This is a genomic window from Pseudomonas sp. V98_8, from assembly GCF_029967975.1.
Taxonomy (GTDB): domain Bacteria; phylum Pseudomonadota; class Gammaproteobacteria; order Pseudomonadales; family Pseudomonadaceae; genus Aquipseudomonas; species Aquipseudomonas umsongensis.
In genome coordinates this window covers 113,878-169,678 of record NZ_JASCAE010000007.1, presented here as the reverse complement: position 1 = coordinate 169,678, position 55,801 = coordinate 113,878, and the positions used below count along the sequence as shown (strand labels likewise).

Annotated in this window: 55 protein-coding genes, 4 tRNA genes and 1 pseudogene (2 of these 60 running past the window's edge); 20 read left to right on the top strand and 40 right to left on the bottom strand. The window is 59.4% G+C overall.

Annotation, left to right across the window (positions count from 1 at the left end; translation table 11 throughout):
* The 3 genes in view from QLG10_RS07425 to QLG10_RS07415 are tightly spaced (at most 48 nt apart) and all read right to left on the bottom strand, a layout consistent with a single transcriptional unit that may run on beyond the window.
* On the bottom strand, window positions 1-355 hold the 5' portion of the coding sequence (locus QLG10_RS07425) for a cytochrome c oxidase subunit 3 (RefSeq protein ID WP_282486477.1). The gene continues 338 nt to the left of window position 1, outside the view; only the first 355 of its 693 coding nucleotides appear in the window; the start codon lies at window positions 353-355; its stop codon lies beyond the left edge, outside the window.
* The gene (gene ctaD, locus QLG10_RS07420) at window positions 352-2,127 is read right to left on the bottom strand and encodes a cytochrome c oxidase subunit I (protein WP_110751092.1); all 1,776 of its coding nucleotides are present in this window, start codon (window positions 2,125-2,127) and stop codon (window positions 352-354) included. The genes QLG10_RS07425 and ctaD overlap by 4 nt, the downstream gene beginning before the upstream one ends.
* 48 nt (window positions 2,128-2,175) lie before the next feature.
* Complete coding sequence (locus QLG10_RS07415; RefSeq protein ID WP_188264325.1) at window positions 2,176-3,636, bottom strand: cytochrome c oxidase subunit II; 1,461 nt, start codon at window positions 3,634-3,636, stop codon at window positions 2,176-2,178.
* A 180-nt stretch (window positions 3,637-3,816) separates the two neighbouring features.
* On the opposite strand from QLG10_RS07415, the gene QLG10_RS07410 reads away from it, so the two are divergent.
* Window positions 3,817-4,158, top strand: coding sequence for a hypothetical protein (locus tag QLG10_RS07410; RefSeq protein WP_110751088.1), 342 nt, complete (start codon window positions 3,817-3,819; stop codon window positions 4,156-4,158).
* A 19-nt stretch (window positions 4,159-4,177) separates the two neighbouring features.
* Here the strand turns inward: QLG10_RS07410 and QLG10_RS07405 are convergent, their stop codons facing one another.
* Together QLG10_RS07405 and QLG10_RS07400 are read right to left on the bottom strand one after the other, a co-directional pair.
* Complete coding sequence (locus QLG10_RS07405) at window positions 4,178-4,867, bottom strand: energy-coupling factor ABC transporter permease (RefSeq protein ID WP_110751086.1); 690 nt, start codon at window positions 4,865-4,867, stop codon at window positions 4,178-4,180.
* 75 nt (window positions 4,868-4,942) lie between these two features.
* On the bottom strand, window positions 4,943-5,875 hold the full coding sequence (locus tag QLG10_RS07400) for a LysR family transcriptional regulator (protein WP_020798616.1): 933 nt from the start codon (window positions 5,873-5,875) through the stop codon (window positions 4,943-4,945).
* A gap of 120 nt (window positions 5,876-5,995) precedes the next feature.
* Here QLG10_RS07400 and QLG10_RS07395 point away from each other — a divergent pair, with 120 nt between their 5' ends.
* Entirely contained in the window at window positions 5,996-6,238 is a 243-nt protein-coding gene (locus QLG10_RS07395) for a DUF2790 domain-containing protein (RefSeq protein ID WP_110751084.1), read from the top strand.
* A gap of 13 nt (window positions 6,239-6,251) precedes the next feature.
* Here QLG10_RS07395 and QLG10_RS07390 read toward each other — a convergent pair whose 3' ends face one another.
* From QLG10_RS07390 to QLG10_RS07380, 3 genes are read right to left on the bottom strand one after another with little or no spacing between them, the layout of a single operon-like run.
* Window positions 6,252-7,520 carry an OprD family porin gene (locus QLG10_RS07390; RefSeq protein ID WP_110751081.1) on the bottom strand — a complete coding sequence of 423 codons (1,269 nt, stop codon included), beginning with the start codon at window positions 7,518-7,520 and terminating at the stop codon, window positions 6,252-6,254.
* 17 nt (window positions 7,521-7,537) lie between these two features.
* Window positions 7,538-8,755: a benzoate/H(+) symporter BenE family transporter gene (locus QLG10_RS07385; RefSeq protein WP_282486473.1), complete on the bottom strand. Its 1,218-nt coding sequence runs from the start codon at window positions 8,753-8,755 to the stop codon at window positions 7,538-7,540.
* Window positions 8,752-10,119 (bottom strand): aromatic acid/H+ symport family MFS transporter, encoded by a 1,368-nt coding sequence (locus tag QLG10_RS07380; RefSeq protein WP_110751077.1) that lies wholly within the window; start codon window positions 10,117-10,119, stop codon window positions 8,752-8,754. The genes QLG10_RS07385 and QLG10_RS07380 overlap by 4 nt, the downstream gene beginning before the upstream one ends.
* 221 nt (window positions 10,120-10,340) lie before the next feature.
* Here QLG10_RS07380 and QLG10_RS07375 point away from each other — a divergent pair, with 221 nt between their 5' ends.
* The 4 genes from QLG10_RS07375 to QLG10_RS07360 are packed head-to-tail and all read left to right on the top strand — an operon-like array spanning window position 10,341 to window position 13,076.
* A complete protein-coding gene (locus QLG10_RS07375; RefSeq protein ID WP_110751075.1) occupies window positions 10,341-10,967 on the top strand; it encodes a DUF1780 domain-containing protein in 627 nt (208 codons plus the stop codon).
* Window positions 10,964-11,491, top strand: coding sequence for an MOSC domain-containing protein (locus QLG10_RS07370; protein ID WP_020798621.1), 528 nt, complete (start codon window positions 10,964-10,966; stop codon window positions 11,489-11,491). The genes QLG10_RS07375 and QLG10_RS07370 overlap by 4 nt, the downstream gene beginning before the upstream one ends.
* Window positions 11,492-11,543: 52 nt before the next feature.
* Window positions 11,544-11,717, top strand: coding sequence for a DUF3094 family protein (locus QLG10_RS07365; protein WP_020798622.1), 174 nt, complete (start codon window positions 11,544-11,546; stop codon window positions 11,715-11,717).
* 60 nt (window positions 11,718-11,777) lie between these two features.
* Window positions 11,778-13,076 carry an NAD(P)/FAD-dependent oxidoreductase gene (locus QLG10_RS07360; protein ID WP_110751073.1) on the top strand — a complete coding sequence of 433 codons (1,299 nt, stop codon included), beginning with the start codon at window positions 11,778-11,780 and terminating at the stop codon, window positions 13,074-13,076.
* Between the two features lie 195 nt (window positions 13,077-13,271).
* On the opposite strand, the gene QLG10_RS07355 is transcribed toward QLG10_RS07360, so the two are convergent.
* The 7 genes from QLG10_RS07355 to rluD form a co-directional block, all read right to left on the bottom strand.
* Window positions 13,272-13,348 (bottom strand) — tRNA-Pro (locus QLG10_RS07355).
* Window positions 13,349-13,443: 95 nt separating this feature from the next.
* Window positions 13,444-13,519: transfer RNA gene (locus tag QLG10_RS07350), tRNA-Lys, on the bottom strand.
* Between the two features lie 5 nt (window positions 13,520-13,524).
* Window positions 13,525-13,601 (bottom strand) — tRNA-Pro (locus tag QLG10_RS07345).
* A 9-nt stretch (window positions 13,602-13,610) separates the two neighbouring features.
* Window positions 13,611-13,686: transfer RNA gene (locus QLG10_RS07340), tRNA-Asn, on the bottom strand.
* A 301-nt stretch (window positions 13,687-13,987) separates the two neighbouring features.
* The gene (gene clpB, locus QLG10_RS07335) at window positions 13,988-16,552 is read right to left on the bottom strand and encodes an ATP-dependent chaperone ClpB (RefSeq protein WP_282486470.1); all 2,565 of its coding nucleotides are present in this window, start codon (window positions 16,550-16,552) and stop codon (window positions 13,988-13,990) included.
* Between the two features lie 130 nt (window positions 16,553-16,682).
* Complete coding sequence (gene pgeF, locus QLG10_RS07330) at window positions 16,683-17,408, bottom strand: peptidoglycan editing factor PgeF (RefSeq protein WP_282486468.1); 726 nt, start codon at window positions 17,406-17,408, stop codon at window positions 16,683-16,685.
* Window positions 17,405-18,367: a 23S rRNA pseudouridine(1911/1915/1917) synthase RluD gene (gene rluD / locus QLG10_RS07325; protein WP_008058321.1), complete on the bottom strand. Its 963-nt coding sequence runs from the start codon at window positions 18,365-18,367 to the stop codon at window positions 17,405-17,407. Before rluD ends, pgeF begins: the two co-directional genes overlap by 4 nt.
* A 151-nt stretch (window positions 18,368-18,518) precedes the next feature.
* Between rluD and QLG10_RS07320 the strand changes: the two genes are divergently transcribed.
* From QLG10_RS07320 to QLG10_RS07305, 4 genes are all read left to right on the top strand, one after another.
* On the top strand, window positions 18,519-19,541 hold the full coding sequence (locus QLG10_RS07320) for an outer membrane protein assembly factor BamD (RefSeq protein WP_110751069.1): 1,023 nt from the start codon (window positions 18,519-18,521) through the stop codon (window positions 19,539-19,541).
* A gap of 137 nt (window positions 19,542-19,678) precedes the next feature.
* Entirely contained in the window at window positions 19,679-19,912 is a 234-nt protein-coding gene (locus tag QLG10_RS07315; protein WP_033040380.1) for a PP0621 family protein, read from the top strand.
* Window positions 19,902-21,488 carry an ATP-binding protein gene (locus tag QLG10_RS07310; RefSeq protein ID WP_282486463.1) on the top strand — a complete coding sequence of 529 codons (1,587 nt, stop codon included), beginning with the start codon at window positions 19,902-19,904 and terminating at the stop codon, window positions 21,486-21,488. The genes QLG10_RS07315 and QLG10_RS07310 overlap by 11 nt, the downstream gene beginning before the upstream one ends.
* A 2-nt stretch (window positions 21,489-21,490) precedes the next feature.
* Complete coding sequence (locus QLG10_RS07305; RefSeq protein ID WP_282486461.1) at window positions 21,491-22,822, top strand: sigma-54 dependent transcriptional regulator; 1,332 nt, start codon at window positions 21,491-21,493, stop codon at window positions 22,820-22,822.
* Window positions 22,823-22,922: 100 nt separating this feature from the next.
* On the opposite strand, the gene thiO is transcribed toward QLG10_RS07305, so the two are convergent.
* The 7 genes and pseudogenes from thiO to QLG10_RS07270 all read right to left on the bottom strand — a co-directional run bounded on the left by thiO (window position 22,923) and on the right by QLG10_RS07270 (window position 28,542).
* A complete protein-coding gene (gene thiO, locus QLG10_RS07300; RefSeq protein WP_248676996.1) occupies window positions 22,923-24,023 on the bottom strand; it encodes a glycine oxidase ThiO in 1,101 nt (366 codons plus the stop codon).
* 55 nt (window positions 24,024-24,078) lie between these two features.
* Window positions 24,079-24,480 (bottom strand): type IV pilin protein, encoded by a 402-nt coding sequence (locus QLG10_RS07295; protein ID WP_110751061.1) that lies wholly within the window; start codon window positions 24,478-24,480, stop codon window positions 24,079-24,081.
* 14 nt (window positions 24,481-24,494) lie between these two features.
* Window positions 24,495-26,324 (bottom strand): annotated as a pseudogene (locus QLG10_RS07290) (PilC/PilY family type IV pilus protein); the annotation flags it as partial.
* 106 nt (window positions 26,325-26,430) lie between these two features.
* Window positions 26,431-26,916 carry a PilX N-terminal domain-containing pilus assembly protein gene (locus QLG10_RS07285; RefSeq protein ID WP_188264332.1) on the bottom strand — a complete coding sequence of 162 codons (486 nt, stop codon included), beginning with the start codon at window positions 26,914-26,916 and terminating at the stop codon, window positions 26,431-26,433.
* Complete coding sequence (locus QLG10_RS07280) at window positions 26,913-27,626, bottom strand: prepilin-type N-terminal cleavage/methylation domain-containing protein (protein ID WP_188264333.1); 714 nt, start codon at window positions 27,624-27,626, stop codon at window positions 26,913-26,915. The genes QLG10_RS07285 and QLG10_RS07280 overlap by 4 nt, the downstream gene beginning before the upstream one ends.
* The gene (gene pilV, locus QLG10_RS07275; protein ID WP_188264334.1) at window positions 27,623-28,072 is read right to left on the bottom strand and encodes a type IV pilus modification protein PilV; all 450 of its coding nucleotides are present in this window, start codon (window positions 28,070-28,072) and stop codon (window positions 27,623-27,625) included. The genes QLG10_RS07280 and pilV overlap by 4 nt, the downstream gene beginning before the upstream one ends.
* Window positions 28,069-28,542 (bottom strand): GspH/FimT family pseudopilin, encoded by a 474-nt coding sequence (locus QLG10_RS07270; RefSeq protein WP_110751052.1) that lies wholly within the window; start codon window positions 28,540-28,542, stop codon window positions 28,069-28,071. Before QLG10_RS07270 ends, pilV begins: the two co-directional genes overlap by 4 nt.
* Before the next feature lie 67 nt (window positions 28,543-28,609).
* Between QLG10_RS07270 and QLG10_RS07265 the strand changes: the two genes are divergently transcribed.
* A complete protein-coding gene (locus QLG10_RS07265; RefSeq protein WP_110751050.1) occupies window positions 28,610-29,122 on the top strand; it encodes a GspH/FimT family pseudopilin in 513 nt (170 codons plus the stop codon).
* Window positions 29,123-29,126: 4 nt separating this feature from the next.
* Here QLG10_RS07265 and ispH read toward each other — a convergent pair whose 3' ends face one another.
* The 6 genes from ispH to murJ all read right to left on the bottom strand — a co-directional run bounded on the left by ispH (window position 29,127) and on the right by murJ (window position 36,693).
* Window positions 29,127-30,074 carry a 4-hydroxy-3-methylbut-2-enyl diphosphate reductase gene (gene ispH / locus QLG10_RS07260; protein WP_110751047.1) on the bottom strand — a complete coding sequence of 316 codons (948 nt, stop codon included), beginning with the start codon at window positions 30,072-30,074 and terminating at the stop codon, window positions 29,127-29,129.
* Between the two features lie 218 nt (window positions 30,075-30,292).
* The gene (gene fkpB, locus QLG10_RS07255; RefSeq protein ID WP_173667185.1) at window positions 30,293-30,730 is read right to left on the bottom strand and encodes an FKBP-type peptidyl-prolyl cis-trans isomerase; all 438 of its coding nucleotides are present in this window, start codon (window positions 30,728-30,730) and stop codon (window positions 30,293-30,295) included.
* 7 nt (window positions 30,731-30,737) lie between these two features.
* Entirely contained in the window at window positions 30,738-31,250 is a 513-nt protein-coding gene (gene lspA / locus QLG10_RS07250) for a signal peptidase II (RefSeq protein WP_110751045.1), read from the bottom strand.
* Window positions 31,243-34,074: an isoleucine--tRNA ligase gene (gene ileS, locus QLG10_RS07245; RefSeq protein WP_282486453.1), complete on the bottom strand. Its 2,832-nt coding sequence runs from the start codon at window positions 34,072-34,074 to the stop codon at window positions 31,243-31,245. Before ileS ends, lspA begins: the two co-directional genes overlap by 8 nt.
* Window positions 34,075-35,025 carry a bifunctional riboflavin kinase/FAD synthetase gene (gene ribF, locus QLG10_RS07240; protein ID WP_282486451.1) on the bottom strand — a complete coding sequence of 317 codons (951 nt, stop codon included), beginning with the start codon at window positions 35,023-35,025 and terminating at the stop codon, window positions 34,075-34,077. It lies immediately after the preceding gene.
* 129 nt (window positions 35,026-35,154) lie between these two features.
* A complete protein-coding gene (gene murJ / locus QLG10_RS07235) occupies window positions 35,155-36,693 on the bottom strand; it encodes a murein biosynthesis integral membrane protein MurJ (RefSeq protein ID WP_020798645.1) in 1,539 nt (512 codons plus the stop codon).
* 252 nt (window positions 36,694-36,945) lie between these two features.
* Between murJ and rpsT the strand changes: the two genes are divergently transcribed.
* The gene (gene rpsT, locus QLG10_RS07230) at window positions 36,946-37,224 is read left to right on the top strand and encodes a 30S ribosomal protein S20 (RefSeq protein WP_020798646.1); all 279 of its coding nucleotides are present in this window, start codon (window positions 36,946-36,948) and stop codon (window positions 37,222-37,224) included.
* A gap of 182 nt (window positions 37,225-37,406) precedes the next feature.
* On the opposite strand, the gene QLG10_RS07225 is transcribed toward rpsT, so the two are convergent.
* The 5 genes from QLG10_RS07225 to rplU form a co-directional block, all read right to left on the bottom strand.
* Complete coding sequence (locus tag QLG10_RS07225; RefSeq protein ID WP_188264336.1) at window positions 37,407-37,871, bottom strand: CreA family protein; 465 nt, start codon at window positions 37,869-37,871, stop codon at window positions 37,407-37,409.
* 11 nt (window positions 37,872-37,882) lie between these two features.
* Window positions 37,883-39,001: a glutamate 5-kinase gene (proB, locus tag QLG10_RS07220; protein WP_033041014.1), complete on the bottom strand. Its 1,119-nt coding sequence runs from the start codon at window positions 38,999-39,001 to the stop codon at window positions 37,883-37,885.
* A gap of 137 nt (window positions 39,002-39,138) precedes the next feature.
* A complete protein-coding gene (gene cgtA, locus QLG10_RS07215; protein WP_020798650.1) occupies window positions 39,139-40,362 on the bottom strand; it encodes an Obg family GTPase CgtA in 1,224 nt (407 codons plus the stop codon).
* Between the two features lie 196 nt (window positions 40,363-40,558).
* On the bottom strand, window positions 40,559-40,816 hold the full coding sequence (rpmA, locus tag QLG10_RS07210) for a 50S ribosomal protein L27 (protein ID WP_003281574.1): 258 nt from the start codon (window positions 40,814-40,816) through the stop codon (window positions 40,559-40,561).
* A 35-nt stretch (window positions 40,817-40,851) separates the two neighbouring features.
* Window positions 40,852-41,166 carry a 50S ribosomal protein L21 gene (gene rplU, locus QLG10_RS07205; protein WP_003176051.1) on the bottom strand — a complete coding sequence of 105 codons (315 nt, stop codon included), beginning with the start codon at window positions 41,164-41,166 and terminating at the stop codon, window positions 40,852-40,854.
* A 239-nt stretch (window positions 41,167-41,405) separates the two neighbouring features.
* Between rplU and QLG10_RS07200 the strand changes: the two genes are divergently transcribed.
* From QLG10_RS07200 to QLG10_RS07190, 3 genes are all read left to right on the top strand, one after another.
* The gene (locus QLG10_RS07200; RefSeq protein ID WP_020798652.1) at window positions 41,406-42,374 is read left to right on the top strand and encodes a polyprenyl synthetase family protein; all 969 of its coding nucleotides are present in this window, start codon (window positions 41,406-41,408) and stop codon (window positions 42,372-42,374) included.
* Window positions 42,375-42,541: 167 nt separating this feature from the next.
* Window positions 42,542-42,883, top strand: coding sequence for a zinc ribbon domain-containing protein YjdM (locus QLG10_RS07195; RefSeq protein WP_110751037.1), 342 nt, complete (start codon window positions 42,542-42,544; stop codon window positions 42,881-42,883).
* A gap of 208 nt (window positions 42,884-43,091) precedes the next feature.
* Window positions 43,092-43,349 (top strand): hypothetical protein, encoded by a 258-nt coding sequence (locus QLG10_RS07190; RefSeq protein ID WP_020798654.1) that lies wholly within the window; start codon window positions 43,092-43,094, stop codon window positions 43,347-43,349.
* 125 nt (window positions 43,350-43,474) lie between these two features.
* On the opposite strand, the gene QLG10_RS07185 is transcribed toward QLG10_RS07190, so the two are convergent.
* From QLG10_RS07185 to QLG10_RS07175, 3 genes are all read right to left on the bottom strand, one after another.
* A complete protein-coding gene (locus QLG10_RS07185; protein ID WP_020798655.1) occupies window positions 43,475-44,092 on the bottom strand; it encodes an FKBP-type peptidyl-prolyl cis-trans isomerase in 618 nt (205 codons plus the stop codon).
* A 121-nt stretch (window positions 44,093-44,213) separates the two neighbouring features.
* Window positions 44,214-44,504, bottom strand: coding sequence for a DUF6482 family protein (locus QLG10_RS07180; RefSeq protein ID WP_020798656.1), 291 nt, complete (start codon window positions 44,502-44,504; stop codon window positions 44,214-44,216).
* A gap of 135 nt (window positions 44,505-44,639) precedes the next feature.
* Window positions 44,640-45,128: a TIGR00645 family protein gene (locus tag QLG10_RS07175; RefSeq protein WP_007970904.1), complete on the bottom strand. Its 489-nt coding sequence runs from the start codon at window positions 45,126-45,128 to the stop codon at window positions 44,640-44,642.
* Between the two features lie 159 nt (window positions 45,129-45,287).
* On the opposite strand from QLG10_RS07175, the gene QLG10_RS07170 reads away from it, so the two are divergent.
* Window positions 45,288-47,117 (top strand): hypothetical protein, encoded by a 1,830-nt coding sequence (locus QLG10_RS07170; RefSeq protein ID WP_282486412.1) that lies wholly within the window; start codon window positions 45,288-45,290, stop codon window positions 47,115-47,117.
* A 5-nt stretch (window positions 47,118-47,122) separates the two neighbouring features.
* Here QLG10_RS07170 and QLG10_RS07165 read toward each other — a convergent pair whose 3' ends face one another.
* Window positions 47,123-47,464 carry a hypothetical protein gene (locus QLG10_RS07165; RefSeq protein ID WP_008058253.1) on the bottom strand — a complete coding sequence of 114 codons (342 nt, stop codon included), beginning with the start codon at window positions 47,462-47,464 and terminating at the stop codon, window positions 47,123-47,125.
* Window positions 47,465-47,782: 318 nt separating this feature from the next.
* The gene (locus QLG10_RS07160) at window positions 47,783-50,221 is read right to left on the bottom strand and encodes an ATP-binding protein (RefSeq protein WP_110751032.1); all 2,439 of its coding nucleotides are present in this window, start codon (window positions 50,219-50,221) and stop codon (window positions 47,783-47,785) included.
* A gap of 279 nt (window positions 50,222-50,500) precedes the next feature.
* Here QLG10_RS07160 and QLG10_RS07155 point away from each other — a divergent pair, with 279 nt between their 5' ends.
* From QLG10_RS07155 to QLG10_RS07140, 4 genes are all read left to right on the top strand, one after another.
* Window positions 50,501-50,989 carry a DUF3015 domain-containing protein gene (locus QLG10_RS07155; RefSeq protein WP_020798660.1) on the top strand — a complete coding sequence of 163 codons (489 nt, stop codon included), beginning with the start codon at window positions 50,501-50,503 and terminating at the stop codon, window positions 50,987-50,989.
* Between the two features lie 96 nt (window positions 50,990-51,085).
* Complete coding sequence (locus QLG10_RS07150; protein WP_248676992.1) at window positions 51,086-52,939, top strand: DUF4105 domain-containing protein; 1,854 nt, start codon at window positions 51,086-51,088, stop codon at window positions 52,937-52,939.
* A 217-nt stretch (window positions 52,940-53,156) separates the two neighbouring features.
* Window positions 53,157-53,513, top strand: a complete 357-nt coding sequence (locus QLG10_RS07145) for a hypothetical protein (protein WP_110751030.1) — start codon at window positions 53,157-53,159, stop codon at window positions 53,511-53,513.
* A 70-nt stretch (window positions 53,514-53,583) separates the two neighbouring features.
* Window positions 53,584-54,078 (top strand): GreA/GreB family elongation factor, encoded by a 495-nt coding sequence (locus tag QLG10_RS07140; protein WP_110751029.1) that lies wholly within the window; start codon window positions 53,584-53,586, stop codon window positions 54,076-54,078.
* On the opposite strand, the gene gdhA is transcribed toward QLG10_RS07140, so the two are convergent.
* Window positions 54,075-55,412, bottom strand: a complete 1,338-nt coding sequence (gene gdhA, locus QLG10_RS07135; protein WP_110751027.1) for an NADP-specific glutamate dehydrogenase — start codon at window positions 55,410-55,412, stop codon at window positions 54,075-54,077. The two genes, QLG10_RS07140 and gdhA, sit on opposite strands and share 4 nt — an antisense overlap.
* 372 nt (window positions 55,413-55,784) lie before the next feature.
* On the bottom strand, window positions 55,785-55,801 hold the 3' portion of the coding sequence (ettA, locus tag QLG10_RS07130; RefSeq protein WP_020798667.1) for an energy-dependent translational throttle protein EttA. Its footprint extends 1,648 nt past the window's final position; the window shows 17 of its 1,665 coding nt (coding positions 1,649-1,665); its start codon lies beyond the right edge, outside the window; it ends in the stop codon at window positions 55,785-55,787.

The following is a 55,801-nucleotide window of genomic DNA, read 5'->3' as shown; positions in this document are numbered from 1 at the left end:
CTACAAAAGCAATGACCGTTGCGTCCATTCGAGCCCGGCGGGCGGCCATGCGCGACCACTGCAGAGAGATGCAACTCAATACCAGAAAAGCCGAATTCACCCACAATTGCCAAGGATTGGCCAACGGCGCCATCGGCTCTGTCAGGGGTAGCCAGTCGGCCATTTGCGAGCGGGCGATAAAGGCGAGCAGGAAGAGAAAGAACAGTGAGCTCACCACTGCCAGAAACAAGCGCAGGCCGGTTTTTGCAACGTGGCTTCCATCGGCACCCGCGCCGGCCTGAATACCTTCAGGATCGCGATTCCAGCTGCCGCCGGGGTCAGCGCCATCGGCGTTTCTCAATAGCAGTCTGTTCATGTCTTCACGTCCGCTATCCTGGCGCCCTCGCTGCGTTGCCGCATGTGCTCCAGCTCCTCGGCGGAAACCGTTTGCGGCACGAAATCCTGGTCTATCCCTGGCACGCTGTAGTCATAAGGCCAACGATGCACGACTGGCAGTTTCTCGCCCCAGTTGCCGTGTACCGGCGGGGTGTCCGGTGTTTGCCATTCCAGACTGGCCGCGCCCCAGGGGTTACTGCCTGCGGGTTTACCCTTGAATACACTCCAGGCCATGTTGAACACGAACAGCAGCTGGGAAACACCGACGGTCAATGCGACCACCGTAATGAAGGCATTCAACTCGTGCGCCGACTGTGGAATGAACGCGTAGTTGTCATAGGCGTAGTAGCGGCGCGGCATCCCTTGGAAGCCCAGATAGTGCATAGGGAAAAAGATCGCGTAGGTGCCCAGAAAAGTTATCCAGAAATGCAACTTGCCCAAGGTGTCGTTAAACATGCGCCCGGTGACTTTCGGGAACCAATGGTAAATGCCGCCGAACACCACCAGTACCGGTGCGACCCCCATGACCATATGGAAGTGGGCGACGACGAAATAGGTGTCCGAGAGCGGAATATCGACGATCACATTACCCAGGAATAATCCCGTCAGGCCGCCGACCAGGAAGGTGACGATAAAGGCCAGGGCGAACAGCATCGGTACGGTGAGATGGATGTCGCCCCGCCACAGGGTCAGTACCCAGTTGTAGACTTTCAGTGCCGTCGGCACGGCGATGATCAAGGTGGTGACGGCGAAGAAAAAGCCAAAGTAGGGGTTCATGCCGCTGACATACATATGGTGCGCCCAGACCACGAAGCTGAGTACGCCGATCGCAATGATGGCCCACACCATCATTCGATAACCGAAGATATTTTTACGCGCATGGGTGCTGATCAGGTCGGAGACCAGGCCAAACGCGGGGAGCGCAACGATGTAGACCTCCGGATGGCCGAAGAACCAGAACAGGTGCTGGAACAATATCGGGCTGCCGCCCTGGTGATCGAGTTGCTGCCCCAGCGAGACCATCGCCGGCATGAAGAAACTGGTGCCCAGGAGTTTGTCGAACAGCATCATGACCGCACTGACAAACAACGCCGGGAACGCCAGCAAGGCCATGATCGACGCCATGAAGATGCCCCACACCGAAAGCGGCATGCGAAACAACGTCATACCGTGCGTGCGCGCCTGCAACACCGTGGTGACATAGTTCAATCCACCCATGGTGGCGGCGACAATAAAGATCGCCAATGAGATAAGCATCAGCACGATGCCCCACTCGACCCCAGGTGTGCCCTGGCTGATCGACTGCGGCGGATAAAGCGTCCAGCCCGAACCGGTGGGGCCGCCCGGGACAAAGAAACTGGAAAGCAACACCACTACCGCCAACAGGTAGAACCAGTAACTGAGCATATTGACGTAGGGGAAGACCATGTCGCGGGCGCCCACCATCAACGGGATCAGATAGTTGCCGAAGCCCCCCAGAAACAAGGCCGTCAGCAAGTAGATGACCATGATCATGCCGTGCATGGTCATCGCCTGATAGTAAGTACTGGCATCCATGAACGCCAAACTGCCGGGGAAGCCTATCTGCATGCGCATCAAGCCGGACAACACCACGGCGATAAGCCCCACGAACAGCGCCGTCAAGGAATACTGGACGGCGATGACCTTGTGGTCCTGACTCCAGATGTATTTGGTCAGGAAACTCTTGGGTTCGTGCAGTGCTTCTGTTTCGGCTTGCTCCGCATAAGCCATCACGTCATCCTCCTGTCGAAGTTTCAGTGCATTCCTGGCTGTTTACGGCTACTTCCCTGGTTGCGCCTTGCTCGCGTCGGCATTGGCTTTGGATTTGATAAAGGCGATCAGTGCGTTCAACTCCTGATCAGTCGGGGTAAAGGCCGGCATGACGGCGGCATAGCCTTTGACGATCCTGGCGCCGGGATTGAGGATCGAATCCTTTAGATAACCCTCGTCGACCTTGATACTCGATCCGTCGGCAAGCGTCACTGTCGAGTCATACAGGCCCTGCCAGCTGGGGCCGACACCCTTGCTGCCATCGACACTGTGGCAGGCCAGACAGCCTAGCGACTCAGACAACCGCTGCCCCTGGGTCGCCAAGTCGTCACCCCTGTCCAGCTTTTCGCTGGCAGAAGGTTCCTGCTGCGCAGCACCCAGTGATTTGATCACGGCGACGACAGCCGTCAGCTCATCGTCATTGAGAGTATAGGCCACCATCACCGGCGGGTAGCCCTGCACCAGGCGGGCCTGCGGCTTGAGAATCGACTCTTTCAGGTAAGCCTCATCGACCAGCGCACTGCTGCCGTCGGCAAACTGTTCAGTGCGACCGTACAGACCCTTCCAGGTCGGACCAAGACGGGTACTGCCATCCTGGCTATGGCAGGCACTGCAGCCGTATTGTTCGACCCACTGGCGACCTTTTTCCAGCACGCTGTCCTGACCGGGTTTCGCAGCGCTCGCCAAGGTCTGCGCAAAGGTCGGCTGGCCGCTCAGCCATTGATCAAAGGCACCCTGCTCCTCCACGATCATCTGGCCGCGCATGTTGTAATGGCCTACGCCACAAAACTCAGCGCACAGGACCTCATATTTTCCGGTTTTAGTTGGGGTAAACCAGAAGTAAGACACCATCCCGGGCACCATATCCATCTTGCTGCGAATTTGCGGGATATAGAAATCATGCAATACATCTTTAGAACGAAGTAAAACTTTTACCGGCCTATTCAGCGGCAATCGGATTTCATTATTTTTTATAAGTACATCGTCCTGTCCGGCAGGGTCCTTGGGATCAATGCCGAGGGGATTGGTGGCATCGACAAACTTGATATCCGACTTGCCCAACTTCCCATCCTGCCCGGGAAAACGGTAGGTCCACTGCCACTGTTGAGCAACGACTTCGAGTTCATAAGCCTCTTTCGGCACCCGGATGAAATCGTTGTAGACAACCAGGCCTGGCGCCAACATGGCGGCGATACCGATCGAGGTCACTACAATCAACCAAAACTCCAACTTTTTACTTTCCGGCTGGTAGTGCGCCCTGGCACCTTCCTTATGGCGATACCGCATTATCGCGAGTGCCATGAACACCGTGATGGCGATGAAGAATATTCCGCTGATGATCAGGGTAATGAACAGCGTGGTGTCTATTGATCCCCAGTTGGAAGCTGGCGGTGCTGCATGCCAAGGTGCAAGTACATGAAAGAGCACTGAGGCAATAACGATTAGAATCAAGACAATTGCTATCGCCATTTCTCTTCATCCTATTCCTGTTGTTCGTTGGTTATGCGCAAGCATCGCCACTGACGTCCAGGCACGGCAGGCAACTGCCACCCGTGGTGGCAAAGTCATTGCAAAGTATAGGTCGGCAAGCGAGGCCCGGTTGGCAGCTATACTCAATGGCACGTCCGCAGCCCCGATGGAGGATTCGTCATGAGTAACCTGACGCTCGAAGGCAGGTGGAAACCCAGCGCCGACCAAAAGTCTGAACCCATAGGTGAGATCCATTTTTACGTCGACGGCCCTCTCCATCTACGGCTGGAGGAAGCGGAAGAACGCCTGCAGAAGACCCCTGAGCTAAAAGAAGTCATGGTCGATGTCGACATGGACACGTTGAACCTGGTCTTGCCAGAGGGTTACAGCCCCTTGTCCGACTGTCAGATGCGCGTGTATCTGCACTTCGAACGTGGTCAGTTCCATCTGGTCGGACACCGGGCGAGCGATGGCAGCCTGATCTACTCCAACGTGGTTCTGATTGATCAACTGATCGATTGAACGGCGGATTTGAAAGGAATCAAGACTTGGGATCGTCGTCCTTCCAGGGCGCCGAGAGGTAGCGCGTGCGATTGAAAGTTTCGAGCCACTCGGGGGAGAACACCACCAGCGCGCTGACCACCATGCCGTTGATGAACGCCTCCGGAAATATGAGCAGCCACAGGTAGCCGATGAAGTCTTCGAGCCAGTAAGGCATGGCAAAACGCTCGTCGTACCACAACAATGCCAGCGATAGCGCCAGGCACAGCAACGCTGTAAGCGCTGCGGCAAAAAAACCGGAAATGAAGATGTACACAAAGGGGTTTCGTGGCTGCGCGCGCTCCACCAGAATCGCACAGCATTCGGTGATCAACACTGGCAACAAAATGAATAGCGCGCCATTGACCCCCATGGCCACGAGGTCCTGACGGCCCAGCAGCACCAGACCTGCCTGCGCCACCAATCCACCGACGATCGCCAGCGGCCAGTCGAGCAACAGCGTCACCGCGGTCATGCCGATAAAGTGATAAGACACGCCGGTATCGAAATCGCGCCGCACCAGCCACAACGCAAACAGCGCGAACACCGTGCCGAACAGCAAATGCTGGCGACGGCTGTCGCTGAACAGCTCGACCCAGGACACTCGCGCAACGGCCCAGATCAGCACCGGCACATAGATCAGCCACCCCACCGTGAGGGTTTCAGGTGACAGCAACTCGGCACCGATCATGACAGGACACACTCCCTTGGCTTGCCAATAGAGAACAGGCCTTCAGTCTACACCGCCCATTGCCACCCCTCGACTTCACGCCCAATGCCGCGGATCGTTAATCACCGCTTCATGTTCGGCGAACAGCTTGGGTAGCTCAGCCTTGAGAAAATCCACCCACGTACGAACCTTGGCATCGAGAAAGCGTCGCGACGGATACACCGCATACACATTGCGCTGACGCGGCCGATAGTCCGGTAGTAAACGCAACAAAGTGCCATCGCTCAAGGGCCGCGTGGCGGTGTAGAACGGAATCAGGCTGATGCCCATACCGGCCTCCGAAGCCTTGACCATCGACTCGGCGACGTTGCACTGAAAAGTCCTGGACGGGCTGACCGCATGCTCGCCCTCCTCGTCCTGAAACACCCACTGATCGCTGTACAACGGGTCGAGCATGCGCAAGCACTGATGATCGTCCAGCACCCGCGGATGGTCCGGCACACCCCGGCGTTGCAGGTATTGCGGGGAAGCACAGGGCACGCTGTAGAACTGTCCGACGGCCTGGGCGACCAATTGCGAATCGGCCAGTTCGTGGGCAGTCGAAATCACCACGTCGTGCCCTTCCTCCAACGGATCGGGATTGCGCTGCGACAGGGTCAGCTCGAACACCACATCGGGATAAAGCTCGCTGTAGCGAGCAATCAGCGGCGTGATCAGCACCCCCAGGCCGTTCATGCTGTGCACCCGCAACCGACCGCTTGGCTTGAGATGCGCACCGCGAGCCTCTGCGGTCGCCTCCTCCATTTCCTCAAGTATCAGCCGACTGCGCAGCAGGAATCGCTCCCCGGCCTCGGTCAGGCTCAAGCGCCGTGTGGTGCGCTGCAGCAGGCGAGCTTGCACGTGCTGCTCCAAGTCCGCGACCAGGCGCGAGACCTGCGCGGTGGACAACTCCAACGCATCGGCGGCGGCGGTGAAACTTGCGCAGTCGACGACACGGACGAACACGCGCAAGTTGTTAAGCAAATCCATGAGCCCTCCAGGCTGGGTGACTGTTACGTTTGATGTAAGGCTGTATCAGGCGTTCGCCCCTTTATCCAACGGTGGCAAAGACTAGACTTTACCCATCGAACCCACATGGAGCTCGCCATAATGAAAACCTTGATCAGCCTGCTGCTGACCCTCGTCGCCACCTCGGCCATGGCCGCTGAAAACGAGCCCCTCGCGGTCTTGTATAACCCGGCGCAGCCGCTGGACATCGCCAAGGTGGTTTCCGTATCGGACACCGCGACCGCGTGCGGGGTTGTACCAGCGACCATGGTCTATGTCGATCATCAGGGCCAGACCCGCCGCGTGACGTACAACGTCATCGGTGATTGCACCAGCAGCCTGTGATCCGCCTTGGCACTCAGAGCAGCGTCCAGGTGTAACTCAGGATCAAGCGGTTTTCATCGATATCACTGCGGTAGTTGGAACGCGCCATCGCATTGCGCACACGGATACCGAGGCCCTTGAGGCTGCCACTCTGCAGCACATAGCCGATGTCCAGGTCACGCTCACGATCCTTTCCCTCATAGCCCTTGCCGGTGTCGACATTGTTGCCACTGATGAAGCGCAGGGTACTGGTCAACCCCGGTACTCCCAGGGCCGCAAAGTCATAGTCATAACGCGCCTGCCAGGAGCGCTCGTCGGTGGAGGCGAACTCGTAGGTCGGTACTTCGTTGCCCAAGGGCGAAATATTGGCAAATACCCGCGGGAACGCGCTGTCTCCGAACATGCCCTGATAGCCGACATAAAAAGTGTGACCGCCGCGCTTGGCCGACAGCAGCGAAAAGAACGCCTGGTTGTCGATATTGCCCAGCAATTTCTTGCCATCCTCGCGCGAATCGAAGTAGCCGAGGTTCGCCCCCAATATCCAGTCGCCTGTCGGCTGGCTGTGCTTGAGCCCCAGGAAGCGCTGGTTGTAGATATCTTCCAGCTGCCCGTACCAGGCGCTGACCGAGCTGCGTTTATCATTGAAGGCGTAATCGGCCCCGGCAAAGTTGAAACCGTCACTGCTGACTTGACGCTGCGGCACATGGCCGAGCATGGCTTGCATCTTTTCGTCACCGGCTTCGTTGCGCAGGCTGGTCGAATTCAAATGGCCGGCCTGCAATGTCAGGCCATTGATCTCATTGGAGCTGATACTTGCCCCCTGATAGCTGGGCGGTAGCAGCCGGATATCACTGAACACCAGCACCGGCAGGTTGGGTTGCAATTCACCCGCCTTCAGTTCGGTTTTGGAGTAGCGCACCTTCAAGGCGCCCTCCAGGCGGCTGTAATCGTTTGCCGCACGCCCGTCATCCTGCACCGGCAGCAAACCGGTATTGACCCGGTCCGGGCTGCTGTCGAGCTTGAGGCCGAGCAGGCCAATGACATCCACGCCGAAGCCGACGGTGCCCTGGGTATAACCGGACTTGACGTTGAGAATGAATCCCTGCGCCCATTCCTCGGCCTTCGATTGTTGATTGGCTCCGACGATGTCGGAATAGTCCCGGCTGAAGTAGTAATTGCGCGCTTGCAAGGTGGCCGTGGTGTCTTCGATAAAACCATTCTCGGCGGCCATCGCGCCGGTGGAGAAACTCGAGACGACAGCCATGGACAACACTGAACCGGTTGTTGGGAGAATCTGTTTCATCGTTTTTTCTCTTATTGTTATTGATCGACAGGTTGAAGTGCTTCAGCAGTGGATTCACTGCGCGCGACGGAGCGGCGGGCGTTCAATATCAAGTGGGTGGCCATGCCGAAAATCAGTCCCCAAAAAGCCGCGGACAACCCAAACAGCGACATACCCGAGGCCGTGGTAAGAAAGGTCACCAGCGCGGCTTCGCGATCGGTTGGTACCGCCATCGCGCCCGCCAGCGCTCCAGCAATCGCAGCGAACAGCGCCAATCCGGCGAGGGCCGCGATCAGTTCCTTGGGGAATGCCGAAAACAGTGAGACCAGGGTGGCGCCGAAGATCCCCAGCACCAGGTAACACAGGCCACCCATCACGCCGGCTACGTAACGCTTGCCAGGGTCTTCGTTGGCCTCGCGGCCCGTGCAAATAGCCGCGGTAATCGCTGCCAGGTTCAGCCCGTGGCAACCGAACGGCGCCAGCAGTGCCGTGCCCAATGCGCTGCTGGCGATGATCGGGCCCGATGGCGTGGCGTAACCGCTGGCGCGCAGCACGGCCATGCCAGGAACGAATTGGCCAGTCAGCGCCACCATCACCAGCGGCAAGGCGATGTTCAGCGTTGCGCTGAGGCTGAACGCCGGGGTGATCCACACCGGCGTGGCCAAACCGATGACCAGCGCCTCGCCATGCAGATCTCCGGCGAGCAATGCCATCGAGCAGCCCACCACCAGGACCATCAGCACCGCATAACGCGGCATCAGTCGTTTGCAGATCAGGTACGTGGCAAACATCGCCAGCACCAGCAACGGCTTACCCTGCAACGAGACAAACAACCCGGTGCCGAAGCTGAACAGAATCCCCGCCAGCATCGCTGCCGCCACCGCTGCCGGCAGCTTGCCGATGATCCGGTCGAACGCCCCCGACACCCCGACCAGGAAAATGATCAGGCTGCTGACCAGATAGGCTCCCACCGCTTCCGGCAGGGAGATCCCTGGCAACAGCGCCACGAGCAACGCCGAACCGGGTGCCGACCACGCGATGATCACCGGTACGCGGTAATGCAAACTCAGACCGATACCGAGCATGGCGCTGCCGATGGAAATCGCCCAGACCCACGACGACAGCACTTCGCGCGACAGGTGCGCTGCCTCGGCGGCCTGGAAAATAATCACCAGGGGGCCGGCGTAGGAAATCACGGTGGCGATGAACCCGGCGACGGCCGCAGACAGGGAAAAATCCCGCAGCAAGGTTTTCATGAAGCCTCGCCGACAGCTCCGCCGGACGAGCCCTGCTGATCATCCAACAGGGATTGTCGGGCACTGCGCCGACTGCTGATGGCGAACACCGTCATGGCGATGGCGGCAATCGCACCAGGCAAAGCAAACGCCATGAAGTTCAGTTGCAGCGGCAGGCTGATCCCGAGCAAAGCGCCGCCCAGCAGTGGTCCGACGATCGCACCATTGCGCCCGATGCCCGAAGCCCAGCCAAGCCCCGTGGACCGAATGTTCATTGAGTAGAACTGGGCAGCGCAGGCGTACAGCAGAATCTGCGAGCCGATGGTGGTGGCCCCAGCGATGGCGATCAGCAGGTACAACACCGGCATCGGGCTGTTGAAACCCAACAGGGTGATCGACACCGCCGCCATGGCAAAGAACACCGATAACACACGCGGCAGGTTGAGCTTGTCACCCAGCACACCGCCGCCAACTGCGCCGAAGATCGCGCCGAAATTCAGCACCAGCAGGAACGACAGGCTCGAGCCCAGGCTGTAACCTGCGTTGGCCATCAGTTTCGGCAGCCAGGAGCTCAAGGCGTAGACCATCAGCAGGCAGCAGAAAAACGCCAGCCACAACATCAACGTACGCAGTGCACGGCCCTCGCGGAACAACTGCAACACCGGGGTGCCAGTTCCCTTCACTTCACTCATGTGCAACTGGTCATCGGCCTGTGCGACATAGGCCGGGTCGATCCGCTGGAGAATGTTGCGAGCTTCGTCATTGCGCCCCTGGCGCAGCATGAACCCCACTGACTCGGGCAGGAAATACATGATCAGCGGCAATAGCAGCAACGGCAGGACCGCCACATAGAACACCGACTGCCAGCCGAAACTCGGGATCAGCACGATACCCAGCCCGGCGGACAGCATGCCGCCCACCGAGTAGCCGCTGAACATGATCGCCACCAGGGTGCTGCGGATTTTTTTCGGCGCGTATTCGTTCATCAACGCCACGACATTGGGCATCACGCCACCAATGCCCAGCCCGGCAACGAAGCGGCAAAGACCAAACTCGGTGGGGTTTCGGGCGAACCCGTTGAGCACGGTGAAACCGCTGAAGAGCATCACGCAGATCGTGATGGCTTTCTTGCGGCCGATCCTGTCCGACAGCGGACCGAAGAACAGCGCGCCGAACATCATGCCGAACAATGCATAGCTGCCTAACGCCCCCGCTTGCAGAGGGCTGAGCCCCCACTCTTTCATCAGCATCGGCAAGACCACGCCGTAGATCACCAGATCGTAACCGTCGAAAATGATGATCAGGGCACACCAGAACAGCACCATCCAGTGGAAGCGGTTGAACCGGGCCTTGTCGATAACCTCATGTACGTCGATCTTGCGCATGGCGTTCATCTCTTGTTGTTGTTTTTTTCAGGAGCAGCGGTAGCACGGCTCACGTCCGTACAGCCGAGGGTAGAGTCAACAGGCTCGGGTCAATATCCGCATCGCGCAGACCACTATCCGTTTTGTGCAGCGCCCTGAACCGGGCTGGGAGGCGCGAGCAATTGCCCCTCTCCGATAAACTGTCTTCTTTACAATCGCATTTGAGCGCTAAGCTTGGGCGTATGGATGATTCAGATTACTTACGCCTGCTGACCATTGCGGCCGAGCAAGCCAACGCGTTCCTGTCCAATGCCCGCAAATGGGAGCGCGAGCGTTGGGTCTGCCAACGCCTGCTGCAAGGCTTGAACATTTCCTACCGGGCCGACGAATTTGCTCCGGCGGGAGAACCGCCGGACGTGTTGTTTCGCGACGCCAATTTCGAGGTGTTCTTCGTGCTCGACGAGGGCCGACGCCTCAATGATGAATGGCGCGACGAATTGCAGAGGCGGCGCAGTGCGTTCTCCCTGAGCCAGCTGGTACGGCGCGAAGCCAAGCCCCGCCGCATACCGGCCAACGAGTTCTTGTTGCGGCTGGCGCCAACCTTGCGCAAAAAAGCACACAACTACAAAGAGCGCGGCATGGACCTGGGCGAGCTGGACATCATTGCCTTCGCCAGCCTCAAGCGCGAAGTGCTGGACCTCAACAGTCATTTCCCACCGCCCACCGAATACCTGCGCCAAGGCTGGCGCTCGCTGTCACTGGTGGGCCCGACCTTCGCCCGCGTGCTGTTCGCGCATCCCGATGCGCCGGATTTCCTGCGCAGCAACCTGGGACGCAGCATCGTGTTCGACGTCGGGATCAGCCTGTGAGCCCATTGCAGGAACTGATTGCCGAAGTACCGCAGATCGGCCGCGTACGCTGGATTGGCGTGCGCCCGGAACGTCACGTGCCAATGATCGAGCTGGATGCCGTGGAAGCGCGACTGGAGGCCGGCTTGACGGGCGATCGCGCCCGCCCCGGCGTGCGCAATGCGCGGCAGGTGACGCTGATTCAGTGGGAGCATCTGGCGGTGATCAGTTCGCTGATGGGTCGCCCGGACGATCAACCGGTCAAGCCTGAAGATTTGCGGCGCAACCTCGTTATCAGTGGCATCAACTTGTTCAGCCTCAAGGGCCGGCGTTTCCGCATCGGCCAGGCGATTTTCGAAACCACTGGCTGGTGCCAGCCCTGCGCACGCCTGCAGAACAACCTGGGCCCGGGGACCTTTCAGGCCGTGCGCGGGCATGGCGGAATCACCGCCCGAGTGCTACAAAGTGGCATCATTCGCCTGGACGACAGGGTGAGCGTCGAGCCCCTTACGGACAGCGGCTATGCTCCGTTCAACGTTCGTTGAGTCCGCCTGTAGCTTCTTCACCTTCAGCAACGTCTACCTGACGAGGCCTTTTATGACCAGCCGCCTGAACCCCGAAGACCAAAAGCATGTCGAAGCGTATCTGCAACTGTCCCAACACCAAGTCGAGCGCCGGCCTTTCCGGCCGTGGATGCTCCTTGTGCTGGTATTGGCAGTGACCATTGGCCTGGGCCTGTTGAGCCGACTTATCAGTTATCTGACGCTATGAGCTGCTTGGCGCTCGCTCGGGTAATTGCACCGATTTCTTTTAGCCTTGCGAGATATCCCCATGACTCATCGTATTGTCATCGTTGGCGGCGGCGCCGGCGGTCTGGAGTTGGCTACCCGTCTGGGTAAGACTCTGGGCAAACGCGGCACGGCCAGCGTGATGCTGGTCGACGCGAACCTGACCCACATCTGGAAACCGCTGTTGCATGAGGTAGCGGCCGGGTCGCTGAACTCGTCCGAAGACGAACTCAACTACGTGGCCCAGGCAAAATGGAACCACTTCCAATTCCAACTGGGGCGCATGAGCGGGCTTGATCGCGCCAATAAAAAAATCCAGTTGGCCGCCACTTATGATGACGCCGGGCTGGAACTGGTGCCTGCCCGGGAAGTGCCTTACGACTCGTTGGTGATTTCCGTCGGCAGCACCACCAACGATTTCGGCACCCAGGGTGCAGCGCAGCACTGCCTGTTCCTGGACACCCGCAAACAGGCCGAGCGCTTCCATCAGCAATTGCTCAACCACTACCTGCGCGCCCATGCAGGGCAGACCGACAAGGTCGAGCAGATCAGCGTGGCCATCGTCGGTGCCGGTGCCACCGGGGTCGAACTGGCCGCCGAACTGCATAACGCCGCCCATGAACTGGCGGCTTATGGCCTGGATCGGATCAAACCGGAAAACATGCACATCACCCTGATCGAAGCCGGGCCTCGCGTGCTGCCGGCCCTGCCGGAACGAATCGGCGGGCCGGTGCATAAGACCCTGGAAAAACTCGGGGTCAATGTCATGACCAACGCCGCCGTCAGCGAGGTGACGGCCGACAGCCTGATCACCGTAGATGGCAATGTGATCAACGCCAGCTTGAAAGTCTGGGCCGCCGGGATTCGTGCGCCAGGGTTCCTCAAGGACATCGATGGCCTCGAAACCAACCGCATCAATCAACTGCAAGTGCTGCCGACCCTGCAAACCACCCGTGACGAGAACATCTTCGCCTTCGGTGACTGCGCGGCCTGCCCGCAACCAGGCACTGATCGCAATGTGCCGCCACGCGCCCAGGCGGCGCATCAACAGGCGTCGTTGCTCGCCAAGTCGCTGAAACTGCGGATCGAAGGCAAGCCTCTGCCTTCTTACAAGTACACCGATTACGGGTCGCTGATCTCGCTGTCGCGTTTTTCGGCTGTGGGTAACTTGATGGGTAACCTGACGGGTAGCGTCATGCTGGAAGGTTGGCTGGCGCGGATGTTCTACGTGTCGCTGTACCGCATGCACCAGATGGCGCTATACGGGCCATTTCGCACGGCGATGCTGATGCTGGGCAGCAAGATTGGGCGCGGGACAGAGCCGCGCCTGAAACTGCACTGATCAAGCTGCTTTCTGTAGAAGCGAGCATGCTCGCGAAGAACCTGAGAACGCCGCGTTAAACCAGAAACGCTGCGTTTTCGTTAACGATCTTCGCGAGCATTCGAGCGTCGACCGGCTGCTCCTACAGTTGATCCGCGGCAAGCAATTAGCAGGCAAAAAAAATCCCCGTATCTTTCGATACGAGGATTTTTAATATGGTCGGGGTAAGGGGATTCGAACTCCTGACATCCTGCTCCCAAAGCAGGCGCGCTACCGGACTGCGCTATACCCCGGTAAAAAAAAGGCACCTTTGAAAGGCGCCTTCTGCGAACAGAGCTTTTGGCGTCTGATCTTAAGATTTGATTCCAGCGTTAACTGGTTTCAAAAATGGTGGGTCGTGTGGGATTCGAACCTACGACCAATTGGTTAAAAGCCAACTGCTCTACCAACTGAGCTAACGACCCAAAAATGGTCGGGGTAAGGGGATTCGAACTCCTGACATCCTGCTCCCAAAGCAGGCGCGCTACCGGACTGCGCTATACCCCGGTTTGAAATTGGCTCCGTGACCAGGACTCGAACCTGGGACCCAATGATTAACAGTCATTTGCTCTACCGACTGAGCTATCACGGAACTACACATTTCAATTTACAACTGTGAAGCTTTACTGCGTTCTCTTCAACCCGTTTGCATCGCTGCGTTCGTGTGTCTGAGGCGCGCTATTCTACAATCTCTACAACCTCTGTCAACCCCCTAAATTGCTTTCAAGTTAATGATTTGCAACTTATTTTCGATTCCTGCTTGGGGAGCAGAAACCCTGGCGGGTGACTTACTGCGGGGCGCACTTTACAAGCCTTTTCCTTAGAGTTCAACAGCCTAGATGAAAAAAAGGCCTCGCAATGCGAGGCCTCTTCACTTTTGCCGCCGATCTGGCTCAGACGAAGACGATTTCGTCGTTCTCCACCACGCCATGGGCCGTGTCTCCCGGCATGAATCGACCGGAAAGGATCAACTGCGCCAGCGGGTTCTCGATCCAGCGCTGGATCGCTCGCTTGAGCGGCCGTGCGCCGTACACCGGGTCGTAACCCACCGCGATCAGCTTGTCCATGGCCTCTGGGCTCAGTTCCAGCTTCAGCTCCCGCTCGGTCAGGCGACTGCGCAGGCGACCCAGCTGGATCTCGGTAATGCCGGCGATCTGATCCCGCGCCAAAGGCTCGAAGATCACCACTTCGTCGACCCGGTTGATGAACTCCGGCCGGAAGTGAGTGGAAATCGCGTCCATCACCGCCGCACGCTGCGCCTCGCGATCACCCACCAGCTCCTGGATCTGCACCGAACCCAGGTTGGAGGTCATGACGATCACGGTGTTCTTGAAGTCCACCGTACGGCCATGGCTGTCGGTCAGGCGACCATCCTCCAGCACCTGGAGCAAGATGTTGAACACGTCCGAGTGCGCCTTCTCGACTTCGTCCATGAGGATCACCGAGTAAGGCTTGCGGCGCACCGCCTCGGTCAGGTAACCGCCCTCTTCATAACCGACGTAGCCCGGTGGTGCACCGATCAGGCGAGCCACGGAATGTTTCTCCATGAACTCGGACATGTCGATCCGCACCATCGCCTCTTCGGTATCAAAGAGGAATTCGGCCAGCGCCTTGCACAGCTCGGTTTTACCGACACCGGTCGGGCCGAGGAACATGAAAGAGCCGCTCGGGCGATTAGGGTCGGACAACCCGGCACGGGAACGCCGAACCGCGTTGGAAACGGCCACCACCGCTTCATCCTGGCCAATCACACGCTGGTGCAACAGGCTTTCCATCTTCATCAGTTTTTCGCGCTCGCCCTCGAGCATTTTCGACACGGGAATGCCGGTCCATTTCGACACGACTTCGGCGATTTCCTCTTCAGTCACCTTGCTGCGCAGCAACTGGTTTTCGGGCTTGCCATGTTGATCGACCATTTGCAGGCTGCGTTCCAGGTCCGGGATCACCCCATACTGCAATTCGGCCATGCGGTTCAGGTCGCCTTTGCGTCGGGCCGCTTCCAGCTCCTGACGTGACTGTTCGATCTTCTGCTGGATCTGCGCCGAACCCTGCACCTCGGCTTTTTCCGAGTTCCAGATTTCTTCGAGATCCGAGTACTCACGCTCGTGACGGGCAATTTCTTCCTGGAGTTTTTCCAGGCGTTTTTTCGCCGCATCGTCGCTTTCTTTCTTCAGCGCCTGGGATTCCACCTTCAGCTGAATCAAACGGCGCTCCAGACGGTCCAGCACCTCCGGCTTGGAGTCGATCTCCATGCGGATGCGGCTGGCGGCCTCGTCGATCAGGTCGATGGCCTTGTCCGGCAATTGCCGGTCAGTGATGTAGCGATGGCTGAGCTTGGCCGCCGCAATGATCGCGCCGTCGGTGATCGCCACCTTGTGGTGGACCTCGTAGCGCTCTTTCAGGCCACGCAGGATGGCGATGGTGTCTTCTTCGCTCGGCTCGTCCACCAGCACTTTCTGGAAGCGTCGCTCCAGGGCGGCGTCCTTTTCGATGTATTGGCGGTACTCGTTGAGCGTGGTCGCACCGACGCAGTGCAACTCACCGCGCGCCAGGGCCGGCTTGAGCATATTGCCTGCATCCATCGAGCCCTCGCCTTTACCGGCACCGACCATGGTGTGCAGCTCGTCGATGAACAGAATGATCTGCCCTTCCTGCTTCGACAGCTCGTTGAGCAACGCCTTCAGGCGCTCTTCGAACTCGCCACGGTATTTGGCACCGGCGATCAGCGCCCCCATGTCCAGGGACAGCAGGCGCTTGCCCCTGAGGCCATCAGGCACCTCACCGTTGATGATGCGCTGGGCCAGGCCTTCGGCGATGGCGGTTTTACCGACGCCTGGCTCACCGATCAGCACCGGGTTGTTCTTGGTGCGACGTTGCAGGACCTGGATCGTGCGGCGAATTTCATCGTCACGGCCGATCACCGGATCAAGCTTGCCCTCCTCGGCACGCTTGGTCAGGTCGACGGTGTACTTGTCCAGTGCCTGACGCGCTTCCTCGTGGTTGGGGTCATTGACCGCCTCGCCACCACGCAGGTTGTTGATCGCATTTTCCAGGGCTTTCTTGCTCACGCCCTGGCCGAGCAAAAGCTTGCCAAGCTTGCTGTTCTCGTCCATGGCGGCGAGCAGCACCAGCTCACTGGAAATGAACTGGTCGCCCTTCTGCTGGGCCAGGCGATCGGCTTGATTGAGCAGGCGCGCCAGATCCTGCGACATGTTCACGTCGCCGGTGGGATTCTGGATTTTCGGCAGCTGGTCGAGCTCTTTGGTCAGCTCTTTACGCAAGCTGTTGACATCGAAGCCCACCTGCATCAGCAGGGGCTTGATCGAGCCACCCTGTTGTTCGAGCAGGGCTTGCATCAAATGCGCCGGTTCAATGGCCGGATGATCGAGACCGACAGCCAGGGATTGGGCGTCGGACAAGGCTAACTGCAATTTGCTGGTTAAACGGTCTATACGCATGGGTCACCTTCCTTTTGAGCAGGTCGGACCTATAAAACATCCTGAATGAAGAAACCTGCCAGATACCACAATAGATGCGGTCGATTCTGGGAGTTTCAAGCGTTGTGATGTTGATGCAGGTCAGAGAAGTCTAGCGTTCGAGCCAGATCAGGGAGGCAAAGCGGCCGGTGCGCGACGCACGGCGATAAGAAAAGAAGCGCGGATCGGTCACGGTACAGAAACCGCCGCCGTAAACAGCGGTTACACCACGGGCCGCCAGACGCAAACGCGCCAGCATATAGATGTCGGCCATGAGCTTGCCGGGGTTTTGGCTTGGCACAAATGCCTGGGCGGCTTCGGGCAATTGCCCGACGAAGGTCTCGCGCACTTCCGGGCCGACTTCAAACGCTTGCGGGCCAATGGCCGGGCCGAGCCAGACCAGGACCTCGGCAGGCGCAACAGCCAGACTGTCGAGCGTGGCTTCCAGCACACCGGCCGCCAGCCCGCGCCAACCGGCATGAGCTGCGGCAACGCGGGTACCGGCACGGTCGCAAAACAGCGCAGGCAGGCAGTCGGCAGTCATCGCCGCACAGGCAATACCCGGTGTTGAAGTCCAACTGGCGTCAGCAGTCATCACCCGGCTCGGGTCCGCATGGGCCACGACAATGCCGTGAACCTGCTGCAACCAGGCCGGTTGAATGGAGAAGTGATCGGTAAGGCGACGGCGATTTTCGGCGACAGCTTCGGGACTGTCGTCGACATGATCGCCAAGATTGAGGCTGTCGAACGGCGCCAGGCTGACGCCGCCCGCACGGGTGGTCACACAGGCTTTGACCCCGGCCGGCGCGGGCCAGTCAGGAATCAGCCAGTCACTCATCCGACAAACGCCTCGCGATCTTGCTTGAGCAGGGTCAGCAACCAGACGAAGTCTTCCGGCAACGGCGATTCCCAGCTCATACGGACACCGGTCGTCGGATGGTCCAGCTCCAGGAACCGTGCATGCAGTGCCTGACGCGGGAAGTTCTTCAACGATTCAACCATGGTCGGGTTGGCTGCCGGCGGAATCCGGAAACGACCGCCATAGGCAGGGTCTCCGACCAACGGGAAGTTGATGTGCGCCATGTGTACGCGAATCTGGTGCGTACGACCGGTCTCCAGCTTCACCCGCACGTGGGTGTGGGAGCGGAAACGCTCGAGCACGCGGTAATGGCTGACGGCCTGCTTGCCACCTTCCATCACGGCCATGCGCTGGCGTTGCTGGCCATGGCGACCAATGGGCGCGTTGATCTTGCCACCCGCCGTCACCACGCCGATCACGATGCACTCGTAGATCCGGCTGACGCTGCGACTCTGCAACTGTGTCACCAGCTGCGTCTGCGCCTGGATGGTCTTGGCCACCACCATCAGGCCGGTGGTGTCCTTGTCCAGGCGATGCACGATCCCGGCGCGGGGCACATTGATGATGTCCGGCACGTGATGCAGCAAGGCGTTGAGCAAGGTGCCATCAGCGTGGCCAGCAGCCGGGTGAACCACCAGGCCCGCGGGCTTGTTGATCACCAGGATGTCGTCGTCTTCATAGACGATGTCCAGGGCGATGTCTTGGGCGACCCATTCGCCCTGAGCTTCCTGCTCGGCGGTGAGTTCAAGAATGGCGCCACCGTGAACGATGTCTCGCGGGCGGACAACCGCCCCATCCACAGTCAGGCGGCCGTCTTTGATCCAGGCGGAAAGGCGCGAGCGCGAGTGCTCAGCGAATAGTTGTGCGGCGACTTGATCGAGGCGTTGGCCGCCCAATTCGGACGGCACCTCTGCGCGAAGTTCAATTTTATCGGACATGCTCGGACTGGGCGTCGGCACAGCCTTTGGTTTCGGCTGCGCGCTTGTGGTTAAATACGGCGTCTTTTGCCCCGAGGCTATTCAACGGGGCGCTCATCATAACAGGACGGCCTCGCCCAAGACAGCGGCCGTCATAGGGACGCAAGCCGCCATGCAAGTGAAACACCTGCTGCTGATCGCCATCCTCGCATTGACCGCTGCTTGCTCTTCGAAGGAAGTCGTAGACGAAAACCTGAGCGAAGTCGAGTTGTACCAACAGGCTCAAGCCGATCTGGACAATAATAGCTATACCAGCGCCACTGCCAAGCTGAAGGCTCTGGAATCGCGCTATCCGTTCGGCCGCTATGCCGACCAGGCTCAGCTGGAACTGATCTACGCCAACTACAAGAACGCCGAACCGGAAGCCGCCAAGGCAGCTGCCGAGCGCTTCATTCGCCTGCACCCACAGCACCCGAATGTCGATTACGCCTACTACCTCAAGGGCCTGACTTCTTTTGACCAGGACGTTGGCCTGCTCTCGCGGTTCCTGCCGCTGGACATGACCAAGCGTGACCCGGGTGCCGCCCGCGACTCGTACAACGAGTTCGCCCAGCTGACCAGCCGCTTCCCGAACAGCCGTTACGCGCCGGACGCCAAGCAGCGCATGATCTACCTGCGCAACCTGCTGGCAGCCTACGAAATCCACGTGGCCGACTACTACCTGACCCGTCAGGCCTACGTGGCTGCCGCGAACCGTGGCCGTTACGTGGTGGAAAACTTCCAGGAAACTCCTTCGGTCGGCGACGGCCTGGCGGTGATGACCGAGGCCTACCAGCGCCTGCACCTGGACGAACTGGCAGCCACCAGCCTCGAAACCCTGAAGCTCAACTACCCGAACCACCCAAGCCTGGTGGACGGTCAGTTCGTGCCATCGGTTGCCGAAGCCGACAACCGCTCGTGGCTGAGCAAGGCTACCCTGGGCCTGATCGAATCCCGTCCGCCGCTGCCGCCGGGTGAAACCCGCGCCAACCAGGACGTGCAGAAACAATTCCAGGACGCCAAGGACGCGATTCCCAACGAGCTCAAGCCGAAAGACAGCAGCGGCGATGTGATCGAAGAAGAGGACCACGAGGCAGAGGGCAACAACGAAGACCGCTCCTGGTTCAGCTACATGACCTTCGGCGTGTTCGACTGACACGACCGGCGGTGCAAAAAAAGGGAGACTCTCGAGTCTCCCTTTTTATTGCGCCGTTTTTATCCAGCGCGAATACGCTGTGCGCCTGCCATGTCCTTGGCTAAACTGGCGATTCATCCGTCATAAAGCAGCTCACCATGCTTCGTTTATTATTCTGGATCGCCGTGATTGCCGCCGCTGTGTGGTTCTGGCGCAAGTACAAGGGCCAGGCGTCTGCCCCCAAGTCCTCCGCCGAGCTGGAAGCAGCCCCCATGGTCCGCTGCGCCCATTGCGGCGTGCACCTGCCCCGCGATCGCGCACTGCGTCTTCAACAACAGTGGTATTGCAGCCAGGCTCACCTGGAGCAAGGCCCCGGTCCTAGTGATCGCTGAGACGTCCAGTCCCGGCGAAAAACAGGCCCGGCGACTGCTGCGTCTCTATCACCTCTACCGTTTAAGCATCGGCATCACCTTGGTATTGCTGATTTCCAGCAACCTGGACAACCGCTTGCTCACGGCCGCCAATGACGACCTGCTGCGCAGTGGCAGCTGGATGTATCTGGTACTGAATATCCTGCTGGCAGTCTTCTTCCAGAGCACCCGACGCCCGACGCAACTGCTCAGCCTGGCCCTGGTCGACGTCCTGCTGCTTTGCGGGTTGTTCTACGCCGCTGGCGGAGTGGCCAGCGCTATTGGCAACTTGCTGATCGTCTCGGTGGCCATCAGTAATACCTTGTTGCGAAAACGCATCGGCTTGCTGATTGCCGCCATCAGTACACTTGGCATCCTGGGTTCGAGCTTGCTGCTGAATGTCAGCCATCGTGCCAATCCCAACGATTATTTACAGGTCGGCACGCTTGGCGTTTTGTGTTTTGGCGCGGCGCTGCTGGTACAGGGCCTGATCCGACGACTGGAAGTCAGCGAAACCCTGGCGCAACAGAAGGCCAGCGAAGTGGTTGGCCTGGAAGCCCTCAATGCACTGATCCTGCAACGCATGCGTACTGGCATCCTGGTGCTTGACGACCAATGGCGCGTGCAACTGGCCAATCATGGCGCCTTGACCCTGTTGGGCTGCGAGCGCCTCGAAGGCCGACGGATCGACGAATATGCACCTTCCCTGGTCGAGCGCCTGCAACTGTGGATCAACAATCCGACGCTGCGCCCGCAAAGCCTGAAAATCGCCCGCAATGGCCTTGAACTACAGCCAAGCTTCATCGCCCTGGCCTCCAGCCCGCATCGCCAGACCCTGGTCTTTCTCGAAGACCTCGCACAAATCACCCAGCAGGCTCACCAACTGAAGCTCGCCGCCCTCGGCCGCCTCACCGCCGGTATCGCCCATGAAATCCGCAATCCGTTGGGCGCCATCAGTCACGCCGCGCAGCTATTGCGAGAATCGGAGGAACTGAATGCCGCGGACCGGCGTCTGACGCAGATTATTCAAGACCACTCTCAGCGCATGAATCGGGTTATCGAAAACGTCCTGCAACTGTCCCGCCGCCAGCAAACCGCGACCCAACGACTCGACCTGAGGCCCTGGCTGGAAGAGTTCGTGGCGGCAACCCGCGACCGGGCGAGCGAGCACCAGAAAATCCATCTGCGCATTGTGCCCGGTGACTTCGAGACCTTGATGGACCCGAACCAGCTGGAGCAGATTCTCGACAACCTGATAGGCAATGCCTGGCGCCATAGCGCCCTGGAGCACGACCCGGCGCAGGTCTGGCTTGAATTGTTCACCGATCCCGAAAGCCAGCTACCGATCCTCGAAATCCTCGACGACGGTCCCGGAGTGGCCCCGGATCATCAAGCACAACTGTTCGAGCCCTTCTTCACCACCAGCCAACAGGGCACTGGCCTGGGGCTATACCTGTCACGTGAGCTGTGCGAGAGCAACCAGGCTCGCCTGGACTTCAAACCACGCCAAGGCGGCTGCTTTCGCATCACCTTTGCCCACGGACGCAAACAAGGTTGAACATGAGCCCACGGAAAAAAGTCCTGGTCGTCGACGACGAACCGGACATCCGCGAACTCCTGGAAATCACCCTGGGACGGATGAAACTCGACACTTACAGTGCCCGTAACGTTGGCGAGGCCTTGGCCCTGCTCCAGCGCGAGACGTTCGACCTGTGCCTGACCGACATGCGCCTGCCGGACGGCAGCGGCCTTGACCTGGTGCAACATATCCAGCAACGCTATCCACAGATGCCGGTGGCCATGATCACCGCCTATGGCAACCTCGATACAGCGATCAATGCGCTGAAGGCCGGCGCTTTCGACTTCCTGACCAAGCCGGTGGACCTGACCCGCTTGCGGGAACTGGTCACCAGTGCCTTGGTGTTACCCGCCCCAGGGACCACCATCGATCGCCGCTTGCTGGGTGACTCGCCGCCCATGCGCAATTTGCGCCAGCAGATCGACAAACTGGCCCGCAGCCAGGCACCGGTATACATCAGTGGCGAGTCCGGCAGTGGCAAGGAACTGGTCGCCCGCCTGATTCATGAGCGAGGCCCCCGGGCCAACCAGCCCTTTGTCCCGGTCAATTGCGGCGCGATTCCGACGGAGCTGATGGAAAGCGAGTTTTTCGGCCATCGAAAAGGCAGCTTCAGCGGCGCCATCGAGGACAAGCCCGGTTTGTTCCAGGCGGCCCACGGCGGCACCCTGTTTCTCGACGAAGTGGCAGACCTGCCTCTGCCCATGCAGGTCAAACTGCTGCGGGCGATCCAGGAGAAAGCCGTACGCAGCGTCGGTGGGCAACAGGAGAGGGTGATCGATGTGCGCATACTGTGCGCCACCCACAAAGACCTTGGCGCCGAAGTCGCCGGCGAACGTTTTCGCCAGGATCTGTACTACCGCCTGAACGTGATCGAACTACGCGTGCCACCGTTGCGCGAACGCCGTGACGACATCGAGCCGCTGGCCTGCCATGTGCTCAAGCGCCTGGCTGCAGACACCGGGCAGCCCGCGGCAAAACTCCACCCCAATGCCCTCGACGCCCTGAAAAGCTACCGTTTTCCGGGCAATGTGCGAGAGTTGGAGAATATGCTCGAACGCGCTCACACCTTGTGCGAAAACAACCGGATCGAGGCCAGCGACCTGCGCCTGGCCGAGGGCAACTGCTCCGCCGAAGGGGGCGTGCCGGACCTCACGCAAATCGATAACCTGGAGGCGTACCTGGAAAACGTTGAACGCCAACTGCTTCTCCAGGCCCTGGAAGAGACCCGCTGGAACCGCACGGCGGCGGCTCAACGGTTGAATCTGTCGTTCAGGTCGATGCGCTACAGGCTGAAGAAATTAGGCCTGGATTGAGGGCCTCTTCGCGAGCAAGCCCGCTCCCACAGTGGAATGCGATCAAGTGTGGGAGCGAGCCTGCTCGCGAAGGTCATCTAACACGCCAGATCTTTCCAGGTTAGATCCGCCCGGCCGGCGCATACGGTGCCGGATCAATGATCGGCGCCCTGCCCAACATCACATCAGCGAACAACTGACAGGACGCCGGCGCCAGTACCAACCCGTTGCGGTAGTGCCCGCAATTGAGCCACAACCCCTCAAACCCAGGCACTTGGCCAATGTAGGGAATGCCCTCCGGCGAACCAGGCCGCAACCCTGCCCAATGCCCCACCACCTCGGCGTCGGCCAACGCCGGGATCAATTCCACGGCCGAAGCCTTGAGGCTTTCGAGTGCCGATTCGGTAGGCGTCTTGTCGTAGCCTTCATGCTCCAGGGTGCTGCCAATCAGGATGTGCCCATCGCGCCGCGGTATTGCATAACGCCCTTTGGCCAGCACCATGCTCGGCAGGAAATCCGCCGCGCACTTGTAGAGGATCATCTGCCCTTTCACCGGTTCGACTGGCAACTCAAGGCCCAGGCTCTTGAGCAAGTCGCCGCTCCAGGCGCCAGCGGTAAGAACCACTTGATCGCCATGGATCGCACCGCTGGAGGTCTGCACACCGACTATTTGTTGGTCTTGCGCAATAAATCCGCTGACTTCGCATTGCTCATGAATCGTCACGTTCCCCAGCGCCTGCAATGCCGCCTTGAGCGACTTCACCAGCCGTGGGTTGCGCACATTGGCGACGTTGGCCATGTAGATCGCTCGGGAAAAGCCGCCACCGAGCACCGGCACCGCATCGTGGGCCACCGAGATGTCCACAGCCCGCAGCGGCCGGCCCTCGCGGGCGGCCCAGGCCAGCGCCTCGGCTTCATCGTCCAGGTCCAGCCAATACAGGCCCGTGGTATGCACCTCGGGATCGATCCCGGTAGCAGCGAACAAGCGTTCGCCCAGCTGTGGATAGAAATCCTGGGACCAATGCGCCAGCGCGGTAACCGCAGGGCTGTAGCGCCATGGATAGAGCGGAGAAACGATGCCGCCGCCTGCCCAGGACGACTCCTGGCCAACGCTCGATCGGTCCAGCAGCACCACGCTCTGCACCTGGGACGCGAGATTGAATGCCGTCAGCAGGCCGATTACCCCACCACCGACGATCACCACTTGCTGTTGCCTGGTCATGTTCTGATCCAACCATTAAATAGACAAAGGCGCAAAGGGCGCCCGAAAAGGAAACTCAGCGACCCCAGCAATCCTTGGTGGTCAGGCCGGCCGTGGCATTGACCATCGCGCGCGCCCCCGTATTGGTGATAGTGAAATCACCGCACTTGTCATTGGCCATGCTGGTGCCAGGCTTGCGCACCGCCGTCAGCAAGAAGGTCTGGTCGGTCAGAGTCGGCGTGATGGTGTAGTAGTCATTTCCGGCGCTGAGACCCGGGACACCGCTATAGACGTTTTTCTGTGAATAGAAACGCTCGAGGATCTGCGCCTGCTCGGAAAGCAGACCGGCCACTTCGGTGCGGCGCCCCTTATTCAGATATTCGGTGAAGCTCGGCATAGCGATGGTCATGACAATCCCGATGATCGCAATCACGATCATGATTTCGATCAGGGTAAAACCGCGGTTGGATCTGTGCATGCCTCAACTCTCGCTTACTGTATTTGTCGCCACATGATGCGACGGCTGCCGCCGCCGGATTTTTCCACCAGCGTGGAGATACCGCCACTGGAATCGTTCACGATCTTGCGCGTCGCGTCATTGACGATGGCGTTCAAAGTCGGAATGCCGCCGGTAAAGACCACGCCGCTGGACAGCGTGTCAGTACTGTCGATCACTGCGTCGCCGTTACTGTCGAGCACCGCGTAATTGAGCATCTTACCGCTGAACGCATCGAGTTCGACCAGTTTGCCGCTACCAGAGCTGGCGCAAGGTTGCGTGGTATCCACGCTTGCCGTGGTGAAGACGATCCGCCCGAGCACCAGGCTGGCCTGGTTGAGTACACGCTCACCGGTCAGCGTGCTGTTATACAGCAGTGGCAAATACCAGCCCTTTTTCGCCGGGTAGGTCACCTCGTTCTGGCTGGTAGTGATCAACTGCCCCGAACTTCCCGAAAGCACCCCGGTCACCGCCTGAGCCTGCAGACTGGAGACGGTGATTTGTCCGCCCCCCCCGTTCGCGTCCCACACCGCGTAGAACACCTGCAGGTCCTTGTTGGTCTGGTCCGCCGTCTCGTTGAGTTTTCCCGTGCCGAAAAACACCATCTTGCCACCCAGGGCATTGTCCGCCAGCAGCGGCTGCGCGGTGATTGGCTGGGTAGCGCCACCGGCGGTGGTAAACAACGGCTGGCCGGCGAACGCCAGGCCCCAGGCATCCGGGGTGGTGCCACTCAGGTCAAACTTCCAGAGCCGTCCCTTGAGATCGCCGCCATAGGCCGCCTGCACCACATTCTGCGAGTTCACCTTGAGCTTCACCGAAGACAAGCCGTTGGTGGTTTCGCTGCTGTCGATCACGATTTTCCTGATCAGGCTGCCGTCACGAATGTCCACCACGTACAACGCCGCGACCCCTGAATTGCTGCCGTAGCCGTTGGCAATGAACGCCGCCCACCGCCCATCCGCCAAGCGTGCCACCTCCGGACGGGCGTAGGCATAACCCAGGTCATTGAACGCGTTCGCCGCACTGGCAGTGACCGGCGCGCTGATTTCCCACAAGGCCTTCATGACATTGCCCGCCGACGCGTCGAACAACTGCAGCGCATAGAAGGTTCGCCCGCCCGCCCCCGTTCCGCCCAGTGCGAGGGTTTTCCAGGCACTGTTGAGCTGAGCATCGAACACGCCCACCTGCCCATCCACCAGAAATTTGTGGCTGACGCCGTTGATGTAGGCACTATCGGCGATGTAACGCAAAGACGGCAGCACGCTGGAAGGCATGTAGGCGTAGCGCCGGGCACCGTTGCCGGTATTGACGACGCTGACGAAACCGTCGTTGGCGTTGACCACCAGACTGGCGCTCATGTTGACCGCCTTGATCGCCAGGTAAGCGCTGTAGCTGGTGTCCCCCGACAAGTCCGATGCGGTTTGATCCGAAGGTGCCGCCAGGACCAGCGGTGAATTGACGATATCGCCCAGCAACACACTGCGCGCCTTCAGGCCAGCCTTGTTGGTGCCCTTGCTCCACTCCACCAGATCGCTGCCCGTGATACCGCCGGGCAAGCCTTGGTCGAGAACGGCTTGCTGGGCCGTGGAAAAATTGGCGAAGGCCAATGGCACGACACTGTTGCTCTGGTTGTTCCATGATTGATAGGTCGGTGCCGTAGCACCCGGCACGAGGGTGTTATCAGTGGACCAAAGCACCGACGCGGTATTGACCGCGCCACTGGCGGTGAAACCGTAGGCCTTTATCGTGCCACGCCAGTCCTTGGGGTCGTAGCGGGTCTGGAAATAGTGGGTGGCGCTGGCGACACCACTGCCGCCGGAGCCGGCGGCGCACAACAAGGGCGTGTCCGAGGGCGTAAAGGCATCGGCGGGAGCTGCCATGAACAAGGCGCAAAAGACCCCGCTGAACAATCTCCAACGCTGCGTGCGGCTTTCAATATTTCGCATAAATGCTCTCCACCACACTGCGTGAGCTGCCCGCAATGCCCACGGCGGTGACCCGGTACAAGGTCACCGAGGTGTTACTCGGCACGTTCACCGCGGCCAGGCTGGTGCCTATGTTCTGCACCCCATAGAAGCCGGCGCCCGCCGCGATCCAGGTCACCCCCGAGGTGGAGTTGAACCCGGCCGCCTTGAGGGTCGACGATTCGGCAGGCGGTGCGCACCGCAAAGTGCCGCTGCACACCGGCAACGAATAGCTGTCGAGCTGAACAGCGCTTTCGCCTACGCGCAACACCGCTTCGGCAGCCTGGAATGACTGGTTGCGCAAGCTCAGGCTACCGGCCATTTTTTCCTGCAGCGTGGCGTTTTGCATCGACGAGATGCCAATCAGCGTCAGCAGCAACAGGAACACCAGGCTGACCAGCAGCGCCATGCCGCGCTGGCAACCAGGGGACACACGCACCGGCCCGCCCTTCATGGCAGACGGTTGCGCAAGGCGGCAACCACGTTGAAGGTTTGGTCGCTCACCCGGTGGTTCGGGTCGGTGAGGGTCAGGCTCAGGCGTACGCTACGGATACGCGCCGGGTCCGACGGGTTGCTGCTGTAAGTGGACACCGCCGAATCGGCGGCCGAGCTGGCGAGGCCGAAGCTCACGTCGAATGCACTGACGTTATCGACCAGCGTTTGTTCGAGTGGCTTTCCCCTGCCGACACCAAGGGTCAACTGACCGTCCTTCAAGCCGTAGATCATTCGCCGGATGGGAAACGCCAGTTGCCCTGTGGCTGGTGCGCGCAGGTCGGAGTAAGCCGTCGCGCTGCTTCGGCAATCGGAAACCACCGTCCAGGCCGGCTTGCCGCCATTGCTGCCGACGTCCGCCGTCACCAGGGTTAACTTGAGAGCTGCGTTATCCCAACTGATCGGTTTTATCTGGCTGGCAGCGAAATCACCCTCTTTGCTGGCATCGGTGATCGTCCCCAGGCAGCCGAACATGCCGACCATGCGGATTTCCTGGATCATCTTGCTCAGTACGAAGCGCGCGTCCTCCTGCATGGCCGCGGCGGCATTCTGGCTGATGTAGGTGTTTTTTGCGGCGATGAACACCTGCACCACACCCAGGACCACCACCAGGCTCAACGCCAGGGCAATCAGCAACTCGATCAGGCCGAATCCGCGATTGGAGCGGCTCATGGCGTGGCCACCGGGTCGGCGGTTGCGCGGCTTGTGAGGACGAAACTGCGCCTTGAGTTAGCGCTGTTGGCGGCCCGCGAGTCGTCCCAATTAATGGTGATGGTGTACACCCGCTGGTTCAGGGAGATACTGCCGGTCGCCGTGGCACCACCGAAATTGACGATGTTATGGGTGAAATCGTAGAGATCCTGGTCCCGGGCGACGTTGAGATTGCCCGCGGTCGGCGGTGTCACGGTGTAATCGGCGGCGGCATTGGCGCGAATGCGGTCCAGCATGTCGTAGGCGATAAAACTGGCCTGGCTGGTCATGCGCGCACTGTCAGTGTATTTCAAGGCATTCAATTGAACGGCGGCCGCGCCCAACAGCCCCACGCCCAGAATCAGCAACGCCACCAGCACTTCGATCAACGTCATGCCCTCCTGGGCATGCTTGCTCCATGGCCTCATCCGCAACTTCCACCCAATAGAATTCGTCCGTTCAAACACACATTCAGCATCCTGCTTTGCGTTCCGAGCACATAGCTGATCACCACTGCCGTGGAGGGTGACGACAGCCCGCCCAAATTGTTGAAATCGATGGCCGACACTCCCGAGGTTAGCGTCAGAGTCGCACCGCTGCTGATCGGTGGAACAACCCGCAATACATTCGCCGGGGTGCCCGTACCGTCATAGACCGACAACTCCCCTGTCCACACGCCCCCACCCGCCGTGGGTCGTACCCGAATGGTCACGCCGCGATCGATCGCTTCGAGTCGGGCGAAGTTGAGGCCACGTTGCAGGTCCCTTATCTCGGTGTCGGCCTTGGTGCTTTGCGACGAACGGATAAACGCCGGGACCACCAGGGTGATCAGGGCCAGGAAAATCGCCAACGCAACCAACAACTCGATCAACGTGAAACCTTTTGTACGATGATCCATCGTTGCTCTCTGCTGCCGTCGGCTATACCTGCTCCACGCGCTAGAACATTCCAGGGAGGAAAATCTCATGCGTGAGCAAGGTTTCAGTCTGATTGAATTGCTTATGGGACTCGCAATTCTCGGGATTGTTCTGCAACTGGTCAGTCCGGCATTCGCTGCGCTGACAGAATCGAAGCATCGCGAGGAAGCGGCGAAGTCACTGGCCAGCGGTCTGCGCAGTGCAAGGAGCGAGGCGGTATCGCGCGGTCAGGTCGTCGTCGTTCACGGCATAAACGATGACTGGAGCCAGGGCTGGCGAATTATCCTGGATGTCAGCGGCAAGGGGCACGAGGACCCTGACAATCCGCTGCTGACAGAGCGTCGCAGCGGAATTGGCGTGGCGATTTTCGGCAACCAGTATGTCAGGACTGCCGTACGATTCGGCCCAGGGGGTGAGCCGGTGTCCGGAGGTTTCCAGGCAGGGACATTGCATGTTTGCGCTGCACGCGAAGCGCAAAGCGAGCACCAGGTGGTGCTGGCCTCGAACGGTCGCATCAGCCTGCGCAGTGAAAAGACCACACAGGCGCTATGCGCAACCTGAAGGATCAGAGCAGCGAACGGACCCGGAGTTCTTTTGGCATGGAGAACGTGATGTTCTCTTCACGCCCGGCCAACTCATCGGCCCCGGTAGCACCCCAGGCCTGCAATTGCTGAATCACGCCGCGCACCAGGACTTCCGGAGCGGAAGCGCCAGCGGTGATACCGATCCGCTCGACACCGTCGAACCAGCTCTTGTCGAGGTCCTCGGCACCGTCGATCAGGTACGCCGGGGTTGCCATGCGTTCGGCCAGTTCACGCAGGCGATTGGAGTTGGAGCTGTTCGGGCTACCGACCACCAACACCACATCGCATTCGTCGGCCAATTGCTTGACCGCGTCCTGGCGGTTTTGCGTGGCGTAGCAGATGTCGTCCTTGCGCGGGCCGCCAATGGCCGGGAAACGCGTACGCAGGGCGTCGATGACGCGACTGGTATCGTCCATGGACAAGGTCGTCTGGGTGACGAACGCCAGTTTATCCGGGTTTTTCACCTGGAGTTCGGCGACGTCCTTTTCATCTTCGACCAGGTAGATCGCCCCACCGTTGCTGGCATCGTACTGGCCCATGGTGCCTTCGACTTCCGGGTGACCGGCGTGGCCGATGAGGATGCATTCACGTCCATCGCGGCTGTAGCGGGCGACTTCGATGTGCACCTTGGTGACCAGCGGACACGTGGCGTCGAACACTTTCAGGCCACGGCCGGCGGCTTCAGTACGGACGGCCTGGGACACGCCGTGGGCACTGAAGATCACGATCACATCGTCCGGCACCTGGTCCAACTCTTCGACGAAGATCGCCCCGCGGTTACGCAGGTCTTCGACGACGAACTTGTTGTGAACCACTTCGTGGCGCACATAGATCGGCGGCCCGAAAACCTCCAGGGCGCGATTGACGATTTCGATCGCCCGGTCCACACCGGCGCAGAAGCCACGGGGGTTGGCGAGTTTGATTTGCATGCTGTGCCTCGTGTCTTGCGCGCAAGAAATAGCGAAAACCGTGAAAAACAACTGTGGGGACGGGCTTGCTGTGGCGAGGGGATTTATCCCCGTTCGATTGCGAAGCAATCGTAGACCATTCAGCGCGTTCTCATTCAATAACGCGCTGACTGGATTCAAGGGCGCTTCGCACCCCAACGGGGATAAATCCCCTCGCCACAAAGGCTCGCTCCCACAAGTTACAGCGCTTTGACGGAGATGATTTCCACGTCAAAGGTCAGCGTCTTGCCTGCCAGTGGATGGTTGAAGTCGATGGTCACTTGCGTGTCATCGAACTCTTTGACCACACCCGGCAATTCAGTATTGGCCGCATCGTTGAAGATCACCAGCAAACCTGGCGACAGGTCCATATCCTGGAACTGTGAGCGCGGGATGATCTGCACGTTTTGCGGGTTGGGCTGGCCGAACGCGTTTTCCGGCTCGATGCTCAGGGTACGCTTGTCGCCCGCCTTGAAACCGAACAACGCCACTTCGAAACCTGGCAACAGGTTGCCGTCACCGACCTTGAAGGTCGCCGGGGCCTTGTCGAAGGTGCTATCCACCGTGTCGCCGTTCTCCAGGCGCAATGCGAAATGCAAGGTGACTTCCGTGTTCTGGCCGATGCGTTGCTCAGCCAATACCTGTTCAGTCATGAACGGTTTCTCCGGTCTTTTTACTTTTGAACATATCCAGTGCCAGCATTACAGCACCAACCGTGATTGCACTGTCGGCAAAGTTGAACGCCGGGAAATACCAGCGGTTCTGCCAATGCACCAGAATGAAATCGATCACATGGCCGAGGGCAATGCGGTCATATAGATTACCCAGCGCGCCACCCAGCACCAACGCCAGCGCGACAGCCAGCCAGGTTTCATTGCGTCCAAGACGCTTGAGCCAGACCACCAGCACCGCACTGACCGCGACCGCAATCAGGGCAAACAACCAGCGCTGCCAGCCGGAGCTGTCAGCCAGGAAGCTGAATGCCGCGCCGGTGTTGTAGGCCAGGGTCCAGCTGAAGTAATCGGGGATCACCACGATTTGCTGGTACATCTCCAGCGAGCCTTCGAAGTAGAACTTACTGGCCTGGTCGATGACCAGGACCAGCAAACTCAACCAGAGCCAGCCCAGCCGCCCAAAACGGCCAACGGCATTAGGCATAGTGGCGAACCTCGCCAGCGCCGCTGATGTTGTCGACGCAACGACCGCAGATTTCCGGATGCTCGGGATTCACGCCGACGTCTTCACGGCAGTGCCAGCAACGGGCGCACTTGGCGAAGGCCGACTTGACGATTTTGAGCTTCAAGCCGCTGACTTCGGTGACTACCGCATCCGCTGGCGCCTGAACAAAAGGTGCAACGCTGGCGGTGGAGGTGATCAGGACGAAACGCAGTTCGTTGCTCAGCTTGGCCAGGTCGGCGCTCAGCGCGTCTTCGGCGAACAGCGTCACTTCGGCTTGCAGGTTGCCACCGACAGCCTTGGCCGCGCGCTGGATCTCCATCTCTTTGTTGACCGCGACCTTCACTTCCATGATGCGGTCCCAGTAGGCGCGACCCAGCTCGAAGCCTTCCGGCAGTTCGCTCAGGCCTTCGTACCAGGTGTTGAGCATGACGGACTCGTTGCGCTCGCCCGGCAGGTATTGCCACAGCTCGTCGGCGGTAAACGCCAGGATCGGGGCGATCCAGCGCACCAGCGCTTCGCTGATGTGGAACAGCGCGGTCTGGCACGAACGACGGGCCTTGCTGTCGGCACCGGTGGTGTACTGGCGGTCCTTGATGATGTCCAGGTAGAAACCGCCCAGCTCCTGCACGCAGAAGTTGTGGATCTTCGAGTACACGTTCCAGAAGCGGTATTCACCGTAGTGCTCTTGCAGCTCACGTTGCAGCAGCAGGGTGCGGTCCACGGCCCAGCGGTCCAGTGCCAGCATTTCCTCGGCCGGCAGCAGGTCGGTGGCCGGGTTGAAGCCGGTCAGGTTCGAGAGCAGGAAACGCGCGGTGTTACGGATACGCCGGTAGGCGTCCGCACTGCGTTGCAGGATCTGCTCGGACACTGCCATTTCGCCGGAGTAGTCGGTAGAAGCGACCCACAGGCGCATGATATCGGCGCCCAGGGTGTCGTTGACTTTCTGCGGTGCAATGACGTTGCCCAACGACTTGGACATCTTGCGGCCGGACTCGTCAACGGTGAAACCGTGGGTCAGCAGCTCGCGATACGGCGCGTGGTTGTCGATGGCGCAACCGGTCAGCAGCGACGAATGGAACCAGCCGCGGTGCTGGTCCGAACCTTCCAGGTACAGGTCGGCGCGTGGACCGCTTTCGTGGCCCATCGGGTGCGAACCGCGCAGCACGTGCCAGTGGGTGGTACCCGAGTCGAACCAGACGTCCAGGGTGTCGCTGATCTTGTCGTACTGTGGCGCTTCATCGCCCAGCAACTCGGCGGCGTCCAGTTTGAACCAGGCCTCGATGCCTTCGACTTCGACGCGCTTGGCCACGATTTCCATCAGCTCGACGGTACGTGGGTGCAGTTCGCCGCTTTCCTTGTTCAGGAAGAACGGGATTGGCACGCCCCAGTTGCGCTGGCGAGAGATGCACCAGTCCGGACGGTTGGCGATCATCGAGTGCAGGCGCGCCTGGCCCCAGGCCGGTACGAACTGGGTCTCTTCGATGGCTTTTAGCGAGCGCTGGCGCAGGGTGTCGCCGGTGGTTGGCTGCTTGTCCATGCCGATGAACCACTGCGCTGTGGCACGGTAGATCAGCGGAGTCTTGTGGCGCCAGCAGTGCATGTAGCTGTGTTCGATGATGGTCGTGTGCAGCAGCGCACCCACTTCGGTCAGCTTGTCGACGATGGCCGGGTTGGCCTTCCAGATGAACTGGCCGCCGAAGAATTCCAGCGATGTCGCGTAGACGCCGTTGCTTTGTACCGGGTTGAGGATGTCATCGTTGACCATGCCGTATTTCTTGCAGGTCACGAAGTCGTCCACACCGTAGGCCGGGGCAGAGTGAACCACGCCAGTGCCGGCGCCCAGTTCGACATAGTCAGCCAGGTAGACAGGCGACAGGCGGTCGTAGAACGGGTGGCGGAAGTTGATCAGTTCCAGCGCCTTGCCCGAGGCAGTCGCGATAACCGAACCCTCCAGGCTGTAGCGTGCCAGGCATGACTCGACCAGTTCTTCAGCCAACACCAGCAGTTTGTCGCCGACATCGACCAGGGCGTAGTTGAATTCAGGGTGGACGTTCAGCGCCTGGTTGGCCGGGATGGTCCACGGGGTGGTGGTCCAGATCACGATCGAACCAGGTTTGTCCAGCGAAGGCAGACCGAACGCGGCAGCCAGCTTGGCTTCGTCGGCAATCGGGAATGCCACGTCGATGGTCGAGGACTTCTTGTTCTCGTACTCGACTTCCGCCTCGGCCAGGGCCGAACCGCAATCAAAGCACCAGTTTACGGGCTTGAGGCCCTTGAACACGAAACCGCCCTTGACGATTTCAGCGAGGGCGCGGATTTCACCAGCCTCGTTCTTGAAATCCATGGTCTTGTACGGGTTGGCGAAGTCGCCCAGCACGCCCAGACGGATGAATTCGGATTTCTGCCCTTCGATCTGCTCGGTGGCGTAGGCACGGCACAGTTCGCGGGTCTTGTCCGCGCCCAGGTTCTTGCCGTGGGTCACTTCAACCTTGTGCTCGATCGGCAGGCCATGGCAGTCCCAACCCGGAACATAAGGCGCATCGAAGCCCGACAGGGTCTTCGAACGAATGATCATGTCCTTGAGAATCTTGTTCAGTGCGTGACCGATGTGAATCGTGCCGTTGGCGTATGGAGGACCGTCGTGCAGGACGAACTTCGGACGATCCTTGCCAATCTCGCGCAACTTTCCGTACAGGCCAATGCTGTCCCAGCGCTGCAGAATCTGCGGTTCGCGCTGAGGCAGGCCGGCCTTCATTGGGAAGGCGGTGTCCGGAAGGTTTAGCGTGGCTTTATAGTCGGTCATTTAAGGCTCTTCATTAGCGATTGGCGCTAGGTGCGACAGGGCACGGGCGGCGGCGACATCCGCATTGATCGCCGTCTTAAGCGCCTCCAGAGAGGCGAAACGCTGCTCTTCACGCAGCTTTTGGTGGAAAACCACCGTCATACGCCGGTCATACAGATCGCCGGCAAAATCTAAAAGATGTACTTCGAGGTGGGCTCTGCCATCTCCCTGCACCGTGGGTCGAACGCCGATATTGGCGACGCCAGGCCAGGTCTTGCCATCCAGGTTGACACTGACCAGATAAACCCCGGTCAGCGGCACGCGACGCCGCTTGAGCTGGATATTGGCGGTGGGCGTACCCAACTGCCGGGCCAGCTTCTGGCCGTGCAACACGCGACCGGCGATCCGGTATGGACGGCCCAATAAACGCTCCGCGAGGGCGAAATCAGCAGCGGCCAGCGCATTACGCACCTGGGTGCTGCTGACGCGAATGCCATCGAGCTCGACAGTTTGCGCCGCTTCGACGGTGAAGCCCTGCATGACGCCGGCCTGTTGCAGGAAATCGAAATCCCCTGCCCGGTCACAGCCAAAACGGAAGTCGTCGCCGACTTCAAGGTGCTGCACGCCGAGACCGTCAACCAGGATGGTATCGACGAACTCACTGGCGCTGAGCTTGCTCAGGCGCTGGTTGAATGCCAGGCACAGGACTCGGTCGACCCCTTCGGCAGCCAACAGCTGCAGCTTGTCACGCAGCCGGGCCAGACGCGCTGGCGCCGTGTCAGGGGCGAAAAATTCCCGGGGCTGCGGCTCGAAAATAACCACGCAGCTGGGCACGCCCAACTCGAGCGCACGCTCGCGCAGCCGCGCCAGGATAGCCTGGTGGCCACGGTGTACACCGTCAAAGTTGCCAATAGTGGCGACACAGCCCCGATGCTGGGGGCGCAGATTGTGGAGGCCTCGAACCAGCTGCATAACGCGCTTCTTGCTCATAAAGTGGTCGATTATAACCACACCCGGCGGCCTACGACAGGCAACACCGTATCCCAAAGTAATCGAGCCGACAAAAATGCCGACTCGCCCATGTTTATCGAGGCCCTGACTTTAGCCAAGCGCCTTGCGATTGAAGTCGCGCAACCTGAAGCCCATCAACACTAACATGCCGAAATAAGCCACCACACCGGCGATGACCAAAGCGCCCAGGCGCAGGAACCGCTCAAGCATCTGCCCTTCGCCCCAGGCGGGCATGAAATGCATCCCCGCCAGCAGCACAGCGGACATCACCGTCACCGCGACCACCAGCTTGAAACCAAACTTCGCCCAACCCGGTTGCGGCTGGTACATCTGCTGCTTGCGCAGTTGATAGAACAGCAGCCCGGCATTCAGGCAGGCACCGGCACTGATGGCAAGCGCAAGGCCGGCATGGGCCAGCGGGCCGATCAAGAGCAGGTTGAACAACTGGGTGACCACCAGAGTGAAAATCGCGATTTTTACCGGCGTGCGGATGTTTTGTTGCGCATAAAAGCCCGGCGCCAGCACTTTGATCACGATAATCCCGAGCAAACCTACTGAATAGGCGATCAGCGCACGCTGGGTCATGGCCGCGTCATGGGCATCGAACTGACCGTACTGGAACAGTGAAACCGTCAGCGGCTCGGCCAGAATCCCCAACGCCAGCGCACAAGGCAATACCAGCACGAAACACAGGCGCAGGCCCCAATCGAGGATTCGCGAATATTCCTGGCGGTCCTGGCTGGCGTAGGTCTTGGCCAGGGTCGGCAGCAGAATCGTGCCCAATGCCACGCCCAGCACACCGGACGGCAACTCCATCAGGCGGTCGGCGTAGTACATCCAGGACACCGAGCCGGCAACCAGGAAGGACGCAAAGATGGTGTTGATGATCAACGAGATTTGACTCACCGACACCCCGAGAATCGCCGGCAGCATCTGCTTCATCACCCGCCAGACGCCGCTGTCGCGCAAACTCAGGCGCGGCAGGACCAGCATGCCGATTTTTTTCAGATGTGGCAGTTGGTAAAGCAACTGCGCCAGACCGCCCGCCAGCACCGCCCAGCCCAGCGCCATCACCGGCGGATCGAAGTACGGCGTCAGGAACAGCGCAAAGATAATCATGCTGACGTTCAGCAGGGTCGGCACAAACGCCGGAACAGAAAAGCGGTTCCAGGTGTTAAGGATCGCGCCAGCCAATGAGGACAGGGAAATCAGCAAGATGTACGGAAAGGTCACTCGCAGCAAGCTGGTGGTCAGCTCGAACTTCTCCGGCGTATTGGTGAAACCCGGCGCGGTCACCCAGATGACCCAGGGGGCGGCAAGCATGCCCAGCGCCGTGACGAGCGCCAGTACCAGTGTCAGCAGGCCAGAGACATAGGCAATGAAGGTTCGCGTCGCCTCATCGCCCTTCTGGCTTTTGTATTCGGCCAGAATCGGTACGAATGCCTGGGAAAACGCCCCTTCGGCAAAAATCCGCCGCAACAGGTTGGGCAATTTGAAGGCGATGAAAAAGGCGTCGGTCGCCATTCCCGCGCCGAATGCACGTGCGATAAGGGTGTCACGAACAAACCCCAGAACCCGGGAAAGCATCGTGATAGAGCTGACGGCGGCCAACGATTTGAGCAGATTCATTAAAAGAGTTCGTGCCTGTCGATAAACAGCAGGCGAACTACGCGCCTACTTATGCGATACTCCGCGCCGCAACAGCACAGAGCCAAAGCTCGCGAGTTTACAGGTCGCACGCTGGAAAGAAATATCCAGAGGTGTTGCACCTACCACTTAGCGGAACGTCTCAACCGCCCTTGACAAGACCTCAACTCATCGGCATGATTCGCGGCCTATTTTGTTTGCTATTTCCTAAAAAGTCTTTCGAGGAGCTCGACGGTGGCCAACTCACCTTCCGCCAAAAAACGTGCAAAACAGGCTGAGAAGCGTCGCAGCCACAACGCCAGCCTGCGTTCCATGGTTCGTACCTACATCAAGAATGTAGTTAAGGCCATCGACGCAAAAGACGCTGAAAAAGCTCAAGCTGCTTACGTTCTGGCTGTGCCAGTTATCGACCGTATGGCCGATAAAGGCATCATCCACAAGAACAAGGCTGCTCGTCATAAGAGCCGCCTGAATGGCCACGTAAAGGCCCTGAACGTTGCCGCTGCTGCCTAAGCGACTCGTTCATTAAAAAACCGACCTCAGGGTCGGTTTTTTATTGCCTGCGATTTGATGAACACACAAAACAATTGTGGGAGCGGGCTTGCTCGCGAAAGCGGCGCATCAGGCGACACCTGCATCGACTGACACTGCTCTTTCGCGAGCAAGCCCGCTCCCACACTTGGATTTTCGTTTACTTATTGAGCGTTCGCCCACGGCAAAATCGGGATCGCCGTCACCGCATTCTGCGGACTGCCCTCGATCAAGCGATCGCTATACACCAGATACACCAGCGTATTGCGTTTCTTGTCGAGGAATCGCACCACCTGCATGGTCTTGAACACCAGGGAAGTACGCTCCTTGAACACCTCGTCACCGTCCTTGAGCTCACCCTTGAAGCTGATGGGCCCGACCTGGCGACAGGCAATGGACGCCTCGGCACGATCCTCGGCCAATCCAAGCCCACCCTTCACACCCCCGGTCTTGGCGCGCGACAGGTAGCACGTCACACCCTCGACCTTGGGATCATCAAAGGCCTCGACCACGATGCGATCATTCGGGCCGACAAACTTGAACACCGTCGACACCTGGCCAATTTCCTCGGCCGACGCCAGCAGCGGCATCGCCAACAGCAACCCCAACAATCCTTTTGCCATGCGCATCAGGTATTCCTTCAGACCAGAATCAGGTTATCGCGATGAACCAGTTCCGGTTCCGCCATATAACCCAAGAGACCGACAATCGCTTCAGACGACTGACCGATGATTTTTTGTGCTTCCAGCGCACTGTAGTTGGCCAACCCACGGGCAATTTCACGACCGTCGGGCGCCACGCACACCACCATTTCGCCGCGCCGGAAGCTACCCTGGACCAATTTGACCCCAACCGGCAGCAGGCTCTTGTTACCTTGGGACAACGCCGTCACCGCACCCGCGTCCAACACCAGGGTGCCACGGGTTTGCAGATGCCCGGCCAGCCACTGCTTGCGTGCCGCCAGCATGCCGCGCTCAGGCGAGAGCAAGGTGCCAATGCGCTCACCCGCCTTAAGGCGATCCAGAACGCGTTCCAGTCGACCACCCACGATGATCGTATGCGCACCGGACCGCGCCGCCAGGCGTGCCGCGCGCAGCTTGGTTTGCATGCCACCGCGTCCCAGCGCTCCGCCGGTACCGCCTGCCACCGCGTCGAGCGCCGGATCATCGGCACGCGCCTCGTAGATCAGCTGGGCATCTGGATTGTTGCGCGGATCGGCATCGAACATGCCATCGCGATCCGTCAGGATCACCAGCAGGTCAGCCTCGACCAGATTGGCCACCAGCGCCGCGAGGGTATCGTTGTCGCCGAAACGGATTTCGTCGGTGACCACGGTATCGTTCTCGTTGATCACCGGAATGACCTTCAACTCAACCAGCGCACGCAAGGTGCTGCGGGCGTTCAGGTAGCGCTTGCGGTCGGACAGGTCATCGTGCGTCAGGAGAATTTGCGCAGTGTGTCGACCATGCTCGGCAAAACTCGACTCCCAGGCCTGCACCAAGCCCATCTGGCCGATTGCAGCAGCGGCCTGGAGCTCGTGCATCGCACTGGGTCGCGCGGTCCAGCCCAGACGGCTCATGCCGGCCGCCACCGCCCCGGAGGACACCAGCACCAGCTCGACACCCGCCTCATGCAAGGCCACCATCTGTTCAACCCAGACACCCATTGCCGCGCGATCCAGGCCCTTGCCGTCCGCTGTCAGCAAAGCGCTGCCGATCTTCACGACCCAACGCTGCGCACCTGTCACCTTGCTCCGCATCATCTTCAACCTTAGCTTGAGGGCAGCACGACCTGGCACTGCCCGTGACGTTATTCGTGGTTATTCGTGACCAACGATCGATTTCCAGATACTAAAACGCCGCTCGATTGAGCGGCGCTTAAGTTTATCGCAACGAATCAGTCACGCACGTAAATGATTTCCGGACCGTCTTCGTCATCCACGTCTTCTTCGTCCCAATCATCGTCGCCGATGTCGTGGACCGACTTCACGCCGCTACGACGCAAGGCACGCTGATCGTCCAGCGCCTGCAGCTGGGCACGGGCTTCGTCTTCGATGCGCTGATCGAGATCGGCCAGCTCTTCCTTGTAGGCCGGGTCGTTGGCCAGGCGATCGGCACGATCTTCCAGGTAACGCATGATGTCGTGACACAGACGCTCGGTGTTCTGCTTGGCGATAGCCGAGATCACGTAGACCGGACCGGTCCACTCCAGGCGATCGACGATTTCCTTGACCCGCTCATCGTGCTCTTCTTCAAGGATCTGGTCGCACTTGTTGAGGATCAGCCAACGATCACGCTCAGCCAGGGACGGACTGAACTTGGTCAACTCGTTGACGATGACCTCGGCAGCGTCCGGAGCACTGGTGTCATCCAGCGGCGCCATGTCGACGAGGTGCAGCAGCAGACGGGTACGCGACAAGTGCTTGAGGAAACGGATCCCCAGGCCGGCGCCGTCGGAAGCACCTTCAATCAGGCCCGGAATGTCCGCGACCACGAAGCTTTTCCAGCGATCGACGCTGACCACACCCAGGTTTGGCACCAGGGTGGTAAACGGATAGTCGGCGACTTTCGGCTTGGCAGCGGATACCGAACGGATAAAGGTACTTTTACCAGCGTTCGGCAAGCCCAGCAGACCCACGTCCGCCAACACCTTCATTTCCAGCTTGAGGTCACGCTGCTCGCCCGGCTTGCCCGGCGTAGTCTGGCGTGGCGCACGGTTGGTACTGGATTTGAAACGGGTGTTACCCAAACCGTGCCAACCGCCATGTGCCACCAGCAGCTTCTGGCCAGCCTTGGTCAGGTCGCCGATCACTTCCTGGGTAGCGGAGTCGATCACCGTGGTGCCGACCGGTACGCGCAGCACCAGATCCTCACCCTTCTTGCCGGTGCAGTCGGTGCTGCCACCATTGGAGCCACGCTCGGCATCGAAGTGCCGGGTGTAACGATAGTCGACCAGGGTGTTGAGGTTTTCGTCGGCGATCATGTAGACCGAGCCGCCGTCGCCACCATCACCACCGTTCGGACCACCGTTTTCGATGAATTTTTCGCGACGGAAACTCATGCAGCCGTTACCGCCGTCGCCAGCCTTTACTCGGATCGATACTTCATCAACAAACTTCATAACAAAACGCCTCTCGCCATACGGACGAGCCGAAAAACACTAAGACATAAGACTCTTGCAAAAATGAGCGCAGCGACCTCAATCAACGACCGCTAAAAACCAGCGCCGGCAGCCCATACAAACAGTTTTGCAAGAGACTCACCCCACAAACGAAAAAGCCCCGTCGCGAGACAGGGCTTTTCCAGCGATCGCGCGATTAAGCCGCGACTACGCTCACGTAACGACGACCGAAGGCGCCTTTTACTTCGAACTTGATCACGCCTTCGACTTTAGCGAAGAGAGTGTGATCTTTACCCATGCCAACGCCGTAGCCAGCGTGGAATTGGGTGCCGCGCTGACGCACGATGATGTTGCCTGCTTTGATAGCCTGGCCGCCATACATCTTCACGCCAAGGCGTTTGGCTTCTGAGTCGCGACCGTTACGGGTACTACCACCAGCTTTTTTGTGTGCCATGAGTTCAATTCTCCTAGTGAGGAATTAGGCTGTAATTAAGCCTGAATACCGGTGATTTTGATCTCGGTGTACCACTGGCGGTGGCCCATACGCTTCATGTGGTGCTTACGGCGACGGAACTTGATGATGCGGACTTTATCGTGACGACCTTGGGAGATCACTTCAGCCACAACGGTAGCGCCAGCAACAACTGGAGCGCCGATATTCACGTCGTCACCGTTGGCAACCAACAGAACGCGATCAAAGGTAACGGATTCGCCGGTAGCGATTTCCAGTTTTTCGATCTTCAGGTATTCACCTGGGGCGACTTTGTACTGCTTGCCGCCAGTAACGATTACTGCATAAGACATGGTATTTCTCCGATAATCCTGCTCACCCAGCTCTTTATAAGAAGAGGTATTGGCTGGCATGGCTGCATGGGGCTGGAGGCCCGCTTGCAATTGCGTAAGGCAGGTGCTGCCCAGGAAGTTCAGGGTGCGCGATTGTACGCAAGGCACGAGCGCCTTGCAATAGGCCGTCCATCGCGCCTTGACACCTGCTGGCATGGGTCCTAGCATGCCGCGCAACCCTTCTGGAGCAACTGTCGCTGATGCAACCCCAAGCTTTCTACCGCGCGGTGGCGGACGATTTTAGCGCCGTCGACGGCATCATCAAGAAGCAGCTGACTTCCCGAGTGCCGCTGGTATCGAAAATCGGCGATTACATTACCTCGGCCGGCGGTAAACGCCTGCGTCCGTTACTGGTGCTGCTGTGTGGCAAGGCCCTTGGCCGCGAGGGCGACGACCTGCGCCTGCTGGCCGCCACCATCGAATTCCTGCACACCGCCACCCTGCTGCATGACGACGTCGTTGACATGTCGGGCATGCGCCGTGGCCGCTCGACGGCCAATGCCATGTGGGGCAACGCGCCGAGCGTGCTGGTGGGCGACTTCCTGTATTCGCGCTCCTTCGAAATGATGGTCGAGCTGGGCTCCATGCCGGTGATGAAGATCCTTTCGCAAGCCACGCGGATCATCGCCGAAGGCGAAGTGTTGCAGCTGTCGAAGGTCCGCGATGCCAGCACCACCGAAGAGACCTACATGGAGGTCATCCGCGGCAAGACCGCGATGCTCTTCGAAGCCTCGACCCACAGTGCGGCAGCCCTGGCCGGCGCGACACCTGAGCAGTGCGAAGCGTTGCGCACCTTCGGCGACCACCTGGGCGTGGCCTTCCAACTGGTCGACGACCTGCTGGACTACAAAGGCGACGCCGAGACCCTGGGCAAGAACGTCGGTGACGACCTGGCCGAAGGCAAGCCGACCCTGCCGCTGATCTACACCATGCGCGAAGGTACGCCGGAGCAGGCAGCCCTGGTGCGCAAGGCGATCCAGAAAGGCGGTATCGAAGACCTGGAAAACATCCGCGAAGCCGTGGAAGCCTCCGGCTCACTGGATTACACCGCCCAGCTGGCCCGCGACTATGTGGCCCGTGCGATCAAGTGCCTCGACGCGCTGCCCGCCAGCGAATACCGCGATGCACTGGTTGAGTTGAGCGAGTTTGCGGTCGCTCGCACACACTGATCTGCCCGTGTAGGAGCCGGCTTGCTGGCGATTGCATCACCACGGTGTTCCTGACACACCGAGTTGGATGCATCGCCAGCAAGCCGGCTCCTACAGGTCCCCCCCTCTCCCACCTAAAACCCTATATAATGTGCGCTTTTTAGCGATCCTGAATCCAAGGAGCCTTAGTGAGCACGTTGCCACCCTGCCCGAAATGCAATTGCGAATACACCTACGAAGACGGCACCCAGCTGATCTGCCCTGAGTGCGCCCACGAATGGTCCGCCAGCGGCGAAGCCGAAGCTGTGTCCGATGATGCGGTGAAAAAGGATTCGGTGGGCAATGTCCTGCAGGACGGTGACACCATCACCGTGATCAAGGACCTCAAGGTCAAGGGCACGTCGCTGGTGGTCAAGGTGGGCACCAAGGTCAAGAACATCCGCCTGTGCGATGGCGATCACGACATCGACTGCAAGATCGACGGCATCGGCCCGATGAAGCTCAAATCTGAATTCGTCAGGAAAGTCTGATTCAGCTATACGCCACCTCGCGTCCTGACGCGGGGTGGCGCTTCGCCCTCCCCCGCCTCGCTCAATGAATCCTCGCAATAGCCAAACGCCAGCCTTTTTGACCTTACGCAATCTTTACCCAGAAAAATCCCCAATCAGCCAATAGGCCCTTGCTATTTATTGAATAGGAATTATTCTCATTGAATCCAATCAATGGAGATGAGAACCCATGACTTATTTGATCGATGCCTGGCTGGACCGTCCACACCCCTACCTCAGGATCCTGCATCGGGAAACCGGGGAAGTCTGTGCAGTGCTGGAAGAAGAAGCCTTGAACGAACTGCAGGATCAGGGCGATCTGGACGTCAACGGCTTGAGTTCCAGCGAGCCGGTGGTGCTCAAGGAAGTGGTGCGCAACCTGTTTCTTTTTTGCTATGCCCGGGCATTGCGCCCGACCAATGAACTGCATCACAAGATAGAACTATGAGAAACGCAAACCCTGTAGGAGCCGGCTTGCTGGCGATGCAGACAACACGGTCAAGATTTGAAACCGTGTTGATGCAATCGTCGGAACGCCGCCCGCAGGAAGCCGGCTCCTACAGGTAGTCAAACTTACAGAACGTCCAGCAGCTCGACGTCGAACACCAGGACGCTGTGCGGCGGAATGCTGCCAACGCCTTGAGCGCCGTAAGCCAGTTCGCTCGGCACGTACAGACGCCATTTGCTGCCGGCATTCATCAGTTGCAGGGCTTCGGTCCAGCCAGCGATCACGCCGCCGACCGGGAATTCCGCAGGCTCGCCGCGCTCGTAGGAGCTGTCGAACACGGTGCCGTCGATCAGGGTGCCGTGGTAGTGGGTACGCACGGTATCTTCACGGGAAGGCTTGGCGCCTTCACCGGCGGACAGTACTTCGAATTGCAGGCCGGAAGCCAGGGTGGTGATGCCGTCACGCTTGGCGTTTTCAGCCAGGAAGGCCAGGCCTTCGCCAGCGGCCGCTTCAGCCTTGGCTGCCGCTTCGGCCTGCATGATTTCGCGAATTACCTTGAAGCTCGCAGACATTTCTTCCTGGCCAACACGGCTTGGCTTACCGGCAAACGCGTCGGTCAGGCCTGCCAGGATCGCGTCCAGGCTAACGCCCGGTGGCGGGTTGTCGCGCAGCTGGTCGCCCAGCTGACGGCCGATGCCGTAGCTGACGCGGGTTTCGTCGGTGGACAGATTTACTTCGGACATGACACTGCTCCGCTGTGCGGACGGCTCGGGAACTGGCCGTGCGTGCACAGCGCGTCCCGGAGCGCCCGGAACCAAAAGGGCAAGCAGACTAGCACAGATGTCATGCCATTGATGAGGGACGTCAGGCGATCGGCACCTTCAGGTTTTCCTCCACATCGGCGACCAGCCCGCACATCTCGTCATGCACGACGGTGTGCACAAGGTTGAAGTGCAACTTGGGAAAGGAGCGCAGCACCTCGCGTGCATGTTCCACCGAGCGCAACTGCATCGTATGACCTGGCGCATCGCTCAATGGATACGCCGCTCCGTGCATACGCGCCTCAAGCAGGTAAATGCCTCCTTCCATGGAGATCAGGTTCAACTCATCGACCTTCCCGGCGACGGCATAGGCATTCAACTCTTGCAGGTTCATGAACGCACCTCACGCAGTGACGAGCCAACACCCTTACAGGGATATGCCTCGGCGCATCAAAGCACAAGCCATTAACGACGCCGCCCGTCTGTTTTGCAACAGACGGGCGGCGCGTAACAACAGGGCAGCCGTTGTTTAGTGCTTGGTCACTTTATCCAGGTAACCCATGGCAAATGCCGACACCACAAAGGTCATGTGAATGATGACGTACCACTGCAAATGCTCGGGATCGACGTTCTTGGCGTCCATGAAGATACGCAGCAGGTGGATCGACGAGATCGCCACGATCGACGCGGCCACCTTCATTTTCAGCGACGACGAGTCCATGGTGCCCAACCAGTTGAGCTTCTCCTTGCTGTCGTCGATGTCCAGTTGAGATACGAAGTTCTCGTAGCCGGAAATCATCACCATCACCAGCAAACCGCCTACCAGCGCCATGTCAATGAGCGACAGCAACACCAGGATCAGGTCCGATTCGGCCATCGAGAAGACGTTGGGGATAACGTGGAAGACTTCCTGGAAGAATTTCAGTGCCAGTGCCAACAGCCCGAGGGACAAGCCGAAGTAGATCGGCGCCAACAGCCAGCGCGAGGCGTACATTGCATTTTCGATAAAGCGTTCCATTGAATCTCACAGGCGGACTTGAAATGGCCGCGAGTATAACAGCCGTCCGTAATACCCAGAAACCATTGGGAAATCCGCTACCTGCGTGTGTGTGTCAAATTTTTTCTGCTAGTGTCCAAACCATTGACAGCAAAATGACATCGGACAGGAAGACTGGAAATGGATGGGCGATTGCCATTAACGAGTGCCGGGATCTTCATGGCCCTGCTGATCAGCGCCTGCTCGCCCAGCGACGAGAAACGCCAGGTCAGCCTCGAGGAAAAGACTGCGCAGTTCGAGAAGTCCCTGGATGCCATCGAGGACCCGAAACTCAAGGATGCGGTGGCCGAACTGGGCGGTTCGCTGTTGTTGCTTGAGCGCGCGCAACTCAAGCTCGACAGCAAGCCCGTGGAAACCGAATACGGTGAAGACGCCCTCGCCGTGCTCAAGCACTACCCAACGCCACAGGCCCTGGTTGACACGTACATCAATGGCCTGTTCGTCCTGCACAAGGACTCCAGCTCCGACTACCTGACGGACCTGCAACCGGTGTTTCCCTTCAACTTCAGCATCCCGGCGGCGTTTCTGTTTCCCCATGGCCTGCAATGGCAGTCGGTCACCCTGAGCAACAAACGGGTCATCGCCTTCCAGCCGGAATGGTCGGAAACCGACCCAGGCATTCAGTTGAGCCCATCGAGCTCCAACGTGACCAACCCTGACGACTTGACCGTGACCTATCCGTTCATTGAAGGACTGGACGTCGATATCAAGAATCAGCCACAACCGGTGAGCCTGCAAGGCAAGGTGGAAGTCATTGCACCGCGCCGGCTCTACAGCTTTGACCTGACGAAAAAGGACATCGGCCAGACCCGCACCAACGACAACTTGAGCGTCACCTTGGTGAAACTTGCGGACAACTTCGCCGAAATCGAGTTCAGCAACAGCGAGCCGCCAGCCCCCGAGATTGCTGAAACACCGTTGAATCCGCTGATTGTCCAGGCCCGGGACGCCACCGGGCAGTTTCTGTCGCGCTCAGGCTCGATCAATGAGAATGCCGCGCAAATTGCCTTCTACCAGAAACAACTGGCGAAGCTGCAGCAACAGAAGCTCTGGAGCGAGTCGCTGGAAAAACAGCTCAATGAAGAGCAGCGAACTTTCGAGAAACAACAGAAACGCCACTACTCCAAGGTGTATTTCAACGGGACCATCGAAACCCTTGAAGTCAGCCTGCTGGATTTCTCCGGCGTTACGGTGACTCGCAAGGACCTGGACCTGCCGGTACGCCGCTTCGACCGCCATACCACGGCGAAAACCATCCAGCCGCTGAGCTTGCCGGTGGTGGTCTACGACGACAATGCCCCGACCTGGCTCAAAGGCGCGACCTTGACCCCTGAACAGTTGAAAAAAGGCGTCAGGATCAATCAATCGGTCGAGGATCCCAGCGCTGCGCGCGTCGAGTTCACTCACCTGCGCAGCTTCAATGATGAATTGCTCGGTAGCTCTTTCAACCCGGGCGATAGTCCGGTCAGCTTCTTCACCGAAGACAGCAGCGGCAAGCGCGATGGGTCGATCGAATTGCCACCAGAGGCGTATGAGGTCGACCCCTTGGGCGGCACGATCACCTACGACCTGAACCTGTTTCCACAGACACCCGCCTTTGTGGTTGGCTCCATCCCGCTATTTCTGGCGACTGTCGAAAAGCAGATGTTCGATGCCCGTCAATTGCCCAAGGGTCTTGAACTCAAGGGCAATGCACTGGTGGTGGATTCGAAAGTGTTTCCCGATCAGGACTGGCGCTTTTTTGCCAAGGATGACAGCGGCAATTACCTGAAGGAAATTCTTGCGGTCAGCCATGACGCGAGCACAGAAGGCCCCGCGTTATTCGCCGTGCATTACTTCTACGGTCAACCCACGCGCCTGGAAACCTATCAACGAACTGACCTCGCCACCGTGCAATATGGTTTTGAGGTCAAGCTCGACAAGGCTGACATGTCCAGCCAGGCCCAATAGCGCTGTCAGTGCTCGGGCCGGAACTCGAAACCACCCACGCTACGACAACGACCACCGTTGATTTCCCGCAACTGGGCTTGCAGATGCAGGCACCAGATCTGCGGGTCATCGGCCAGTTCATAGCCGTGCAGGGTCAGGCTTTCAACGATGGTATCGAGGATGGACTCAGCCACAAAAGGGCCATGGAACGGGCCTTGGGCTTTGATGGCTGAAGGTTGTTCACCGGCCATTCCGGCGGCGAAGAGTAAGGTCCACATCCCCGTATCGCCCGCCAGGGGGCGGATGGCGCATTCGATACGAGTCACAAGACCTAGACATTGACGAGTGAGGCAGAGGTTGCGCGGCATGGCGGCGACCCTCGGTAAATCCGGTATTCAGCCTCCACGGGAAGGCTGTCTCGATCCAGTGATACTGTCGATATCCTTGAGCTGAGAATAGAGGAAAAGTTTGACTAGTACGTCAAGTAAGACCAGAAGGCGCCGAATGGTCACTGTGTGAATATTGGCGCCAGAGTGATGGCACTTTTCCAGGATTACCCGAAGACAAATGTGGGAGCGGACTTGCTCGCGAAAGCGGTCATTCAGACAACAACGATGTTGACTGTAAGTCCGCTTTCGCGAGCAAGCCCGCTCCCACAATGGATCGAGATGAAGCTCAGGTTTGCATCAGGCCGGCTTGGCCTCCACCAGCGCCTCGACCGCCATTTCCTTTTCTGCCTCTTTCAGGTCATCTTCGCTGATCATCTCCGCGATCACCCGCAAGCGCTCCACCACCCGTGCGTTGACGCTACCTTCAGGGAACTCGCCATTTTCATCCGGCTCGCCCGCCGGCTCACCCACCAGCAGGCTGAGCGCCTCGTCGGCCTGACGCACCGCGTAGACGTGGAACTGACCGGCGCGCACAGCGGCCAGCACTTTCTCGTCAAGCATCAGCGTGGCAACGTTGGCGTGGGGAATGATTGCTCCCTGTTCGCCCGTCAGCCCGCGGGCTTCGCAGAGACGGAAGAACCCCTCGATCTTCTCGTTGACGCCGCCCACGGCCTGCACTTCACCGAACTGGTTGATCGAGCCGGTAATCGCAAAGCACTGCTTGAGCGGGGTTTTCGACAGGGCCGAGATCAGGGTGCATGCCTCGCCCAGGGAAGCACTGTCACCATCGACGTAGCCATAGGACTGCTCCAGCGCAATGCTCGCGGAGATCGCCAGCGGAAACTCCTGGGCGTAACGGCTGCCCAGGTAACCGGTGAGAATCATCACCCCTTTGGAGTGGATCGGCTGACCGAGGTTGACCTCACGCTCGATGTCGACGATACCGCTGCCACCGGGATACACCGTGGCGGAGATCCGCGCCGGTACACCGAAGGCCGAGTCGCCGACTTCCAGCACCGTCAGGCCGTTGCACTTGCCGACCGCCGCGCCCGCGGTGTCGATCAGGATGATCCCCGCCAGCATGTCATCGAGAATGCGCGCCGACACACGTCCGGTACGGGTGGCCTTGGCCTTGAGTGCCCGCTCGATGTGACCGGCATCGGTCATTTCATCCGAGGCCAGGTGACGAATGAAATCCGCCTCGCTGACCAGCTGGAACAGATCACCGATGCGTGCCGACAACCGCCCCTGATGCTCGGCCAGGCGTGCGCTGTAGGTTGCCAGGCGCGCTACCGCATCGGCGGTCAACGGCGCCATGCCCTCCTCGGAAGTACGGGTCTTGAGCAACTGGGCGAACTGTTCCAGGCTCTCGTCGACCATTGGAATGTCTTCATCGAAATCCACCAGGACGCGAAACATTTCCTGGAAGTCCGGATCGAGGTCCTGCAGCGTGTAGTAGAGCTGGCGGGCCCCGATGATGACGACTTTGACCTGCAACGGAATATGCTGCGGCGTCAGGGTGACGGTAGCGAAACGACCCATCTCGCCCAGTGGCGATTCCATTTTCAGTTTGCGCGATTGCAGGGCGCGCTTCAGCGCATCCCACACGAACGGCTCGCTGAGCATTTTATCCGCTTCAAGGATCAGGAAACCGCCGTTGGCCCGGTGCAGCGCACCCGGCCGCAACTGCCGATACGTGGTGTAGAGCGCGCCCTGATCGGTGCTGTATTCGATGCGACCGAACAGGTTCTCGTAGGTCGGATGCGGCTCGAACACGACAGGGGCACCACCGCTGGCGGAATGCCCGACCACCAGGCTCGGCGCGTATTGTTCCTCCAGTAGCTTGCGGGCGACCGCATCGGTCTTGCTGTCGTCGACCAATTGCTCGACCACGGTCTTGAGCAAATACACCTGCATCGCTTGCAGGTAACCGCACACCGCCGCGTTCTCGGCGTATTTCTCCGACAACGGCGACAGCAATGGCTGCAGGGCCAGGGTGATGGTTTCTTCGTTCAGGTGGCGCAGTTGATTGCTCGACTCGCGCTTCCATTGCGGCAGGCTGGCGAGTTCCTCGTTCAGGCGCTCTTCGAGGTTGGAAATATCATCGTGGAAGCGATCGCGCTCGGCTTCTGGCAATTGAGCGAATTCGGCCTCATCCAACGCCTTGCCTTCAAGCATCGGAGTGAATGCGATATTGCTGGCATCGCGATAGAGCGCGACGTCTTTCTCCAGCGCCAGGCGCTCGATCACGTCCAGCGCCTTGTCATAGCGCTGATTGAAGGCGCGGTCGATGGCGCTTTTCTTCTGCTGGTAGGACGGATGCTCGAACACCGCCGGAAAGGTCGCCAGCAGGTTGTCGATCAAGCCGTTGATATCACCGATGAAAGCACCGGCGGTGCCCGATGGCAGTTCCAGGGCACGCGGTTCGCGCGGCTCATCGAAATTATTGACGTAGACCCAGTCCGCCGGGGTCTGCAGGCGTTTGCCTTCGGCCTTCAGGTAGCGTTTGACGAAAGAGAAGCGACCGGTGCCGGGCTCGCCCATGACGAATACGTTGTAACCGGGGCGTGGCATGGCCACACCGAACTGCAAGGCTTCGACCGCACGTTCCTGGCCAAGCACACCGCGAAAGGGCTCCAGATCATTGGTGGTAGAGAAGCTGAACTGTTCAGCGGAAAACGGACGGGTCAGCGCTTCAGGCGCTAGACGCAAGCTGGCAGCAACAGGATCAGGCATCGGGCTTCCTTAACAATCAGGCGGGGCAGATAGCGGCATTCTGGCGCCGCCCATGCCTGACTGGCAAGGAGCGCCTAAGGCCAAAGCATAGTCAAGGCCAAAGCCCGGCGTTGAGCGGCGCCAAATCACCGATTTCAACGAATTTTTGGCAAAAAATCACGGAACCCCTTGATCATGCCTAAACTCCAAACTGCGCGACTGGATTAATAACCAGTCCACACTGGCGAGATAGGCGCCAGAACCCTTGTCCATTGGTTTGCACATAAAGAGAACAAAGCTATGAAACGGATTCTTCTTGGTACTCTCTTCACCGCGGTATCCATCAACGCCATGGCTCAGGCGCCAGGCGGCCCGGATTGCGGTTGGGGCAACATGCTGTTCGAAGGTCAGCGTGGCACCCCGGCTCACTTCCTGGCATCCACCACCAACGGCACTTCCGGCAACGCAACATTTGGTATGACTTCCGGTACCAACGGTTGCTCGACCAACGCGTCGCTGACCTATGGCGGCAAATCCTGGTTTGCCATGAATGGCATGATGAACGAGCTGTCCGAAGACATGGCTAAAGGTCAGGGCGAAGCGCTGACCACCTACGCCGTGGTACTGGGCGTGGCGCCGGAAGACCGTGCGCACTTCGCCGCCGTCACTCACGAGCACTTCCAGCAGATCTTCAGCAAAGCTGACGTGACCGCGGAAGATGTGCATACCAACACCCTGGCCGTTCTCAAGAGCGATCCTCGTCTGGCCAAGTACGCAACTCAGGCTTAAGCTCCAGCGCACCCCGCTTCTTTCGGGAAGCGGGTTTATTTTTTGGACCTGCCCCCTCCTTGGGTCTTTGTTTTTTTCCTGTTTAAGTTGCTGATTATGCTCAAACGCCTTGCCTGGCTGGCGCTCTGTGTCTGCGCCCCGCTGTCCGCCGCGCCTCACATCGATCCACAACGTTTGCAGCAACTGGCCAACGACCCCTTTTGGATTTCCCTGGGCCATTACGAAACCGCCAAGCTCGGTGGCTGGCGAAGCTATGTCAGCGACAGGAAATTCTTTCTTGCCGCCGATGGCAACGAACACCCGGACCGTGAACTGGCGGCCACCGTGCAAGCCTTGTACGCCCCGGCCACTGCCGGCGAAAAGCATGCGCAGTGCGTCTACCCGGCACGAACCCGCTGGCTCAAGGCGCAGCTCAACCTGACCGACCTGCCGGCTTTGGACTGCGCCGAATTCAAGCAATGGTTCAAGGACGTTTCGCCCCACAGCGCGGTGATGATCTTCCCGGCGGCCTACCTGAACAGCCCGTCATCGATGTTCGGCCACACGTTGCTACGCATCGATCAGGCGGACGTGCAAAGCGACAAGACCTCGCTGCTCAGTTACGCGATCAACTTCGGCGCCTACATCGAGGGTTCCGACAACAGCATCCTGTACGCCTGGAAAGGCTTGATGGGGGGCTATCCGGGGCTGTTTGCGCTGGTGCCCTACCAGGAAAAGCTCTCGGAATATCGCAGTCTCGAGAACCGTGACCTGTGGGAGTACCGCCTGAACCTGACCCAGCAGGAAACAGCGCGCATGGTCGAGCACGTCTGGGAACTGAAACAGATTCAGTTCGACTATTTCTTCTTCGACGAAAACTGCTCCTATCGCTTGCTGGAACTGCTGCAAGTGGCGCGTCCGAGCCTGCGCCTGACCGAGCAATTCCCGCTGACAGCCATTCCCACCGATACCGTCAAGGCCGTGAAAGAGGCAGGGCTGGTGGAGTCCATCCAGTATCGTCCGTCTCGCGAACGGGAATTGCTGAGCCGAGCCGAGCCACTGACCGATGAAGAACAACAGTGGGTACTGAAAGTCAGCGCCGACCAGAATCAATTGCAAACGCCCGAATTCAAGGCGCAACCCCGTGACCGCCAGGCGCTGATCATCGATGCGGCCTACCGCCTGGAACGCTATCGCGCCAACGGCCAGGAGCGTGATCCGCAGCGGGCCCAGCGCAGCTTTGAGTTACTGCGGGCGATCAATCGCAATCCCGCACCGGAACTGGATATCCCGCAGCCTGGCCTGCCCGAGGACGGCCACGAATCGCGCACCTGGCAGGCCGGGCTGGGCACCCGTGGCGACCGAGCCTTTGGCGAGTACGGCTTGCGCATGGCCTATCACGATCTCAATGACAACGCCGAAAGCTTCCCCCTCGGCGCACAGATCGAGATCCTGCAATTGAAACTGCGTCAGTACGAGGGCAATGACTGGCAAGTGCAGCAACTGGACCTGGCGACCATTCGCTCCCTGACCCCGCGCAATGAGTTGCTGCAACCGTTGTCGTGGCAGGTCACTGGTGGCCTGGAACGAGTACCGGGCAAGCATGACGATGAAACCCTGGTCAGCCACGTCAATGGCGGCGGCGGTGGAACCTGGCAACTGGGCGACGACATGCTGGGGTTCGCCCTGGGTACCGTGCGCGTGGAGCACAACAATGACTTCGCCGAATTCATATCGCCGGCGGCCGGTTTCAACACCGGCCTGCTGTGGAAAAACCCGCTGGGCAATCTGAGCCTGGAGGCAAAAGGCGATTTCTTCACCAATGGCGAAGTGCGCCGTAGCCTGAGCCTGAACCAGCAGTGGGAATTGTCACGCAACCTCGGTGTGCGCCTGAGCGCCCAGCGCGAGTTCAGCCACCTGGCCACCCCTGAGAATGAGGTGATGCTAGAGGTGAAGTGGTATCACTACTGACCAAAACTCACCGATCCACCCTGTGGGAGCGAGCCTGCTCGCGAATGCGCACTGTCTGCCGACATCGATGGCGGCTGATCCACCGCCCTCGCGAGCAGGCTCGCTCCCACAGGGGATTGTGATGTTGAATGGATTTTTCACAGGCCTTCCACAAACACCTGACGAACCCGCACCTAGACTTCCCCTATAGGCCGTTAAACGGCCCCGGGAGTCCGAGATGTGGCGTTGCGCGGGTGTGTTGAGTTTGTTGATGTTGATCGCAGGTTGCCAGACAACCCATGAAGATTTGATCGCCAAGGGTTATCCACCCGCATTCGCCGACGGCTTCGATGATGGGTGCAGCAGTGGTCGACAGGCCGCCGGAGCCATTACCGGCGAGTTTCGCAAAAACGTCCCGCGCTACCTGAAGGACAAGAATTACGCCGAAGGCTGGAGCGATGGTTTCCGACAATGTCAGGCCATGCGCGAAAACGAGGATCGTGGCAACTATCGCAACAGTCACCTCAATGAACGGGACAAAGCCTGGGAACAACAGAAGGATCAGGATGCCGCCCGAGCCTATCGCTCGCCATAAGTCGCTTTCAGACATCCCGTGCAACCAAATGCCTGCGAGCATGGCCCAAACCCTATAACGGGAGAAAACCATGAGCCGGGCATTCGTCAATGAAGATAACGCCGCTGCGCAAGCGGATCAGCCAGTCGAACGGCAAGTCAGCGCGCAGCCCAACTACGTCACACCACAGGGCCTGAAACTGCTGCAGGCCAAGGTTGGCGAACTGCAAGCCCTGCACGCCGCGCAGTCTGCGGAGGGCGATCAGGCCGACAAGCAGCGCCTGGCCGACCTGGAGCGCGACCTGCGTTATTTCAAGCAACGCCTGGGTAGCGCCCAGGTCGTACCAGTCGCCACGTCCACCGAAAAAGTGCAGATCGGCAGCCGGGTAACCTACGCCGATGAACATGACGCCGAACACCGGGTGCAACTGGTGGGCGAAGATCAGGCCGATGCAGCTCATGGCCTGATCAATTGGGGATCACCGCTGGGTCGGGCGCTGCTCGGGGCGCAACTCGGTGACGAGGTGCTGTGGCAACGCCCGGCCGGCGATCAAACGATCGAGATCATTCGTATCGAACCGGGTTAAACCACACCTTGGGCCAGCATCGCGTCGGCGACTTTGACGAAACCGGCGATGTTCGCACCCTTGACGTAGTTGACCTGGCCATTCTCCTCACCGTAATGCACGCAAGCGTGATGGATCGACTGCATGATGGCGTGCAGCTTGCTGTCCACCTCACCACCGGTCCATAGCAGACGCATGGCGTTCTGCGACATCTCCAGACCGCTGACAGCAACACCACCGGCATTGGACGCCTTGCCCGGCGCGAACAGGATGCCTGCTTCGATAAACAGGTCCACGGCTTCGAGGGTGGTCGGCATGTTCGCCCCCTCCGCTACACAGAAGCAGCCATTGCGCAGCAACGCCTGTGCCGCATCGGCATCCAGTTCGTTTTGCGTGGCGCATGGCAACGCGATCTCGCAAGCTAGCCCCCACGGATGCTGGCCAGCCAGGAACTCCAGGCCAAAACGACCCGCCAGCTCGCTGATGCGTCCGCGCTGCACGTTTTTCAGTTCAAGCACTGCCTGCCACTGCTCTTCGGTCAGCCCGCTTTCGCAATACAGCGTGCCTTCGGAGTCAGACAGCGAAACAACCTTGCCGCCCAGGTCCATGACCTTGCGCGCCGCGTACTGCGCAACGTTACCGGAACCCGAGATCGCCACACGTTTGCCTTCGACGGTTTCGCCGCGACGCTTGAGCATTTCCTCGGCGAAGTACACGCAACCGAATCCGGTGGCCTCAGGGCGAATCAGGCTGCCGCCATAGCTCGGTCCCTTGCCGGTCAACACGCTGGTGAACTGGTTGCTCAGGCGCTTGTACTGACCGAACAGGAAGCCGATCTCACGGGCACCGACGCCGATATCGCCGGCCGGCACGTCGACATCGGCGCCAATGTGGCGATACAGCTCACTCATGAAGGCCTGGCAGAAGCGCATGACTTCGGCGTCGCTTTTGCCTTTGGGGTCGAAATCGGAACCGCCTTTGCCGCCGCCCATGGGCAACGACGTCAATGAGTTCTTGAAGGTCTGCTCGAAGGCCAGGAACTTCAAGACGCCCAGGTTCACCGACGGATGGAAACGCAAGCCGCCTTTGTATGGGCCGATGGCGCTGTTCATCTGGATACGGAAACCGCGATTGACCTGCACCTTGCCGTGATCGTCGACCCAGGACACGCGGAACACGACAGCTCGCTCCGGCTCGCAGATGCGCTCCAGGATGCCCGAGGTCAGGTAATGCGGATTGGCTTCGAGAAATGGCCACAGGCTACGCAAGACTTCCTCGACGGCCTGGTGGAATTCAGGCTGGTCCGGGTCGCGCTTTTTCAGGCGGGCAAGGAAGGATTCGACGGATTCGATCATGGAAAAGTCTCGGCAAATTTATTGTCATTGGTAGAAATTGGGCCGGACTTTAACAAACGAAACGCGCACTAGGACAGAGCAGAATGTCGCATTTATGAAATTAAATGGTGCACTTGATATAAATTTTGTCCGATTATCGACCATTTCTGCACCTAAATAGGGAGAGCCTCCCTGAATACCGCACCATCAGTAACACCACCATCGCTGGCAAGCCAGCTCCCACAGTTTGGATGTTGTACACACTTTCCGGCCATTACCCATTCCCTGTGGCAGCTGGCTTGCCTGCGATGAATACACCGCGGTGCCACTGGAAAACGAATAAAAAAAAACGGAGCCCCGAAGGCTCCGTTTTTTCATGCAACCAACCCCAGATCAGGCCAGTTTCTTGT

Bases quoted from the DNA above. Each gene is read 5' to 3' on its own strand.
- ctaD (WP_110751092.1), bottom strand. From the start codon at position 2,127: ATGGCTTATGCGGAGCAAGCCGAAACAGAAGCACTGCACGAACCCAAG.
- QLG10_RS07415 (WP_188264325.1), bottom strand. From the start codon at position 3,636: ATGGCGATAGCAATTGTCTTGATTCTAATCGTTATTGCCTCAGTGCTC.
- QLG10_RS07410 (WP_110751088.1), top strand. From the start codon at position 3,817: ATGAGTAACCTGACGCTCGAAGGCAGGTGGAAACCCAGCGCCGACCAA.
- QLG10_RS07405 (WP_110751086.1), bottom strand. From the start codon at position 4,867: ATGATCGGTGCCGAGTTGCTGTCACCTGAAACCCTCACGGTGGGGTGG.
- QLG10_RS07400 (WP_020798616.1), bottom strand. From the start codon at position 5,875: ATGGATTTGCTTAACAACTTGCGCGTGTTCGTCCGTGTCGTCGACTGC.
- QLG10_RS07395 (WP_110751084.1), top strand. From the start codon at position 5,996: ATGAAAACCTTGATCAGCCTGCTGCTGACCCTCGTCGCCACCTCGGCC.
- QLG10_RS07390 (WP_110751081.1), bottom strand. From the start codon at position 7,520: ATGAAACAGATTCTCCCAACAACCGGTTCAGTGTTGTCCATGGCTGTC.
- QLG10_RS07385 (WP_282486473.1), bottom strand. From the start codon at position 8,755: ATGAAAACCTTGCTGCGGGATTTTTCCCTGTCTGCGGCCGTCGCCGGG.
- QLG10_RS07380 (WP_110751077.1), bottom strand. From the start codon at position 10,119: ATGCGCAAGATCGACGTACATGAGGTTATCGACAAGGCCCGGTTCAAC.
- QLG10_RS07375 (WP_110751075.1), top strand. From the start codon at position 10,341: ATGGATGATTCAGATTACTTACGCCTGCTGACCATTGCGGCCGAGCAA.
- QLG10_RS07365 (WP_020798622.1), top strand. From the start codon at position 11,544: ATGACCAGCCGCCTGAACCCCGAAGACCAAAAGCATGTCGAAGCGTAT.
- QLG10_RS07360 (WP_110751073.1), top strand. From the start codon at position 11,778: ATGACTCATCGTATTGTCATCGTTGGCGGCGGCGCCGGCGGTCTGGAG.
- clpB (WP_282486470.1), bottom strand. From the start codon at position 16,552: ATGCGTATAGACCGTTTAACCAGCAAATTGCAGTTAGCCTTGTCCGAC.
- pgeF (WP_282486468.1), bottom strand. From the start codon at position 17,408: ATGAGTGACTGGCTGATTCCTGACTGGCCCGCGCCGGCCGGGGTCAAA.
- rluD (WP_008058321.1), bottom strand. From the start codon at position 18,367: ATGTCCGATAAAATTGAACTTCGCGCAGAGGTGCCGTCCGAATTGGGC.
- QLG10_RS07320 (WP_110751069.1), top strand. From the start codon at position 18,519: ATGCAAGTGAAACACCTGCTGCTGATCGCCATCCTCGCATTGACCGCT.
- QLG10_RS07315 (WP_033040380.1), top strand. From the start codon at position 19,679: ATGCTTCGTTTATTATTCTGGATCGCCGTGATTGCCGCCGCTGTGTGG.
- QLG10_RS07305 (WP_282486461.1), top strand. From the start codon at position 21,491: ATGAGCCCACGGAAAAAAGTCCTGGTCGTCGACGACGAACCGGACATC.
- thiO (WP_248676996.1), bottom strand. From the start codon at position 24,023: ATGACCAGGCAACAGCAAGTGGTGATCGTCGGTGGTGGGGTAATCGGC.
- QLG10_RS07295 (WP_110751061.1), bottom strand. From the start codon at position 24,480: ATGCACAGATCCAACCGCGGTTTTACCCTGATCGAAATCATGATCGTG.
- QLG10_RS07285 (WP_188264332.1), bottom strand. From the start codon at position 26,916: ATGAAGGGCGGGCCGGTGCGTGTGTCCCCTGGTTGCCAGCGCGGCATG.
- QLG10_RS07280 (WP_188264333.1), bottom strand. From the start codon at position 27,626: ATGAGCCGCTCCAATCGCGGATTCGGCCTGATCGAGTTGCTGATTGCC.
- pilV (WP_188264334.1), bottom strand. From the start codon at position 28,072: ATGAGGCCATGGAGCAAGCATGCCCAGGAGGGCATGACGTTGATCGAA.
- QLG10_RS07270 (WP_110751052.1), bottom strand. From the start codon at position 28,542: ATGGATCATCGTACAAAAGGTTTCACGTTGATCGAGTTGTTGGTTGCG.
- QLG10_RS07265 (WP_110751050.1), top strand. From the start codon at position 28,610: ATGCGTGAGCAAGGTTTCAGTCTGATTGAATTGCTTATGGGACTCGCA.
- ispH (WP_110751047.1), bottom strand. From the start codon at position 30,074: ATGCAAATCAAACTCGCCAACCCCCGTGGCTTCTGCGCCGGTGTGGAC.
- lspA (WP_110751045.1), bottom strand. From the start codon at position 31,250: ATGCCTAATGCCGTTGGCCGTTTTGGGCGGCTGGGCTGGCTCTGGTTG.
- ileS (WP_282486453.1), bottom strand. From the start codon at position 34,074: ATGACCGACTATAAAGCCACGCTAAACCTTCCGGACACCGCCTTCCCA.
- ribF (WP_282486451.1), bottom strand. From the start codon at position 35,025: ATGCAGCTGGTTCGAGGCCTCCACAATCTGCGCCCCCAGCATCGGGGC.
- murJ (WP_020798645.1), bottom strand. From the start codon at position 36,693: ATGAATCTGCTCAAATCGTTGGCCGCCGTCAGCTCTATCACGATGCTT.
- QLG10_RS07225 (WP_188264336.1), bottom strand. From the start codon at position 37,871: ATGCGCATGGCAAAAGGATTGTTGGGGTTGCTGTTGGCGATGCCGCTG.
- proB (WP_033041014.1), bottom strand. From the start codon at position 39,001: ATGCGGAGCAAGGTGACAGGTGCGCAGCGTTGGGTCGTGAAGATCGGC.
- cgtA (WP_020798650.1), bottom strand. From the start codon at position 40,362: ATGAAGTTTGTTGATGAAGTATCGATCCGAGTAAAGGCTGGCGACGGC.
- rpmA (WP_003281574.1), bottom strand. From the start codon at position 40,816: ATGGCACACAAAAAAGCTGGTGGTAGTACCCGTAACGGTCGCGACTCA.
- rplU (WP_003176051.1), bottom strand. From the start codon at position 41,166: ATGTCTTATGCAGTAATCGTTACTGGCGGCAAGCAGTACAAAGTCGCC.
- QLG10_RS07200 (WP_020798652.1), top strand. From the start codon at position 41,406: ATGCAACCCCAAGCTTTCTACCGCGCGGTGGCGGACGATTTTAGCGCC.
- QLG10_RS07190 (WP_020798654.1), top strand. From the start codon at position 43,092: ATGACTTATTTGATCGATGCCTGGCTGGACCGTCCACACCCCTACCTC.
- QLG10_RS07185 (WP_020798655.1), bottom strand. From the start codon at position 44,092: ATGTCCGAAGTAAATCTGTCCACCGACGAAACCCGCGTCAGCTACGGC.
- QLG10_RS07180 (WP_020798656.1), bottom strand. From the start codon at position 44,504: ATGAACCTGCAAGAGTTGAATGCCTATGCCGTCGCCGGGAAGGTCGAT.
- QLG10_RS07175 (WP_007970904.1), bottom strand. From the start codon at position 45,128: ATGGAACGCTTTATCGAAAATGCAATGTACGCCTCGCGCTGGCTGTTG.
- QLG10_RS07170 (WP_282486412.1), top strand. From the start codon at position 45,288: ATGGATGGGCGATTGCCATTAACGAGTGCCGGGATCTTCATGGCCCTG.
- QLG10_RS07165 (WP_008058253.1), bottom strand. From the start codon at position 47,464: ATGCCGCGCAACCTCTGCCTCACTCGTCAATGTCTAGGTCTTGTGACT.
- QLG10_RS07160 (WP_110751032.1), bottom strand. From the start codon at position 50,221: ATGCCTGATCCTGTTGCTGCCAGCTTGCGTCTAGCGCCTGAAGCGCTG.
- QLG10_RS07155 (WP_020798660.1), top strand. From the start codon at position 50,501: ATGAAACGGATTCTTCTTGGTACTCTCTTCACCGCGGTATCCATCAAC.
- QLG10_RS07150 (WP_248676992.1), top strand. From the start codon at position 51,086: ATGCTCAAACGCCTTGCCTGGCTGGCGCTCTGTGTCTGCGCCCCGCTG.
- QLG10_RS07145 (WP_110751030.1), top strand. From the start codon at position 53,157: ATGTGGCGTTGCGCGGGTGTGTTGAGTTTGTTGATGTTGATCGCAGGT.
- QLG10_RS07140 (WP_110751029.1), top strand. From the start codon at position 53,584: ATGAGCCGGGCATTCGTCAATGAAGATAACGCCGCTGCGCAAGCGGAT.
- gdhA (WP_110751027.1), bottom strand. From the start codon at position 55,412: ATGATCGAATCCGTCGAATCCTTCCTTGCCCGCCTGAAAAAGCGCGAC.